At 47.0% G+C, this 57,671-nt stretch carries 51 protein-coding genes and 1 riboswitch (1 of these 52 running past the window's edge); of the genes, 23 read left to right on the top strand and 28 right to left on the bottom strand.

Annotated features, from left to right (window positions below; genetic code table 11):
• The 3 genes from WH43_RS17165 to mgtE form a co-directional block, all read right to left on the bottom strand.
• Window positions 1-223, bottom strand: partial view of a YkoF family thiamine/hydroxymethylpyrimidine-binding protein gene (locus WH43_RS17165; protein ID WP_046520436.1) — the 5' portion only. Its footprint begins 26 nt before the window's first position; 223 of the gene's 249 nt are visible here — the first part of the coding sequence; the start codon lies at window positions 221-223; its stop codon lies off the left edge, out of view.
• Window positions 224-244: 21 nt separating this feature from the next.
• A complete protein-coding gene (locus WH43_RS17160) occupies window positions 245-2,335 on the bottom strand; it encodes a TonB-dependent receptor (protein ID WP_053425799.1) in 2,091 nt (696 codons plus the stop codon).
• Between the two features lie 43 nt (window positions 2,336-2,378).
• Window positions 2,379-2,478, bottom strand: a riboswitch (TPP riboswitch).
• Between the two features lie 71 nt (window positions 2,479-2,549).
• Window positions 2,550-3,899: a magnesium transporter gene (gene mgtE, locus WH43_RS17155; protein ID WP_053425798.1), complete on the bottom strand. Its 1,350-nt coding sequence runs from the start codon at window positions 3,897-3,899 to the stop codon at window positions 2,550-2,552.
• 285 nt (window positions 3,900-4,184) lie between these two features.
• Between mgtE and WH43_RS17150 the strand changes: the two genes are divergently transcribed.
• From WH43_RS17150 to WH43_RS17140, 3 genes are all read left to right on the top strand, one after another.
• Complete coding sequence (locus WH43_RS17150) at window positions 4,185-5,000, top strand: DUF432 domain-containing protein (RefSeq protein ID WP_053425797.1); 816 nt, start codon at window positions 4,185-4,187, stop codon at window positions 4,998-5,000.
• Entirely contained in the window at window positions 4,997-5,854 is an 858-nt protein-coding gene (locus WH43_RS17145) for a mechanosensitive ion channel family protein (RefSeq protein ID WP_053425796.1), read from the top strand. Before WH43_RS17150 ends, WH43_RS17145 begins: the two co-directional genes overlap by 4 nt.
• A gap of 89 nt (window positions 5,855-5,943) precedes the next feature.
• On the top strand, window positions 5,944-7,599 hold the full coding sequence (locus WH43_RS17140) for a BamA/TamA family outer membrane protein (protein WP_286049960.1): 1,656 nt from the start codon (window positions 5,944-5,946) through the stop codon (window positions 7,597-7,599).
• 52 nt (window positions 7,600-7,651) lie between these two features.
• Here WH43_RS17140 and mutM read toward each other — a convergent pair whose 3' ends face one another.
• From mutM to radC, 5 genes are all read right to left on the bottom strand, one after another.
• On the bottom strand, window positions 7,652-8,467 hold the full coding sequence (mutM, locus tag WH43_RS17135; protein ID WP_053425794.1) for a bifunctional DNA-formamidopyrimidine glycosylase/DNA-(apurinic or apyrimidinic site) lyase: 816 nt from the start codon (window positions 8,465-8,467) through the stop codon (window positions 7,652-7,654).
• 7 nt (window positions 8,468-8,474) lie between these two features.
• Complete coding sequence (locus WH43_RS17130; RefSeq protein WP_053425793.1) at window positions 8,475-8,945, bottom strand: hypothetical protein; 471 nt, start codon at window positions 8,943-8,945, stop codon at window positions 8,475-8,477.
• Between the two features lie 330 nt (window positions 8,946-9,275).
• Window positions 9,276-9,431 carry a 50S ribosomal protein L33 gene (rpmG, locus tag WH43_RS17125; RefSeq protein ID WP_008219722.1) on the bottom strand — a complete coding sequence of 52 codons (156 nt, stop codon included), beginning with the start codon at window positions 9,429-9,431 and terminating at the stop codon, window positions 9,276-9,278.
• An 11-nt stretch (window positions 9,432-9,442) separates the two neighbouring features.
• Complete coding sequence (gene rpmB, locus WH43_RS17120) at window positions 9,443-9,679, bottom strand: 50S ribosomal protein L28 (RefSeq protein WP_008899984.1); 237 nt, start codon at window positions 9,677-9,679, stop codon at window positions 9,443-9,445.
• 166 nt (window positions 9,680-9,845) lie between these two features.
• Window positions 9,846-10,520, bottom strand: a complete 675-nt coding sequence (radC, locus tag WH43_RS17115; protein WP_053425792.1) for a RadC family protein — start codon at window positions 10,518-10,520, stop codon at window positions 9,846-9,848.
• Window positions 10,521-10,602: 82 nt separating this feature from the next.
• On the opposite strand from radC, the gene coaBC reads away from it, so the two are divergent.
• From coaBC to slmA, 3 genes are read left to right on the top strand one after another with little or no spacing between them, the layout of a single operon-like run.
• Entirely contained in the window at window positions 10,603-11,826 is a 1,224-nt protein-coding gene (gene coaBC, locus WH43_RS17110; protein ID WP_053425791.1) for a bifunctional phosphopantothenoylcysteine decarboxylase/phosphopantothenate--cysteine ligase CoaBC, read from the top strand.
• Window positions 11,810-12,268 carry a dUTP diphosphatase gene (gene dut, locus WH43_RS17105; protein WP_053425790.1) on the top strand — a complete coding sequence of 153 codons (459 nt, stop codon included), beginning with the start codon at window positions 11,810-11,812 and terminating at the stop codon, window positions 12,266-12,268. The genes coaBC and dut overlap by 17 nt, the downstream gene beginning before the upstream one ends.
• Window positions 12,269-12,291: 23 nt before the next feature.
• Complete coding sequence (gene slmA, locus WH43_RS17100) at window positions 12,292-12,885, top strand: nucleoid occlusion factor SlmA (protein ID WP_053425789.1); 594 nt, start codon at window positions 12,292-12,294, stop codon at window positions 12,883-12,885.
• 220 nt (window positions 12,886-13,105) lie between these two features.
• On the opposite strand, the gene WH43_RS17095 is transcribed toward slmA, so the two are convergent.
• The 3 genes from WH43_RS17095 to rph are packed head-to-tail and all read right to left on the bottom strand — an operon-like array spanning window position 13,106 to window position 14,895.
• Window positions 13,106-13,477 (bottom strand): diacylglycerol kinase, encoded by a 372-nt coding sequence (locus WH43_RS17095; protein WP_053425788.1) that lies wholly within the window; start codon window positions 13,475-13,477, stop codon window positions 13,106-13,108.
• 37 nt (window positions 13,478-13,514) lie between these two features.
• On the bottom strand, window positions 13,515-14,159 hold the full coding sequence (pyrE, locus tag WH43_RS17090) for an orotate phosphoribosyltransferase (RefSeq protein ID WP_053425787.1): 645 nt from the start codon (window positions 14,157-14,159) through the stop codon (window positions 13,515-13,517).
• A gap of 22 nt (window positions 14,160-14,181) precedes the next feature.
• A complete protein-coding gene (rph, locus tag WH43_RS17085) occupies window positions 14,182-14,895 on the bottom strand; it encodes a ribonuclease PH (protein ID WP_008899994.1) in 714 nt (237 codons plus the stop codon).
• Window positions 14,896-15,095: 200 nt separating this feature from the next.
• Between rph and WH43_RS17080 the strand changes: the two genes are divergently transcribed.
• Entirely contained in the window at window positions 15,096-15,956 is an 861-nt protein-coding gene (locus tag WH43_RS17080; RefSeq protein WP_053425786.1) for a YicC/YloC family endoribonuclease, read from the top strand.
• 73 nt (window positions 15,957-16,029) lie between these two features.
• On the opposite strand, the gene WH43_RS17075 is transcribed toward WH43_RS17080, so the two are convergent.
• Complete coding sequence (locus WH43_RS17075; protein ID WP_053425785.1) at window positions 16,030-19,173, bottom strand: DEAD/DEAH box helicase; 3,144 nt, start codon at window positions 19,171-19,173, stop codon at window positions 16,030-16,032.
• A 506-nt stretch (window positions 19,174-19,679) separates the two neighbouring features.
• Window positions 19,680-20,693: a Fic family protein gene (locus tag WH43_RS17070; RefSeq protein WP_286049942.1), complete on the bottom strand. Its 1,014-nt coding sequence runs from the start codon at window positions 20,691-20,693 to the stop codon at window positions 19,680-19,682.
• Between the two features lie 239 nt (window positions 20,694-20,932).
• Between WH43_RS17070 and WH43_RS20915 the strand changes: the two genes are divergently transcribed.
• The gene (locus WH43_RS20915) at window positions 20,933-21,595 is read left to right on the top strand and encodes a DUF6088 family protein (protein WP_286049941.1); all 663 of its coding nucleotides are present in this window, start codon (window positions 20,933-20,935) and stop codon (window positions 21,593-21,595) included.
• A 228-nt stretch (window positions 21,596-21,823) separates the two neighbouring features.
• Here the strand turns inward: WH43_RS20915 and WH43_RS17060 are convergent, their stop codons facing one another.
• The 6 genes from WH43_RS17060 to WH43_RS17040 form a co-directional block, all read right to left on the bottom strand.
• Entirely contained in the window at window positions 21,824-22,780 is a 957-nt protein-coding gene (locus WH43_RS17060; protein ID WP_053425784.1) for a tetratricopeptide repeat protein, read from the bottom strand.
• A gap of 170 nt (window positions 22,781-22,950) precedes the next feature.
• Window positions 22,951-23,955: a Gfo/Idh/MocA family protein gene (locus WH43_RS17055; protein WP_053425783.1), complete on the bottom strand. Its 1,005-nt coding sequence runs from the start codon at window positions 23,953-23,955 to the stop codon at window positions 22,951-22,953.
• Window positions 23,952-26,348, bottom strand: a complete 2,397-nt coding sequence (locus WH43_RS17050; protein WP_082335845.1) for a GH36-type glycosyl hydrolase domain-containing protein — start codon at window positions 26,346-26,348, stop codon at window positions 23,952-23,954. Before WH43_RS17050 ends, WH43_RS17055 begins: the two co-directional genes overlap by 4 nt.
• Before the next feature lie 2 nt (window positions 26,349-26,350).
• Window positions 26,351-26,860: an MFS transporter gene (locus WH43_RS20910; protein ID WP_286049930.1), complete on the bottom strand. Its 510-nt coding sequence runs from the start codon at window positions 26,858-26,860 to the stop codon at window positions 26,351-26,353.
• Window positions 26,861-26,892: 32 nt separating this feature from the next.
• Window positions 26,893-27,747 (bottom strand): glycoside-pentoside-hexuronide (GPH):cation symporter, encoded by an 855-nt coding sequence (locus WH43_RS20905; RefSeq protein WP_286049928.1) that lies wholly within the window; start codon window positions 27,745-27,747, stop codon window positions 26,893-26,895.
• Between the two features lie 77 nt (window positions 27,748-27,824).
• A complete protein-coding gene (locus tag WH43_RS17040; protein ID WP_053425782.1) occupies window positions 27,825-28,376 on the bottom strand; it encodes a gluconokinase in 552 nt (183 codons plus the stop codon).
• Window positions 28,377-28,501: 125 nt separating this feature from the next.
• Between WH43_RS17040 and gntR the strand changes: the two genes are divergently transcribed.
• The gene (gntR, locus tag WH43_RS17035; RefSeq protein WP_053425781.1) at window positions 28,502-29,503 is read left to right on the top strand and encodes an HTH-type transcriptional regulator GntR; all 1,002 of its coding nucleotides are present in this window, start codon (window positions 28,502-28,504) and stop codon (window positions 29,501-29,503) included.
• Between the two features lie 274 nt (window positions 29,504-29,777).
• Here gntR and WH43_RS17025 read toward each other — a convergent pair whose 3' ends face one another.
• The 4 genes from WH43_RS17025 to WH43_RS17010 all read right to left on the bottom strand — a co-directional run bounded on the left by WH43_RS17025 (window position 29,778) and on the right by WH43_RS17010 (window position 36,850).
• The gene (locus tag WH43_RS17025) at window positions 29,778-32,024 is read right to left on the bottom strand and encodes a TonB-dependent receptor (RefSeq protein ID WP_353504808.1); all 2,247 of its coding nucleotides are present in this window, start codon (window positions 32,022-32,024) and stop codon (window positions 29,778-29,780) included.
• A gap of 6 nt (window positions 32,025-32,030) precedes the next feature.
• Complete coding sequence (locus WH43_RS17020) at window positions 32,031-32,240, bottom strand: hypothetical protein (protein ID WP_053425778.1); 210 nt, start codon at window positions 32,238-32,240, stop codon at window positions 32,031-32,033.
• 444 nt (window positions 32,241-32,684) lie between these two features.
• Window positions 32,685-35,738: a multidrug efflux RND transporter permease subunit gene (locus tag WH43_RS17015; RefSeq protein ID WP_053425777.1), complete on the bottom strand. Its 3,054-nt coding sequence runs from the start codon at window positions 35,736-35,738 to the stop codon at window positions 32,685-32,687.
• A 2-nt stretch (window positions 35,739-35,740) separates the two neighbouring features.
• Window positions 35,741-36,850: an efflux RND transporter periplasmic adaptor subunit gene (locus tag WH43_RS17010; RefSeq protein WP_053425776.1), complete on the bottom strand. Its 1,110-nt coding sequence runs from the start codon at window positions 36,848-36,850 to the stop codon at window positions 35,741-35,743.
• Window positions 36,851-37,131: 281 nt separating this feature from the next.
• Between WH43_RS17010 and WH43_RS17005 the strand changes: the two genes are divergently transcribed.
• The 9 genes from WH43_RS17005 (at window position 37,132) to WH43_RS16965 (ending at window position 45,284) form a co-directional block, all read left to right on the top strand.
• The gene (locus WH43_RS17005) at window positions 37,132-37,641 is read left to right on the top strand and encodes a hypothetical protein (RefSeq protein WP_053425775.1); all 510 of its coding nucleotides are present in this window, start codon (window positions 37,132-37,134) and stop codon (window positions 37,639-37,641) included.
• A gap of 36 nt (window positions 37,642-37,677) precedes the next feature.
• Window positions 37,678-38,157: a PaaI family thioesterase gene (locus WH43_RS17000; RefSeq protein ID WP_053425774.1), complete on the top strand. Its 480-nt coding sequence runs from the start codon at window positions 37,678-37,680 to the stop codon at window positions 38,155-38,157.
• 72 nt (window positions 38,158-38,229) lie between these two features.
• Entirely contained in the window at window positions 38,230-38,862 is a 633-nt protein-coding gene (gmk, locus tag WH43_RS16995; protein ID WP_053425773.1) for a guanylate kinase, read from the top strand.
• 48 nt (window positions 38,863-38,910) lie between these two features.
• Window positions 38,911-39,186, top strand: a complete 276-nt coding sequence (rpoZ, locus tag WH43_RS16990) for a DNA-directed RNA polymerase subunit omega (RefSeq protein ID WP_053425772.1) — start codon at window positions 38,911-38,913, stop codon at window positions 39,184-39,186.
• 107 nt (window positions 39,187-39,293) lie between these two features.
• On the top strand, window positions 39,294-41,417 hold the full coding sequence (spoT, locus tag WH43_RS16985; protein ID WP_053425771.1) for a bifunctional GTP diphosphokinase/guanosine-3',5'-bis pyrophosphate 3'-pyrophosphohydrolase: 2,124 nt from the start codon (window positions 39,294-39,296) through the stop codon (window positions 41,415-41,417).
• A gap of 5 nt (window positions 41,418-41,422) precedes the next feature.
• On the top strand, window positions 41,423-41,815 hold the full coding sequence (ridA, locus tag WH43_RS16980) for a deaminase RidA (protein WP_053425770.1): 393 nt from the start codon (window positions 41,423-41,425) through the stop codon (window positions 41,813-41,815).
• A gap of 39 nt (window positions 41,816-41,854) precedes the next feature.
• The gene (locus WH43_RS16975) at window positions 41,855-42,664 is read left to right on the top strand and encodes a substrate-binding periplasmic protein (RefSeq protein ID WP_082335843.1); all 810 of its coding nucleotides are present in this window, start codon (window positions 41,855-41,857) and stop codon (window positions 42,662-42,664) included.
• 86 nt (window positions 42,665-42,750) lie between these two features.
• On the top strand, window positions 42,751-44,832 hold the full coding sequence (gene recG, locus WH43_RS16970; protein ID WP_053425768.1) for an ATP-dependent DNA helicase RecG: 2,082 nt from the start codon (window positions 42,751-42,753) through the stop codon (window positions 44,830-44,832).
• Window positions 44,833-44,870: 38 nt separating this feature from the next.
• Window positions 44,871-45,284, top strand: coding sequence for a VOC family protein (locus WH43_RS16965; protein ID WP_053425767.1), 414 nt, complete (start codon window positions 44,871-44,873; stop codon window positions 45,282-45,284).
• On the opposite strand, the gene rarD is transcribed toward WH43_RS16965, so the two are convergent.
• From rarD to WH43_RS16945, 4 genes are all read right to left on the bottom strand, one after another.
• Complete coding sequence (gene rarD, locus WH43_RS16960) at window positions 45,269-46,177, bottom strand: EamA family transporter RarD (protein ID WP_053425766.1); 909 nt, start codon at window positions 46,175-46,177, stop codon at window positions 45,269-45,271. The genes WH43_RS16965 and rarD overlap by 16 nt on opposite strands.
• Window positions 46,178-46,350: 173 nt before the next feature.
• The gene (locus WH43_RS16955; RefSeq protein ID WP_053425765.1) at window positions 46,351-47,094 is read right to left on the bottom strand and encodes a carbonic anhydrase; all 744 of its coding nucleotides are present in this window, start codon (window positions 47,092-47,094) and stop codon (window positions 46,351-46,353) included.
• A gap of 62 nt (window positions 47,095-47,156) precedes the next feature.
• On the bottom strand, window positions 47,157-48,830 hold the full coding sequence (locus WH43_RS16950; protein WP_082335841.1) for a methyl-accepting chemotaxis protein: 1,674 nt from the start codon (window positions 48,828-48,830) through the stop codon (window positions 47,157-47,159).
• Between the two features lie 309 nt (window positions 48,831-49,139).
• The gene (locus tag WH43_RS16945) at window positions 49,140-49,628 is read right to left on the bottom strand and encodes a thioesterase family protein (protein WP_353504807.1); all 489 of its coding nucleotides are present in this window, start codon (window positions 49,626-49,628) and stop codon (window positions 49,140-49,142) included.
• A 78-nt stretch (window positions 49,629-49,706) separates the two neighbouring features.
• Between WH43_RS16945 and recQ the strand changes: the two genes are divergently transcribed.
• Window positions 49,707-51,518 carry a DNA helicase RecQ gene (gene recQ, locus WH43_RS16940; protein WP_053425763.1) on the top strand — a complete coding sequence of 604 codons (1,812 nt, stop codon included), beginning with the start codon at window positions 49,707-49,709 and terminating at the stop codon, window positions 51,516-51,518.
• Here the strand turns inward: recQ and WH43_RS16935 are convergent.
• Window positions 51,500-51,796 carry a c-type cytochrome gene (locus WH43_RS16935; protein ID WP_286049916.1) on the bottom strand — a complete coding sequence of 99 codons (297 nt, stop codon included), beginning with the start codon at window positions 51,794-51,796 and terminating at the stop codon, window positions 51,500-51,502. The two genes, recQ and WH43_RS16935, sit on opposite strands and share 19 nt — an antisense overlap.
• A gap of 200 nt (window positions 51,797-51,996) precedes the next feature.
• Between WH43_RS16935 and WH43_RS16930 the strand changes: the two genes are divergently transcribed.
• From WH43_RS16930 to WH43_RS16915, 4 genes are all read left to right on the top strand, one after another.
• Window positions 51,997-53,445 carry a protein adenylyltransferase SelO gene (locus WH43_RS16930; RefSeq protein WP_053425848.1) on the top strand — a complete coding sequence of 483 codons (1,449 nt, stop codon included), beginning with the start codon at window positions 51,997-51,999 and terminating at the stop codon, window positions 53,443-53,445.
• A gap of 10 nt (window positions 53,446-53,455) precedes the next feature.
• Window positions 53,456-53,767 (top strand): hypothetical protein, encoded by a 312-nt coding sequence (locus WH43_RS16925; RefSeq protein WP_053425761.1) that lies wholly within the window; start codon window positions 53,456-53,458, stop codon window positions 53,765-53,767.
• On the top strand, window positions 53,764-56,646 hold the full coding sequence (locus WH43_RS16920) for an EAL domain-containing protein (protein ID WP_053425760.1): 2,883 nt from the start codon (window positions 53,764-53,766) through the stop codon (window positions 56,644-56,646). Before WH43_RS16925 ends, WH43_RS16920 begins: the two co-directional genes overlap by 4 nt.
• A gap of 125 nt (window positions 56,647-56,771) precedes the next feature.
• A complete protein-coding gene (locus WH43_RS16915) occupies window positions 56,772-57,362 on the top strand; it encodes a YkgJ family cysteine cluster protein (RefSeq protein WP_053425759.1) in 591 nt (196 codons plus the stop codon).
• Window positions 57,363-57,671 lie beyond the last annotated feature (309 nt).

Genomic DNA, 57,671 nt, shown 5'->3' with positions numbered 1-57,671 from the left:
ACTTCACTACAAACACGACTTTGCCATAGGTTTCAAACGACCAGCGAATGCCTTGCTGCAACAACGCCATCACTTCGTCGTAATCCCCAAAGACTTGAGTGCTGAGTGTATTGGTGATCACCAGCACATTCGGGTTGGTGTTTAAAAGCTCAATAAAACCTTTGATAGGCTCAATGTAATCACTGGTGAGTGGGTACTTACTGATTTCTATAGATAATTTCATCATTAATTCCTTCACTGCTGATTAAAACTGGTAGCTGGCGGTCACACCTATACGGCGTGGTTCACCCAGTTGTTCATAGGTATGAGGCTCGTAGCCATCCCGCGGGTCATTACCAAAATAAAAGCCCCGCACGCCGTAGTCTTCATCCAGCGCATTGCGGCTCCACAGCGCCAATTGCACCTCATCCCACTGATACTGCAGACGTAAATTCACTAAATGCATTTGCTCTGAGCGGGAATCATGACTGTCGGAGTAATAAAAGGCGGCTTTACTTTGCAGACCCAGATTAAAACTCAAGTTTGACGTCAGTAACCACTCACTGCTGACACTGTATTGATACTTAGGTGCATGGGCCTGATCGCGGCCAGTCTTGTCTACGCCCTCTTCCGTGACAAAACCACGGATTTCACTATCGAGCCAGGCTGCATTAGCAAATAAAGTCCAGCTCTGAGCTAATTGAATGCGACTTTCCGCCTCTAATCCATGATTTCTGCCCGAAGCGGCATTATCTATAAAACCAATAAAGGACTGATCACGGGTGACCCAACTATTGACCTGCATCTCGTCACGCCACATGGCAAACAAAGCGACACGGCTGACGATCGTCTGATCGGCAGAACTGCCTTTGACACCAAACTCGACGTTCCATAAAGTTTCAGGTGAAAAATTAGCTTTGCTGTTTAAATAATCTGCCAGTTCATCCACGCCACTGCCCTGCGCTTTACCCAGCGCTTCACCATTAACGCCACCTGCTTTGTAGCCTCTTGAACCTAACCAATACAGACTTGTTGAATCGGTCAGCGCTAAACTCAAACTCAGTTTACCCCCCCACATCAGCTCATTGTTTTGCTGGGTGATGCCATTGCTATCACTGTAGTCATCCTCATACCGCTCCGCGCGGGCGCCAGAGGTGAAACTCCAGCCATCCCCTAAGTCGCCGGTCCACTGCCCAAACAAAGCCAGGTTCTGGCGTTTAAAATCACTGAAAAACTGCGCGGCCTGCCATAAATCCCAGTTCCAGAACTGGCGTTCTAAATCCGTTTGCTGACCACTAGCATACCAGCCAGCGACCCAATTTGCCTGCTCTTTACCTAAAAAGCGTTGCTCCAGACTCCACTGATCCCGCTGCCTTAAGTAGCGGTCTGTCGTCGCGTAGCCATCTGGGTGAATACCTTCATAACTCCAGTCTTCGTCAAAGCCATAATCGGTATCGGCAGTCAGGCCACTCAACTGCGTATAGACATTGGCCCAACTTAAACCCTGATAATCGGCTTTAATCGCCAAAGCACGGCTTTGCTGTTCATCCTGGCCAGGTTTATCCGATAAGGTGGTGCGGTTTCTGTCTAAAGAAAACACATCGTAGCCATTATTGATATCGCGGTAATGGCCGATAAAATCCAATGTCAGATCGCTCGTCGCCAGATAACGCAGCGCAGCACGGGCAGTAGTTTCGTCAATATTGTTGGTATCGTCACGATTTAAAAAGCTGTTATCGACAAAGCCATCTGAGCTCTGGTGATCAGCAGCCAGACGATACGCCCACTGCTGGTTGATTGCATTGCTATAGGCACCACTGAGTTGGTAGCTATCGTAGTTGGCCACAGTAGTACTGAACTGGCCTTCGCCTTCAAAGCTGGGCGCATTAGAGGTCAAATTCAACATACCGGCCATGGCATTGGCACCAAAGCGGGTCGCTTCAGGCCCGCGGAATATTTCTACTTGCTGCACATCAGCCAAAGAGCTGACACCTAAAGCTGAATAATCAATGCCATCAATCAGCACACCCACCGAAGGATTGATGCTGTCGACAAACTCACTGCGCTCGCCTATGCCGCGAATTTGTAAAAAACGGCCACGGGACGCGCCAGCTGAAAAGTTTACGTTGGCGGATTGTTGCAACAAATCATCTAAATGCTGGGCGTTCTGACGACTGATATCCTGCTGACTCAACACCAGAATACTGCCAGGTAGCTTTTGCAACTGCTGCTGCCGGAAATCGCCTTGCACCAGAATACGCTCTACCGCCTGTTCAGACGCAGCGTTTTCTTCAGCACCAGCAGTTGTGGACAAAGCGGCCAGAATGGCCAGGGATAAATAAGAAATTCGAGACATATGATTCTACTCCAAGTCAAAAAGTAGGATCACCAAAGCAAAAGGAATACAGAAGTACCATCCCTCCGCCGGTATGATCCGGATCAGGTTCGAAGGGTTCGCGTGTGACGGCGTCTCAGCTAAAAGCACCCCTTGGTTCGCGGCGCAGTGTATCGGCTTTTTTTCAGACAGGCAATTGCCAGATCTACACCTTTATGCAGATCTGGCATACAAATTAAAGCAAAGCAGGTAAATACCAGCTCGCAATAGAGAAATAAATCACGACACCAGCCACGTCGGCGATAGAGGTGATCAAAGGTCCGCTGGCGGTCGCAGGGTCCATGCCAAAACGGCTGAGTAAAAAGGGTAAAGACAAGCCCACTAAGCTGCCCACCAAGACCACTATCATCATAGTGGCGGCGACTACCAGCGCTATATCCAGCCCGCCTCGCCAGTAGCCCAGCGCGTAGACAGCAAGTGCCATGGTCAAACCTAATAAACCGGCCACCAGCACTTCTTTGCCGAGCATTTTGCCCCAATGGCGTAATTTGATATCGCCTGTAGCCAGAGCCCGCACCATCAAAGTGCCGGACTGAGCCCCAGCATTCCCGCTGCTGGCTATCAGTAACGGCAGAAAAAACAACAAGGCTATATGTTCAGAAATAATATGCTCAAATGCAGCTAAACCTGCACCAGAGAAAATATTGCCAAACACCAGCACCACCAGCCAGACCACACGTTTACGGTATAACAGGCTAATTTTGGCATCTTTAACACTGCCTTCGAGCTTGCCGATAGTCGCGGTTTTGTGAAAGTCTTCGGTGGCTTCAGCTGCTGCTACGTCCATCGCATCATCGTGTGTGACAATACCGACCAACTGTCCTTGCGCATTCACCACAGGAATAGCAATTAAGTCGTATTTGGCCACCAATGACGCCACTTCTTCCTGCTCCGTGTCTACTTTGACATGGATAGGATCATGTTTCATCACGTCATCGACCAATGCATGAGTGGGCGCCAGAATTAACTCACGCAAAGACAGAGCACCAATTAAAATGCGGTCCTGATCCACCACATAAGACAGATAAATGGTTTCTTTGTCCGGTGCTTCGTTACGCAGTACCTCAATAGCTTGAGTCACAGTTAAATCCGGCGACAACATAGCGTAATCCGAACTCATAATGGCACCCGCGGTGCCTTCAGAGTATGAAGACAGACTAAGGATGTCATCACGTTCAGCTTGGGCCAAAGCGGGTAACAAAGCTTGTTTTTGCGCGTCAGATAATTTGTTAAACAAGTCGGCTCTTTCATCAGACGACATCTGGCGGATCACCGGAGTGAAGTCTTGCCGACGTACTGTATGCGCCAGTTCAACTTGTTGATCTTCAGGTAAATAGCTGAAAACGTCTGCTTGTGTGCTTAATGGAAAACAACTTAACAGTTGCCACTGATGTGCTGTGGAAAACTCAACCAAAGCACCGGCTAAATCGGCAGCATGAGTATCAGCCAAACGCACAGGTAATACAGAGAAGTCGCCGCTCTCCAGAGCAGCACGTAAGGTATGGATCAGAACTAAGGGTTCCATGTTTTCACCTCGAACTACGGGCCGTAGTCGCAAGGTTCAGACAAACCAGCGGTCTACAGCAAAACTAAAGGGTTAAGTTGTATGTCAGGCTAGGCCTGTGACTGGGTACGTCCATAAAAACGGAACTCTCCTCTGCAAATGGACAGGAATATCAGCTTAACTTATTGCTGATACAGCGAAAAACGAGCATCATTTTACTCCTGTAACCACTTAACCTCAACTTAATAGCGGCCAGAAGTGCAGGATTTTCTTTAAGCTGCACCCGATCGTCACAAGGACACAAACATGTTTGCCGAAAATAAGGCGCTTTGGTGGCAACCTCAAACGCTGTTGAACGAACAAAGCTGTAAAATTCAGCTGGGGCCTTTGCTGATTTTTTTGCAACGAAAAACCGGAGAATGGCGGCTGGCTACTGAATTGCTGCCTCAGACAGAACATCAGGAGCTGGAAGCTGAACTGCTGCCACAATGGCCACAGCATCGTCTGGCCAGCCGTTTTGTCTTTGAAAACGAGCCGCTGCAGTTTTGCCTGAAACCTGTATTAGCAGACCGTCCTGTAGTGGTAAAAACACATCAGCCAGTTTACATACCGCCTGGTGAGCAAGTGACCTTTTATATCAGCAGCCCTGTCAGTATTCGTATTGAATTGCAGCAACCAGAGTTAATGTTGCAGGAGGTGCAAAGCCAGCGTTTATCCGACACCTGGTTTGGCCCCAACACCCAAATTGGTGAACTTTGTTACGCCGATAAAACCCAGGCCAGGCATAGTAAAGAAGAATTGCCCCGGCGGGTCCACAAAGCCGTCACTCCTGTTACCGTGAAAAATAACGCCAACCAAATGATGAGTATCGAAAAACTCAGTTTACCTGTGCCTTATTTATCCTTATATGGTCTGGCTGACGGCAGTTTATGGACAGATCAGGTGTTGCTGGATCATCAGGACGACGCTGAACTGAGCCGATTGCAGATCAGTAAAAAAATGCCGGCAGGTTCAGATGGTGCAGAACGATTAGCCAAACCGCGTTTGTATATGGAAAAACATGGCCTGTTCCGCGCTTTCAGTGATTTATTTGCTCATGCAGCAAGCCGAGGTTCTTTATGATTGATCTGGTAATTAACTATCTGGATTCCGACAAGTTTTTCTCTTTACTGCAGGCAGGCATGTTATTTATTGTCGGCTTCTTAGCGGCAAGTTTGTTGGCCCGCACGACCTATAAAGTCTGCTTAAAACGTTTTAGTCCTCATCATGCCACTTTAAGTCGCCGTTTAGTCTACTGGCTGGTATTGGCCTTATTTATTGCCAGCGGTTTAAAACAGTTAGGCTTTAATTTAGGCGTGTTATTGGGCGCTGCCGGGGTGTTGTCTGTGGCTATCGGCTTTGCCTCTCAAACCTCAGTATCCAACCTTATTAGTGGCTTATTCTTAATAGGCGAGCGGCCTTTTCAGATTGGCGATACTATCCAGGTGGGCGGTACCACAGGGGAAATTCTGTCGATTGACTTGCTGTCTATTAAACTACGGACCTTCGATAACCTTTTTGTTCGTATTCCCAATGAAAGCCTGATTAAAACAGAAGTCACCAACCTAACCCGCTTTCCTATCCGCCGACTGGATTTAAAAATTGGCGTGGCCTATAAAGAAAATATCAGTCAGGTTCGGCACGTATTACTTCAGGTTGCAGAGCAAAACCCTCTAAGTCTGGATGAACCTGTTCCTGTATTTCAGTTTTTAAGTTTTGCCGAGTCATCACTGGATTTGCAATTTTCCGTCTGGACCAAAAAAGAAAACTACAGAGAATTGCGCACTTGTTTACTCGAAGAAATTAAACTGGCCTTTGATAAACACAATATTGATTTGCCTTTTCCACAGCGAGAGCTGAGTCTGAGCCCCAGTGCTTTAGCTTTGTTAGGTTCAGCACAAAATAACAGGAACCAAAACGCAGCAGACAAGGATTAAAAGATGATCTCAGGCTTTTTCCTGTCTTCTGCGAAAAACTGTGTCATGATAAAACTCAATCAACAAGAATGGATGTTGTAGTGTTGAGAATGCCTAAGATGTATAGCCTTAGTTTACTGAAGCCGCTGACAGCAGCTGTAACAGTAGTATTGCTTAGTCTAAGTAGCCCAACTCAGGCCTCAGACTTGTGTTCTTCGGTGGAGAACACAGCTGATTTTAGTGCCTATCAGGGACAAACTATCGCCGAAGTACGTTTTATCCGTAACGATGTATTTGATTTAGAACAGCCCAATACTTACTGGTTTCACCGCTTTGCCAACCGAACTCATAAGATCACCACAGAAGCCACGTTAAAAGAAGATGTATTGTTTAAGGCTGGTGATGTGCTGGACGCCGATAGTCTGGCAGAAACCGAACGTTTATTAAGAACAAGGCGCTATCTGCGTAAAGTGGAAGTGCGTGTCAGTCATCAATGTCCGGATCAACAAGTCGTCGTGACTATCAGTAGCTGGGACAACTGGTCTTTACTCCCTAAAATTTCTGCCAGCCGTGAGGGTGGAGAAAGTCGTTCTACCTTTGGGCTAGCTGAAGACAACCTGTTTGGCTCGGGTAATCAAATCAATCTGGATTATGAACATGATAGCGAGCGTACCAGTTACTTACTGAATTTCCGTTCACCCAATATGTTTGGCAGTCACTGGGGATTAAACACCCGCTATGCTGATAAATCTGATGGTGAATCCTATTTAGTTGCGGTCGAAAAACCTTTTTATCGTCTGAATGCTCCCTGGTCTTTTGCCTTAACGTTGGAGCAGGATAGCCAGGACATTAACGAGTACCTGCTAGGCGATGAAGCCAACGAATTTCAAAAACAAAAAAGATTTTTTGATCTTCAGGGTGGTTTAAAGGTGTTAGCTGCTGACAACTGGGTACAACGTGTTTTGGTTGGTGCTACTCACAATGAAGTGCAATTTGAACAAACATCGGATACCTTGTTTGGCATCCCGGTCAAACGTGACTTATCCCAGTGGTGGCTGGCTTGGCAATACGTAGAATCAGATTATCGCCAGATGTTTAATATCTACCAGTTCAACAGAGTTGAAGATATCAACCTAGGTTGGCAGGCTGATGTGAAACTCGCCTATCTGGCACCTATGCTGGGAGCTGACAATAAAGGCTGGCAAGTCACAGCTGCGGCGACTAAAGCCACAGAACTGACAGTGGATAACTATCTGCTGACCTCAGCCTCAGTCAGCCAGTTGGAACAGGCTGACATCAGCCAAAGCTTACTCAAAACCCATCTGATGTTAATTCATAAGTTTGACCCGCAGCATAGTCTGGTCGGTCAGCTGACGTACCAATACGGCAATGACTTGTTTCGTGACGAGCGCCTGAGTTTAGGCGGCGACACTGGCCTACGGGCTTTCCCTTTGTATTATCAAACCGGTGAACGTCTGGCGCTGGCCACTATGGAATACCGCTATTACAGCAACTTATCCATAGCGCAGATTTTTGATGTGGGTTACGCCACTTTTGCCGACATGGGCCGCACCTGGGGGGACAACCCGGATTTACCGGGCAGCTCAGGCGAGCAAACTTTATATGGTGTCGGGGCAGGTATACGACTGCTGTCAAGCCACAGCAGCCGTGGCACCATGATCCATATCGACCTGACCAAAGCCTTTGGTGGTGACGATGATTTATCTGGTGTCGAATGGCGCATACTGGCCAAACAGAGTTTTTAGTGCTCGCTTTTCATTATGGGCAATACACAAGTATTGGGGCTAAACAAAGTCTTTAGTATTCCCCCTGACAGGCCGGGCAATAGACAGTACTGCGCTGGCCTAAACGTATTTCTTTGAGTTCAGTCTGACAACTGAAACACTCCTCACCGCCACGACCATACACCAACAACTGTTGGGCAAAATAGCCCGGCTTGCCATCGGTCTGACTAAAGTCTTTTAAAGTCGTGCCGCCCTGAGTAATGGCTTTGGCCAAAATTTGTTTCACTACCTGCACCAGTAGTTCAGCTTTTTCTGCGGTCAGTTGATTCGCTGGCATTTTGGGATGAATACCCGCCTGAAACAAAGCTTCATTGGCATAGATGTTCCCCACCCCAACCACCACATGATTATCCATTAACACCAGTTTGATGGCGCTGCTGCGTTTTTGGCAAGCAGCCAGTAACATCTCAGCATGGAAATCCCCTAACAAAGGCTCAGGCCCTAAGTTTGCCATCAGCGTGTGTAGCGTATCTTTTGGCTGCCACAATACGGCACCAAAACGTCTGGTGTCGTTTAAGCGCAGCATGAAGTCATTGCTTAAATAGATATCGACATGATCATGTTTACCAGCTGCAGTATGCTGCGGCACCACTTTTAAATGGCCTGACATGCCAAGATGGATAATCAATTCGCCGTCAGGTAAATGGATCAGCAGGTATTTAGCGCGACGTGTTACATCAAGCACGGGCTGCTGGCTAATCTGTAATACTTCATCTGGTATCAGCCAGCGCAGCTGACGTTGCCGCACTACTACTTTTTCGATACGTTGCTGCTGTAAATGAGGGCTAATACCTAAACGGGATACTTCAACTTCTGGTAATTCTGGCATAACACCCTCAACGTAAAACGACTGGAAATAATAAATCGGCCTGACCTTCTGGCAAACGGTACCACAGATCCGTATCTACAGCTTTTAACCAATAAAACTCCCCCGCCCGATACAACTGCCATTGTTGCTGCGCCGGTTTACCGGTCAGCCAGACGGAAACTTCAGTCACAAGCACTGGGTTCATAGGATCAAGAGGCGACTTTTCCGGTAAAGCAGCCTGTTGCCAATGCAGCAGTAAAACAGTTAATTGCTCTTCCGTCAGCGCAGCAGGCTGCGAACGCCAATTGGGCCCGGCCCGCTCAATCTGATGTTGTGGGAAATGCAAAGCTAACAACGTCTGAGTTGCTGAAATAAGTTGTGGCTGAGGTTCGTTACGCACTTGTTTTAAGTATTCGGGTAAACCTACAAACAGGGCGACTAAAATCACCACTGTGTAAATCATGAAGTTATTCCAGCCTTTTTGACTTAAACGGATCATAAAGATAAAAACCGAGACAGAAGAAAAACAGCAGTGTAAACCAGAGACAGCCGGAACAACCAGAAGAAAGCGAAGAAGATATAAAAATGCAGAATACTAATAGAACACAAAAAGGTCAGGAACCTTTTTCACTCACATCGTCCATGATGTTCGCCTTCGGCAGCTTACGCTGTGCAAAATAGCTGTCCTGCTATTTTGTGAACATTGGAGCCAAGCGACGATGGCCCGACAGGGTGAGCGCCATGGATGGCGGCGAATACAAAATCGTCAGGAACGATTTATACAGATCTAAAAACAAAACCCGACTTGCGTCGGGTTTTTTAAGTTCAATTACTTGATTTTCGCTTCTTTGAAAATCACGTGCTTACGCACTTTAGGATCGAACTTTTTGATTTCCATTTTTTCTGGCATGGTGCGTTTGTTCTTCGTCGTTGTATAGAAGAAGCCAGTACCAGCAGAAGAAACTAAACGAATTTTATCGCGCATAATTTAATTCCCTAAACCTTCTGACCTTTAGCACGCAGATCGGCTAAAACAGTATCGATGCCATTTTTGTCGATAATACGCATACCACGAGTAGAAATACGTAAAGTCACAAAACGGTTTTCGCTTTCAACCCAGAAACGGTGAGTTTGCAGGTTAGGCAGGAAACGGCGCTTAGTTGCGTTGTTGGCGTGTGAACGACGGTTACCTACCATCGGACCCTTACCAGTGATTTGGCACACTCTAGACATGTCAATGTTTCTCCAAAATTACTTCAGCTCGAGCTTCGTTCATCCTTCTGGCCAAGAAGAATGCCCCGGATTTCTGAAAGGGCGCAATTTATACACGAAAGCCTGATCAAATTCAAGCAAATCTGTATGGTTCAGGCGATCGTTTGCACATCCAAACTTCAGACCTTTATAGCCAGCCGCGTTCGGCAAAGGAAATAACCTCTGCATCACCTACCACAAAATGATCCAGCAACTTAATGTCGACAAGAGACATGGCTTGAGTCAGGCGCTCCGTTATCATCCGATCGGCACGGCTCGGCTCTGCAACTCCGGATGGATGATTGTGAGCCAAAATAACGGCGGCGGCATTATGCGCTAAAGCACTCTGAACTACAATACGCGGATACACAGGAGATGCATCAATAGTGCCGAAAAATAACGGTTCAGCGCAAATCAGCCGGTGTTGACTGTCTAAATACAACAACATAAAGACTTCGCGTTTTTGCGCCGCCAAACTTTGTTGCAGATAACGCTTCACCAAAGCGGGTTCGGTAAAGACAGTATCGCGTTGCATGCTTTGCACCAGATAGCGCCTGCTTAGTTCCATAACCGCTTGTAATTGCACATATTTAGCCTGGCCCAAACCATGGCCTTTGCAAAAATCCGCCTGGCTGGCAGCCAATAAAGGCCGCAGGCCACCAAACTGATGCAATAAAGTGCGGGACAATTCCACCGCATCCATACCAGCCACACCAGTACGTAAAAAAATAGCCAGCAATTCGCCGTCCGACAGATGCTCAGCACCATGCGCCAGCAGTTTTTCTCTTGGCCTTTCACCTTCAGGCCAGCTTTTGATACTCATCTTAGCCTCCTTGAGTTTTTGTTTTCCTTCATCTTTCCGTGTTATCTTAACGCCAACTTAACCACTTTTTGCTGCGACAGACATGGCACTATTACTCTCAGGAAAACGCATTTTATTAGGCATTAGCGGCGGTATTGCCGCTTACAAAAGTGCCGACTTAATTCGCCGTCTGAAAGAACGTGGCGCTGAAGTACGGGTCATTCAAACCGATGCAGCGCGCGAATTTATAACGCCTTTAACTTTGCAGGCTTTATCCGGCAATCCGGTGGCCAACAGCTTGCTCGACCCTGCTGCAGAAGCGGCTATGGGCCATATTGAGCTCGCCAAATGGGCCGATTTATTATTGATAGCTCCAGCTTCAGCTGATTTGATTGCCCGCTTAGCCCATGGTCTGGCCAACGACTTGTTGAGCACTTGTGTGCTGGCAACTGATGCCCCAGTGGCCGTTGCACCTGCCATGAATCAGCAGATGTATAAAAATATAGCCACCAAACACAATATAGATACATTAAAGACACGTAATTTTTACATCTGGGGCCCGGCAGCAGGCGAACAAGCATGCGGTGATGTCGGTATGGGCCGGATGTTAGAACCTTTGCAGCTGGTGGATTTAGTGCTTGAACACTTTGCACCTAAAGCTCAGCCTTTAACTGGCGTATCGCTGGTGATTACCGCTGGCCCTACCCGTGAGCCAATAGACCCGGTGCGTTATATCTCGAATCACAGCTCAGGCAAAATGGGTTTTGCATTAGCTGAAGCCGCTGTGCAATTGGGTGCACAGGTCACTTTAATAGCAGGGCCAGTGCAGTTGGCGACACCAACAGGCGTAAAACGTCTTGATGTGGTCACAGCAGACCAGATGTATCAGGTCGCATTAGAGCAGGCGACCAGCGCAAGCATCTTTATTGGCTGCGCCGCTGTAGCAGATTATAAAGTGGCGCAGGTTGCGACACAGAAGCTGAAAAAAACCAGCGACGACAGCACTAGCCTGACGCTGGTGAAAAACCCGGACATTATTGCCGCTGTAGCTGCATTAAAGTCACAACGGCCTTTTACTGTAGGCTTTGCTGCTGAAACTCAGGATGTCGCCAATTATGCCCGCCAAAAACTGGCGAAGAAAAAACTGGACTTGATTTGCGCCAACGACGTATCAGTTCAGGGTCAGGGCTTTAACAGCGAACACAATGCCCTCAGCGTATTTTGGGCCGACGGCGAGCAGCAGTTTGGTTTACAAGCCAAAACCGAGCTGGCACAGCAACTTCTTTTATTGATTAACGAGCGTTATCTGCATGAAAAAAGCCATTGATTTAAAAATTCTCGACCCACGTATCGGCACTGAATTCCCATTACCGGCTTATGCCACACCGGGCAGCGCTGGTTTAGATTTACGGGCTTGTCTGGATGCAGAAGTACAACTGGCTCCGGGCCAAACCACTTTGATCCCAACAGGCCTGGCTATTCACATTGGTGACGCCAATTTATGCGCCACTATATTGCCACGCTCTGGTTTAGGTCATAAAAACGGCATAGTGCTGGGTAACTTAGTGGGTTTAATCGACTCGGATTATCAGGGCCAGCTGATGGTGTCGATGTGGAACCGTTCGCAGGACGCCTTCACCATCAACCCGGGCGACCGTATCGCGCAGCTGGTGTTTATGCCAGTGGTACAGGCAGAATTTAATATAGTTTCAGATTTTGACGCTTCAGACAGAGGCGAAGGTGGATTTGGTCACTCAGGCCGGCAGTAATTAGTGAAGTGACAAGGATATCCATGGCAACAACTAAACGTCCCAACCGCAAAGAAGATATTTTGCAGGCTCTGGCCGCTATGCTGCAAAGCCATGCGGGCCAGCGTATCACCACAGCAGCTTTGGCTGCTCAGGTGGGTGTATCCGAAGCGGCTTTGTACCGGCATTTCCCCAGCAAAGCCCGGATGTTTGAAGGCTTAATCGACTTTATTGAAGACACCTTGTTGTCGCGTATTAATGCGATAGTGCAGGAGCACAAACAAACCGAGCAGCGCATTGAACTGATTATGCAGTTATTGCTGATTTTCGCCGAGCGTAACCCTGGCATCTGCCGCATTTTAACAGGTGACGCCTTGCAGGGTGAACAGGAACGGTTGCAAGAGCGCATCAGCGCCTTGTATGAAAAGCTGGAAACTCAGCTAAAACAATGTTTACGCGAACGCAAGTTACGTGAAGGCAAAAGTTTTACTGTGGACGAAGGTGATTTAGCCAACTTGTTACTGGGGATTTGTGAAGGCAAGATGCAGCAATTTGTCCGTTCAGGTTTTGCCCGCTTACCTACAGCTCAGTGGCCTAACCAATGGGCTTTGCTGCAAAGAACACTGTTTGCGGTTTAACCTTTGCTGTTCAAAAGCCAGAGATAAAAAAACCGGTCAGTTTTGAAGCTGACCGGTCTTTGTTTTCTGTTTGAATACAGCTCACTCAAACAAAGCCATTAAGCCAAAGTAATTGGAGTTGTGGCGCGGCGACAAGTGAAGGAGACCCCAGGAGCATAGTTTCCTATGTGACTAGGGCTACGAGCGCAGTCAACAAAGCTACGGCTTCAAGTACGAAGGGTTAACTAAACTTTTGCCAGATAGCAGCAGCCCAAACTAAGGCAACAAAGACGAGCGCCGAAGTCACAGCAGCTGAGCCCATATCTTTAGCCCGGCCTGATAATTCATGCCGTTCTAAACTGACCCGGTCGGTTAAAGCTTCAATGGCAGAGTTAAGTAACTCCACAATAATCACCAGTAACCAAACGCCCATCAAAATCGCAAAATGACCAAAATCAGCAGCTAAATACCAGGCAAAAGGAATAGCAGCTAACGTAAGGCCAGCTTCCTGACGAAAGGCGGCTTCGTTCACCCAGGCTGCAGTAAAACCTTTCCGGCTACACTCCGCAGCTTTCATAATACGTCCAAAACCTGTGCCGTTTGGCTTACTCATACCTTGTCCTTATTGGGTCTCAGGCTTGGTTTAAACCCTAACTCACACCATACTGAGCACGGTAAGCTGACACAGCGTCTAAATACTGGGCCAGCTCTGGTTTACCTTGCAGGTAGTTGATTAAGTCGTTTAAACAAATAATAGACACCACTTGAGTGCCAAAGTCACGTTCAACTTCCTGAATAGCGGACAGCTCGCCCTGGCCTTTTTCCTGACGGTCCAGCGCAATCAACACACCACTTAAACTGGCACCTTGTGCCTGAATAAGCTGCATTGACTCACGAATTGCAGTACCGGCCGTGATCACATCATCCACCAGCATCACTTTACCCTGCAAAGGCGAACCGACTAAGTTGCCGCCTTCACCATGGGTTTTGGCTTCTTTGCGGTTAAAGCAATAAGGCACATCTTTACCATACTGATCAAACAAAGCCACAGCTGTGGTTGTTGCTATAGGAATACCTTTGTAGGCAGGGCCAAACAGCAGGTCAAACTCTACGCCGGCGTCTTCTAAAGCTGCGGCATAAAACCGGCCTAAACGAGCTAAATCGCCGCCTGTATTAAATAAACCTGCGTTAAAAAAGTACGGGCTGGTACGGCCGGATTTCAGTGTAAAACTGCCAAACTTCAATACCTGACGCGACAATGCAAATTCAATAAAGTCTATTTGAAACTGTTTCATAACTTAGTGTGACCTCAAAACCTTAAGCTAAAACACGTTTTTGTTCGTCGATGATTTCACGGATAGCGTGTTTACCTAATTCCATCATCTGCTGCATTTCTTCAAAGCTAAATGGCGCTTCTTCAGCCGTGCCCTGAATTTCGATGATTTTGCCGGTTTCAGTCATCACGATGTTCATATCAGTTTCAGCGTTTGAATCTTCGGCGTAGTCTAAATCTGCTACTGCTGTGCCTTTATAAACACCCACAGAAACTGCAGCGACCATAAAATTCAACGGGTTGGTTTTGATCAAACCTTTAGCGCGCATAAAATTCAGCGCATCGACTAAAGCTACACAAGCACCGGTAATAGAGGCAGTGCGGGTGCCACCATCGGCCTGGATCACGTCACAGTCGATAGTAATAGTGTTTTCACCCAACAGCTTTAAATCCACAGCAGTACGCAAAGCACGGCCAATCAAACGCTGAATTTCCATAGTACGGCCGCCCTGCTTACCACGAGCTGCTTCGCGGTCGTTACGGGTATGAGTGGCGCGTGGCAACATGCCATATTCAGCTGTGATCCAGCCTTTGCCCTGGCCTTTCATAAAACGTGGCACACCTTCAATCACGCTGGCAGTACAAATAACTTTGGTGTTACCAAACTCAACCAATACTGAACCTTCAGCATGAGCCGTAAATTGACGGGTGAAAGTAATAGGACGAATTTGACTCGCTGTTCTGCCGCTAGGACGCATGGTGAAGCCTCAACCTGATATTAAAAGTGCTTCATTATAGGGATTTAGGCCTTGCTGTGCCATCTATACGCTAAGTAAATAGAACAAGAAAGATCTGCCCTCAGCAATTAGTGCTGCAGCACCAAGTGCGACGGGCAGATTAGACGAATGATGGTTGAACTGGGTATACTCGGTTTTATTTTGTATTTCAGGACAGCACTATGATCCACAGTATGACCGCTTATGCCCGCCACGAAATTCGTGCCAGCTGGGGCAATGCCGTTTGGGAAATCCGCTCCGTTAACCAACGTTATCTGGAAAGTTATTTCCGCCTGCCAGAACAGTTTCGTTGCTTAGAAGGTTTATTACGCGACAAACTGCGGCAGAAACTGCACCGCGGCAAACTGGAAATCAACCTGAAATACAGCGCATCAAACACAGCCGGCGAGTTAAAAATTAACGAAGCTTTAGCCAAACAACTGATGCAAAGCGCCAGTCTATTAGCCGAACAAAGCGGCAAAGCCCAGCTGAACGTGGTCGATATTCTGCGTTGGCCTGGTGTGATGGAAACTCAGGAAGAAGACATCGACAGCTTGCAAGCCGAACTGATGGCCGCTTTTGACGCCGCCTTAGTCGACTTCGTTGCTGGCCGTGGCCGTGAAGGTGTCGCCATAGAACAAATGATCCGCGACCGTCTGGATCAAATCTCCACTCATGTCAGCACCTTACGCACGCATTTACCACAAGCACTGCAATGGCAACGCGACAAAATGCTCAACCGCCTGCAAGAAGTCAAAGCCGAACTGGACCAAAACCGCCTAGAGCAGGAAATGGCCTTTTTAGCCCAGAAATCTGACGTGGCAGAAGAGCTGGACCGTTTAGACGCTCATATCAAAGAAACCCGCCACAGCCTGAAACAAGGCGGAGCCATAGGCCGCCGCCTCGATTTTATGATGCAGGAATTCAACCGCGAAGCGAACACTTTGTCCTCGAAAGCAATTTCAACCGAGATCACCAATACAGCGGTGGAGCTGAAGGTTTTGATTGAACAAATGAGAGAGCAGATCCAGAATATTGAATAAAATCAATTATATTAAACAAAAAGCCCTGTGTTTAGATAAACGCAGGGCTTTCTAATTTATAGGGGCACTTCTTTTAACCTACCGCTAATTTCGCAGCTTGTTGCCACATAAAGCTCGGCATAACTGACTGAAGCTTCCAGGTAATGCTCATGGGTTGTGAGCCAGTGTGTGATACATATTCAACTTCACCGTAATTTACAAACCCCATAGTACGGCCATATTCATCGTCTGTTTGCTCACGAACAAACAAGAAAATCCTCTTGCCTGTTATTTTATGCTGCAGATAATCCAAACCTCGGCCACGATCTGGCCGCGCGCTATTTTGTGACTGCCAATGAAACAACGATTCATTAATGGCGTAATCGTGATACATGGTCGTTGGAGAAAATTGTTTTTCGCTCTTATTTAAAGTCACGAATAACAGCTCAATATTTTGATCTTTAATAACATAAACGCCTTCCCTCGCTTGAGGTTGCCGCTCGAAGGTTACAGCTCCAAAACCAGTCAATATTTGCTCACGTGTATAGCGAGCATGAAGTCGCAGAGGCACATCAGGTAACCCAGCCAAAGCTGACTGTTCATGTTTAGTCCGAGCTATTTGCCAATCCAAAACATCGAGTAACTCATTTTTAAGAGGTAGACAGTTTAAAGCCTGTAGACTTTGCTCAAGTGTTTTAAAACCCACATCAGAGCCCGACTTTTGCCAAAAGTCGTAATGACACATTAACGCCAACCGCTGATTTTGAGAGCCTTCAACAACAAAATGGTGCGAAACGAGATTTTTCAGGAAGACTAAATAGTGATAGTCGTCACAGGCCAAAATCCTGAGTTTGATAGCCCGTTCATATATGTTAACCAATACATCATCGGTATCTTTTTCTCTGACTTCATTAAATGAACGCGAAACTAATGTGCTCCATCCACTTTGTTTATATAAATCACGGATGCCAATATGTGGATGCAATTTCAGGAAATTGCCAAGGGTTAATGGCAATTCAAAATTATGAGGGTATTGCCTGATCAGCCCGACTAGCCTGTTCGTCGTCAGTGTCGCCTGACGGATATTATTCAGGACGATCTCTTGCGTGATTTTCGATAGCTCAATACGACAACCAAGCGGTGCGTGCGGGAAACCTTGTTTAATTTCATCGCTAATCGCTTTATTGGTTTTACCAATCAGCGCACGGAATTTATTGGAAAAATCATATTCAGCATGTGAATTACCGACAAAATCCAGCACAGTACAACATTCTTTGCCATCAGCTAGCCGCAAACCCCGCCCCAGTTGTTGCAGGAAAATCGTCAAACTTTCAGTCGGGCGTAACAACAATAACGTATCAATTTCAGGGATATCCACACCTTCATTAAAGATATCAACCACACATAACACATTGATTGAGCCTGCTCGGATCGCCTGCTGCTTTTGCTGTCGTTCGTCACTGTTATCACTGGTTAATATGTCACTTTTGATACCTTTTAATAAAAATTGGCTACACATATACGTAGCGTGCTCACGACTCACACAAAAGGCGAGTGCTTTCATAGAGCCGATATCAGTGATGATTTGCTGCATACTTTGCAGAACTTTATTTACGCGGCTTTGATTATGAGTGTAAAGATTGCTTAGCTGCGAAATATCATACCGTCCACGATTCCAGCTAATGCCTCGAAGATCAGTATCGTCGTCAATACCAAAATACTGGAATGGGCAGAGATGTCGCCTATTGATCGCTTCCGGCAATCGCATTTCCGCAGCAATGACACCACAAAAATCATCTAAAATATTACCACCATCGTGGCGCTCTGGCGTTGCAGTTAAACCTAATAGGATTTTAGGCTGGAAGTAATCAAGTGCTGCACGGTAACTAGCAGCAGTAATATGGTGTACTTCATCAATGACCACGTAGTCATAAAAGTCTGCAGACAACTTTATAGAATCTAATTGATTATTCAGCGTCTGAATCGACACAAAGAGCTGATGGTGATGTTCTGGCCTATACCCTCCCACCCATAACTCACCAAACTGACCGAGTTTCAATACGCCACGATACGCCTGACGCGCTTGTATTAAGATCTCTTCTTTATGTGCAATAAACAAAAACTTAGCATCTGGTTTCTCTTTGATAAAGCGAGCGAAATCAAATGCGGAAATTAGAGTCTTTCCTGTGCCGGTTGCTGCGACCACTAAGTTGCGAAACCTATTATGGATTTGTCGCTCAATACTCAGTTGTTCCAAAATCTCGAGTTGGTGTGGGAAGGGTTTTAGATCGAAATAATGCTGATGCTCCTCACTAACACTACCTCGGGCAGTCTTTAATGCTAACTTGAGTTTCTCACGGCTCTCGACTTGACCATCAAATAGTTCGAACTCACTGGATTGCCAATAAGTTTCAAAAGTACTCAATGACTTATCAATAATATGTGGGATTTCTTGAGAAGTAATTTTCAGATTCCACTCAAGGCCATTCGTCAGTGCAGAGTGCGATAAATTGGAAGAGCCAATGTATCCTGTGTGGAAACCGGTATGGCGTAAAAATAGATAACTTTTAGCATGCAGCCGCTCACGTTCAGTGTTGTAGCTCAATTTCACTTCAGTGTTAGGTAAGCTTGCCAGATACTCAACTGCCTTAGCATCTGTAGCTCCCATATAAGACGTGGTAATAATTTTCAACTCGCGACCACTACGAGCAAAGGACTCCAACTCGTTGCGAAATACCCGAATACCAGTCCACTTGATAAAAGACACCAGCCAGTAAATTTTATCTGCTGACAAAATCTCACGCTTTAGCTCAGACTCAAGCGACAAACCGGCATTGCTACCACAAAACAATTCGCTTTCAGTCAAACCTGTAAGTGGAAAAATATCCTCGACATACTTCTTTAAATCGGCAGCTATTGGGTTATCCAGCCTGTACAACGCTGTCAGGATTTTTCCTCTGCTACTTAGTAAGTTTTCTTCAATAAAACCATCATCTTGAATTTTATCCTTCAGCCACACCAGCAACTGGTTAGCGAGCTCAATTTGCAACTTTAACTGATCGTCACCCGTTGGAACTGCAGCTATCGCAAACTCTATAATTTTACTAAGAAAGCGGGATAACCAAACTGAGGCCTCATTAGAGGATAGCTCTCGCTCACCCACGTAAAATCGCGTTCGATCCAAATTCCGTTCAACCAACTGAGTGATCAATTGCTCGTAAAGGCCAATTTGCTGCATTAAAAAATCCTTTTCATTCCGGCGATGGCGCAGTGAATGCTCTGCATAAAGATTTGGGGGTTAGCAAGTTGTGCCAGGATATCGTAATAACGGCTGTACCGTAAAATAATAGCGACTGATGCTACATAAAAAACGACTTGGAATTCAGTCGATGTCCGCTCCAAACCTGTGGATAATAAAGCAGTAGACAACGATTCATGGTTTTATAAGCATCATCAATCAGTTGCATCTGATCTACCGCGTCGCGGTCACCTGTTAGCCATTTGATGATTTACAGCTTAAAACTCGACCAAAAGGAAACTATAGCTTCACAATCAAACAGAAAAGGTAATTTTAGTTTCACATCAATTCAGTTAAGGACATCGATTTGTCACTTTGCTTAAAGTTAAAATAAAACACCCGCTATTGAGTGATCAAATACCTGGTACTTCTGCCACCCGCCGCGGTTTTCACCAAGCAACCCATTTCAATCAGCTGAACCAAATGCCGGCTTGCCGTCGCCGGGCTTACCCTGCAACTTTGCCGTATTGGCTATTGCTGATGCCTTCGCTGAAATCACCGTCCAGCAGCAGGTTAAGTACTTTCACTTGTTCTTTATTCAATTGCGTCTGGTCTACCCTTTGCCAGAACCGGGCTTTTAGCAGCGTTTGTTCAATATCAGACAGCACCTGCTTTAGGCTAGCGGCTAGTGTGTCGAGAAACCAAACCAACCAGGCTGTGATGTCAGTATCGCCTTTTTGGCTTTGCTCCAGGGCGTTGTAATAGCTGCTACGCCGATCCAGGATGGCAACAGACATGGCATAAAAGCGGATAGACTGATGCTCCGCTTGGGCGAGAGCCAGATCGGTCAGTAGCCTGGCCAAGCGGCCATTGCCATCTTCCATTGGATGAATAGTGATAAACCAGAAATGCGCTATACCTGCGCGTAACAGCGGGTCTAAACTGGCATCATCGCGCGAGCGGTTAAACCATTCTATAAAGCAATTCAGCTCGCTTTCCAATACTTCGCGCTGTGGTGCTTCGAAATGCACTTTAGGGTTATCTATCCGGCCGGAAACTACCTGCATCGGCTCGTTACCGCGAAGCTGCCCACCCTGCACTCTCTGTATGAGTGAGCTATCAGTAGGAAACAACCAGCTATGCCACTGTAACAATCGTTCCAGCGTTAACGGTTGCTGCCAGTTACCAATCGCATCTGTCACCATTGCAGCAAGGCCGTCAGACTGAGCTGTCGTTGCAACACTTTGCAGTTCAGCAACACCCAGCTTGCGGGCTAATGAAGAACGCACCACACTATGGTTCAGGCGCTCACCTTCGATGGCACTGGATGTGAGGATATTGGCTAGCATTGTATCGAGCACAGCCTGCGAGCTGTCCTGTACTCCCATTTTACCAAGCAGTAGGCCCTGCAAAAAATGCAGTTCACGTAACAGCGGTGATAATACCGCCTGATCATAACGAAACACCTGCGCGGCATCGTGCTGACGGCTAGGCCAGTCTGGTTGTTGCCAGATCCACATTGGCGAGGCTCCTGCTTATTGAGGTGAATACATTACACAATCTACTCACACAGTGAGGCGAATAGCAAGAGTATTCACCTCAGAAATCGTAAATGGGGATGGTCATTAATTAACGCTAAATATTAACCGGGTGAATTCAGCTGAATTTGGCACGTCACCAAAGTATTATAGATACTGAGCACTTAGTAATTTAACTGACATATTTTTTACTCTTTGCCAGGAGTTACAGGAGATATCAGATGACAATACAAGACAGATTAGTAACCAGAGTGAAAAACGCTGAGCATTCTGTTTTTATGCGCTCTGACTTTGCTGATATCGCCAATTATGCTCAGGTGAGCCGGGAGTTAAGAAATCTGGTTAAGGCAGGTTTGCTAATGAAAATTGGCCACGGTCTATATGTTCGGACTAGGGTAAATAGGATCAGTGGTAAATTAATGCCAGATAACAACCGTGGTGCATTAGGCGTTCTTCTCGAGGCGCTAAAGAGATTAGGTATCGAATATCAATTTGATGCTGTATCACAAAACTACTATGACGGAAAAAGTACACAAGTTCCTGCTAACCCTATCGTCACGCCAAAGAATCCTCGCGTTACTCGTAAAATCGCGATAGGGAGATGTGTGCTCGCAAATCACCAACAACCTGATACTGACAAATTAGCACGAAACCATACAGAGCTCGCCAAGCAAGAGAAACTATTAAACGAGCAGCAGTTACAAGCGCTTGAAGAACTGTCACGAATCGATCAAGAGTTAGGATTGATTACCAATGAGCTTCCGCCTAAATTCACTCCTAATATGGAAAATTATCAGGTTAGCCTGAACTATGAAGGGCTGTCTTTGAAAAACAGCAGCGAGGGCAAATCTATTGCAGGTCTAAAACGCAAATATAAGCGATAGGCCTTCATTCAACTCTTTTCAATTTATTTTCGCGTTGAATGGGAAAAGCATGGACCAAACTTAAGCATGCGAAAAATGCTGGGTAACACAGCGGAAAAAGCACAAAACCACCAAAAAAAATAAAGATATCTATATGATATAAAACTAAAAAATTAAAAATCCATAAGAAGATAGCAATATTGAATAACGACCCAGCCTGTTATTTGTAAGCTAAACAACCAGCTGTAGCTACACTCCAGCTGGTTTTTTCTTGCGGTACTGTGCCAATTGCTGTTGCAGTTGTTGGTAAACAAGCCTATGTGTTTGCCCGAGGAGTGCGGTATCAATTTGCTGTATGTACTGCTCGCTGAGTGTCGGATTGTTCAGTTGCATGGCAATCTCTGCCAGCCGGACATGGAAAATGCTCCAATTTTGTGGGTCTGTATTTTTGGACATATAAGCCAATGACTGTTGGTAATGGCCTAAAGCAGCTTCATAGTGCCCCAGCAACTGCTCGGTACGGGCCAGATTACCAAGAGCTACCACAATTTTTACATGGTGAGCCGTCGGCAAAATAGCTGTTACTGCGCGCTGCCGATACAGCAAGGATTCTTCAAAGGATTGAATGCTGTCCGTAATCAAAGCCTTATTGCTGTTTAGCTCGAACCAGAAAATAGGATCCTGGCTATTACCAGCCCTGTGTTCAGCTTCAGACAAAGTTTGAACTGCAAGGTCATGTTGGCCCAACGCTTTTTGTAAATTAGCCAGTTCTAACAATCTCAGGGGGTTGCCAAAAGATTTGTACAATTCAGTGACCAGATTTGCTGCTTTTAAGCCATAAGCTTCAGCCTGCTGCGGTTGGTTAAAATGCATCAGGGTTTTGGCGTAGTAAAAATACAGTTGAGCCAATACAACAGAGGGCACGTCCTGACGTTGCAGCAACATCTCAGCCTGTTGCTTTAAGCTGTCGAAGTCGATTTTGTCGTAGTAATAATCCAGCAGGTAAGATTCGAGCTTGTACCAGGCCTTGCTACCCACTTGCTGTTGTTGCAATTGGCGCTGTAACTCGGTGAAACAGTCGGTGGTTTTCGGCAAGCTCAAACAGAATAATTCATGATCGCTGTAATGCTCTGAAGCCTTTAGCGGCAAAGAGCAAAGCAGAGCTTTGCTTAAAACAAACATAGTGATCAGATACTTCAGCTGCACTTGATAACCCGCTCGCTACAAAGCGCTGCGCAGCAGGCTCTGTACCTTCATCATGGTTGTGCCCGTCGCTAATGTCAGGACTGGCCAGGAGTCTGAAGTATCAGATTTTTGTCTACGTAATCAACTTTTCTGTGAAGTTCCCTATTTCACGTACTCTATGTCAGGTCCGCTTAAGCCTTTCCAGCAGCTACAAAACCCCTCGGCAACAACCCCGCCGCTTTATAGGCTGCATCAATCAGTTGCATCTGATCTACAGCATCCTGGCCACCTGTCAGCGGTTTGGTTTCACCTTTGATGCAGCTCAAAGTGTGTTCAAGCTGGTAGTCGTAGGTGGTATCACCTTTGATTTGATACTCATGAGCCTCGCCGTTTTTGGTCAGGCATAAGGTGTGGCCCTGATGAGGAGCAACCAGGTTCAAGACTTCCAGTTGGCCTTTGTCACCTTCAAGATACAAAGACGCATCGTGATGGCGGCTTAAATGTTCGCTCATGGCGCAGCCAACATAGGCCAAAGGGCCATTCGGAAACTGTAAACGTAGCTCGAAGCTGCTATCCAGTTGAGGTTTAGGGCAGATGGCACCGGCCCATACAATTTGCGGGGTACTGGCAAATAAAGTACGCAACCAGTGCAATGGGTAGCAGCCTAAATCCATTAAAGCGCCGCCGCCTAGCGGCACGTTATGGCGCAAAGAACCTGGCGTTTCGGCAATACGCACTGAAAAATTGCTGCGCACTGTGTGAATAGTACCCAGGTCGCCGCTTTTTACCAGCCGCTCTACCTCGGCAAACACCGGATGAAAGCGGTAGTGATAGCCTTCAATCAGCAAACGGCCACTGGCATCTGCTGCAGCTACCATAGCTTTGGCTTCTTCAGCGTCCATGGCAAAAGGCTTTTCACACAAGACATGCTTGCCCTGTTGCAAAGCTTTGATCGACCACTCAGCATGCAAAGACGGCGGCAAGGCGTTGTAAATTAAGTCGATATCATCACGGGCTAACAGCTCGTCATAACTACCTAAAGCCAGTTCTATATCAAACTGCTGAGCAAAAGCATGAGCTTTTTCCAGAGTGGATGCAGCCACTGCGGCAATCACTGCGTCAGAGCGCTTGGCTGCGGGCTCAATAATAGCCCGATCGGCAATGCGGGCTGCACCTAATAAACCTATACGGATCATACTGTTCCCTCACTGCTAGCAAATGGCAATTGCACCAGCAACTGATAACTTTGGCCTGCTGTGATATTGCGTACCACCAACTCATCCCGCTGCACTTCATCCAGCCAGAGTGTTGCAGCTTTGACACCAGCCACCCGCTCAAACCGGATATGGAAGTCTGCGCCACGGAAACGGCGTAACACTGAGGCTTTGTGCCAACTGGCTGGCAGTTGTGGTGCCAAAGTTAAACCTTGTTGGTCGCCTTTCACACCGAACAAACCTTCAACCAGGCAGCGGTATACCCAGTGCACTGTGCCTGTATTAAATAACTGGCTGGAGCGACCTGCAGTGCGCGGTAAGGTCTGGTAAGCACCACGGTAATAATTTGGAATAAATATTGGCAACTGACCCCGTTGTAACTGATCTTGTGGCTCGTCCGACGGCAGCATTTGTTTGAGTACCTGATAGGCTTTGTCGGCTTGATTGACCTGATACAAAGCGAACAGATAAAAAGCCGCAGCGTGGTTATACACAGAGCCGTTTTCGGCTGAACCAGGATACTTTTGCGTAACACGGCCTACGTCTTCACGCATAGCTGTATAAGCAGGCGCCAGCATTTGCGGGCCATAAGGCGTGTGCAATTGCTGCTCTACAGCTGTTAACAGCTGCTGCTGTTGTTCGTTGTTGGCGGCACCACTCAATAAAGCCCAGCTTTGTGGGTTTAAATAAATACGGCCTTCGGTATCTTTGCTGATACCAAAGACGACGTTATCGTCTGTGATACCACGACCATACCAGTTGCCGTCCCATAAATACTGGTTCACAGCGGCATTAAAAGCAGCTGCCTGCTCTTCATACAAAGCTACATGTTCTGCCTGACCTGCATCGCGGCAAATTTGCGCCCAGACTTTCAGTGCATAAGCTGCTGCTAAACTCAGCCAGCCCGATACGCCTTTGCCTTTGTAACCCACCATATTCATCGGGTCACACCAGTCGCCCTGCTCAATGTAACTTAAACAACGCTGGTCTTTTTTCAGCCATAACCAGCCCATAGCACGATGGATATGTTCGGCTACACTGTGTTGTTCGGCCGAATCTTTGTAGGCCACTTTTTCGTTTAATAGCCCATAGTCGTTGGTTTCGGCCAGATAAGCACTGATACAGACAGGTAACCAGACACATTGGTCAGTGTGAGGCACCTGGTTGATGTATTTCAGTTCAGCGTCTTTGTGTAGCAAGATACCGTCCGGCATTTCGCCTGACAGATGCTGCTGCGATAAAGCCGTTAAAAAGGCCTGACGTGCCACAGCAGGAGCCAGATAGCTCATGCCCATATTATCCTGCAGATAATTACGGGTTTGTGGATCTGTGGTTAAACGGTTCACGTCGCCGTGGTAATACACCTGACGCGCCAGCCAGTGATTGACGTAGTTATTTAGCTCCTGGTCCGGCGTGTCGATTTCCAGACAAGGCACTGCCTGGGCGACATAAGCGGCATAAGCCTGCTGAATGTGGCCGAAGCTCTCTGGCAACCCAAACACTTGCTGACGAATGTGCGCCACTTCTGCTTTGTCGTACGCCGGGCCAAACACAAAACGGTATTGCTCGGTTTGGCCTGTTACTAAAGACAGTCTGTACTGCATTACACAAGCAGGGGTTTCGTAGTCTGAATCACCACAAGCTAGACACTGCTGTTGCACAGCAGAAGGCGCATGTAAACCGCCCTGGCCTTCAAACTGTTGCTGGTTCACTTCCCAGAAATCCGGTGTGCGCTCGGCCAATAAGAAGGTTTTATCTTTTAATAACTTGTTTTTAAAGTAATCTGGATACTTTTGATAAGGCGTAACGGATGAACAGATAATGGCTTTTAAATCGGCATCATAACGGCCAGACTGGTTCATCCAGGACATATAACCAACCGGGAAATACGGATACAGGCTTAAAGCACGGCTCTGAGCTGAATCGTTACGTACCGTCAGTTGCCATAACTCCAGCGGTTGATCTGGTGTTAAGGTCAACAGCCATTCCACTGTTAAACCAGAGTCCAGCGTTAGCTGCCAGCGGATATCCGACTGACCTGCTGAAAACACAAAGTTTTTCGCTTCTTTGCGCACAGGCTCGTAAGGCACAGACCAGATTTCACCGCTATTTTCATCTTTGATATAGACAAAACGGCCCGGATGATGCGCGTAATAGGGCTGCTCCGGCTGCATAAAGGTTTTAGCTTCTAAGTTTGGTGCATGGGCGTATTTGGCAGGTTCTGGCTGCATAAACTGCGCTGTGGCATAACCACGGCAGTTTTGCTGGATCATCATCACCTTATTCCATAAAAAGCCCGCAGCCTGTGGCATCGCAGTGGCGCTGTACAATTCATAACGCTGGCCGTTTTCTGTGGCTTGCATCAACTTCTTCATCATTACTCCGACACTCCGACTGCCGCCGCGTTTGCAACAGGTGCTGTTTTGCGCTGATCCAGCTCTTGTTGAATGGTCAGCAATTGTTTTTCATCTAAATGGTAAAAGCGCATGACAAAAGCTGCCAGCAAAGCCACTAAGCCTGGGATCACTGACACCATCAATAAAATACCCATCTGTGAGCCTGCACTTTGCTCCGCATTGGCGACATAACCTATCAGCGCCAGTAACCAGCCAATCACAGCTGAGGCTATAGCTCCGCCAAGTTTTTGCGAAAAGGTCGCGGCGGAAAAGGTCATGGCGGTAGCACGACGGCCAGTGCGCCATTCGTTGTAGTCGGCAGTGTCGGCATACATAGAAAAAGCCAAAGGTGATTTAGGTCCTAATACAAAGCCTATAGCCAGATTGATGGCAAAAATTAAGCCTATTTGATCGGCAGGCACAAAAAATAGGCTGATAGAAAACAGTCCGGCCAGACTCATCAGCAGCATCATCAATGGCTTTTTATCCATAAACTTGGTCATTAAAGGCGTAGAGGCCGCGCCTAAAGCAAAGCAAACATATAAGAGGATAAAAACTCGCCAACCAGCTCTGGGCGCATCACATAGTATTTAAAGTAGTAAGTACCGCTGCTGGCGCGCATGGTGATGGTGATCATAATGATCAGCGCCAGGCTAAACAGCACCAGCCAGGGTTTGTTGTTTTTTAAATCCTTTAAATCCTGCAGCACAGCGCTGTTGTTTTCGCTGACGGGTTGAATACGCTCTTTGGTGCTGGCAAAAGTGAATAAAAACAATAAGGCGGCCGCTATACCAAAGAAGCCCATCGTCAGCTGCCAACCCAGAATTTCATCGCCCTGGCCTAATAACACCACCAGTTTAGGGGTTAAATAAGTCACCAGAATACCGCCGGTAAAACCGCCAATAAAACGGAAGCTAACTAAAGTGGTTCTGTCCTGGCTATTGCGGGTCATCACGCCAGACAAGGCAGAGTAAGGAATATTGATGGCGGTGTAGGTCAGCATCAGTAAGCTGTAAGTGCAGTAGGCCCAGACCAGTTTGCCGCCAGGACCTAAGTCCGGTGTGCTGTACGTCAACACACCAGCACCAGCCAAAGGCAAAGCCAACCAAAGTAAATAAGGCCGGAATTTGCCCATCCGGGTTTTGGTTCTGTCAGCGATGGCGCCCATCATAGGGTCGGTAAAAGCATCGATGATTTTGGTGATCAGCATCATAGTGCCGGCGGCGGCCGCTGAAATACCGAAGACGTCGGTGTAGAAAATTAATAAAAAGGCCGAAATATTGGCCCAATAGAAGTTAAAACCCATGTCGCCGACGCCATAACCGAGTTTTTCACTCAGCTTGAGCCGGTCTTGAGGTACCGCAGTTTCTGTTGTCACTTTGTCACCCTGTCGTTGTTCTGTTGTTTTAATTAGTGAAATAGATGGAACGCACGCCACCTGGTGATGTGTGCGTTTTAAAGTCGTTGTTGTATTTTTAGTGTGATCTGTAGCATCAACTCATTCACGCTTTGGCTGATATCCAGACACAGCACATCGGCTTCCTGATCCACAGGTTCCATAGTGGCCAATTGGCTTTGCAGCATAGAGACAGGCATGAAGTGGTTTTTCCGCTGTGCCAGCCGCTGCGCCAGCAGTTCAGCACTGCCCTGTAAGTAAACAAACTGCGGCCTTGCAGCGGCCTGGCGAATGCGTTCGCGGTGTTTACGGATCAAACCTGAGTAACTTAATACCACCGGCTGTTGTTTGGCTGCACAGTCTTGTAAGGCTGAACATAAAAGCCCCACCCACTGATCACGCATCTCACTGGTAATAGGGGTGCCGCATGCCATCATTTGTTTGGCTTCAGCACTGTGAAAATCATCCCCTTCGAGATAACGCCAACCCAGTTGTTCAGCCAGGCGTAAAGCCAGCGTCGATTTACCGCTGCCAGCCACCCCCATAATGATTAGACTTTGGCATTCTGTTGCCTTGCTTGCCTGCTTCTGAGCTGTTAGATCCTGTTGCATCAGATACGATCACACCTTCGATAAAAACGTGACTTCAGCTTAATTCAGATAAAATGATAGCGCAACCATTTTGACTCAAACATAGCTTTCAGTTATTGTTTTTTAAAAATAATGAGAATGGTGCGATGAATAAAAAACCTAACCTGAAAGATGTGGCGAAAGTAGCAGGTGTCAGTGCCATTACTGTATCGCGCGTGCTAAGCAATCCCGATAAAGTCTCAGAGAAACTGCGGGCAAAAGTTGAACAGGCAGTGCATGAAATAGGTTATATCCGCAACCATGCCGCCAGCGCTTTGGCGTCTCGTCGCTCAGGTGTGATAGCGGTTATCATTCCATCATTATCTAACATAGTTTTTAATGATGTGCTGCAGGGTATATACAGCGCTGTGAAACAGCACAATCTGCAAGTAGTGTTAGGGGATTGCCATTATTCGCCACTCGAAGAAGAAAAGCTGATCGCCACTTTACTCAGTCAGTCGCCTGAGGGTTTTATCTTAACCGGCACAGATCAAACCGATTACGCCCGCAAATTACTGAAACAATCCGGTATTCCGATAGTGCAGTTGATGGAACTCAGCGACAGCCCTATTGATATGAATATCGGCTTTTCGCACTTTAATGCCGGTGTGGATATCACCAACCACTTGCTGCAAAAAGGCTATCGCAAACTGGGCTTTTTGGGCGCCCGCATGGATACCCGTACTCAGCAACGTTTAGCCGGTTTTAAAAAGGCGATCGCTGATTTTAAACAGCCTTGTCAAAGTTATGTAGTCACCACCACTCAGTCTTCATCGATACGTTTAGGTGGTCAGTTATTGCAGGCTGTGATGGCTGAATCGCAAGGCCAGTGTGATGCCATATTCTGCTGTAACGACGATTTAGCTTTAGGGGCTTTGTTTGAAACCAAGAGAATGAACCTCAAAGTTCCGTCCGATATTGCCATTTGTGGTTTTAACGACTTAGAGGCTTCGGCTTTGGTCGAGCCTGCTATTACCAGCGTTGCGTCTCCGCGCTTTGAAATGGGCCAGCAAGCGGTGGAATTACTGATGACAGCTTCAGGCCAGGACAAAACTCATAAGCCGCCTATAGATATCGGCTACCGCATAGTGGAACGAGCTTCGACTTAATAGCCAAATTAGTTTGCTGGTATGATTTTAGAGATAGTTTCAGACATATTTTTAGGCGTTTTCTGCCCTCATGCATACAAAAAAGTACCAGCCGAAGCTGGTACTGACACCCTCAATTACCGGGAGAACCCAGACTCGCACAGTCTGGGAGATAAGGGTAAAACTAATGTCCCCTTCGTGCCTGAAGCTGCAAATGTGTTGACGTTATTAACACAACTCAAGATCAATTCAGGCCAGAAACAGGCGCCCCTAAAGGTCGCCGCTACAGCGTCAATTATTCGAAGCTAACATTAAAACGCACACCAAAGGTACGTGGTGATTGCCACATAAAGTTAGGTACTGCGTCACCGTGAGTACGGCCTTGATCGCTCTTAATATCGCGGTCAGTCACGTTATTGACAAAAGCTTCGGTGGACCAGTTGCCTTCTGAAGGTTCAAAGGTCAGGCTTAAATCCACTTTGGTATAAGCATCCTGACGATCGATATCAGCAGCGTAAGGCAAGTTTTTGAAGCCTGCTGGTCTGTCACCACGGTTGGCTGGGTCAAACCAGACTTCGCTGGTGTAACCGACACGAACTCTTGGTTTTAACGTAGCGCCGCTTTCCAGACCGACAAAATGTTCGTAATTCACAGAAGCGGAAAATTCCGGCGCCATGACTAAATGATTACCGCTGAAATCCAGCAGGTTAGGCAATGCAGGGTTGCCTGCAGATGGGTTAAAGGCTAAACCATCGCGGCCATATTTAGAGTCTGTGGTCAGGAAGTCATCGTAAGTTGCGTCCAATACAGACATAGAACCACTTAATTCGCCATTTTCAATCACTAACCAGCGGGCTTCTAATTCCAGACCATTGATAGTGGCTTTACCAGCGTTGGTTTTACGCAGTAAGTCAGCGCCTGTGTTGGTCACTACGTTACTGGTCACCTGTAAGTCGGTGTATTCAGTAGTGAATAACGCAGCAAATAACTGCAGAGTGCCGTCCAGGAATAAACCTTTCATGCCCAGTTCGATGCTGGTGTTTTCCTCAGGCGCTACGTAAGCGGCAGTGCCAGCAGCTTCGTTATTGTTGCCAGCGATAATGGCATCCAGATCAGCCTGAGTGAATGGACCTGTGCCTGTGTATTTGCCGCCATCCTGAATAGTACCGGACTTAAAGCCTGTGGCGTAGGAGCTGTAGAACATCACATCATCTGTCATGTCCCATTCCAGACGCGCCATACCAGTGGTTTTGCTCCACTCCGGGCTGGTGTCGTTGTAGGTATCGACCCAACATTGGCCAGGCTGCACCAGGTTTTTGTTCGGGCCAAGACCATTGAGGATGCCGTCCGGATCCATATAACCTACATAATCCTGATTTGGTTCAGTCACTTCAGTACGTTTTACGTCCGGACACATAATGTTACGGCCACCTTTATCCCAACGTTTATCGTTGGTGTAACGTAAGCCGGCACTGATACGCCAGTCGTCTGTCAGTTTATAAGTCGACTGAGCATACAAGCTGTTCGATTCTAAACCGCGGTCTGGCTGACGGTAAGTTGACCATAAGTTTTTGTTTGGTGTAGTGCCCCCTTCGTAATCGACGTCAGGGTGCACTATGTCAAAAATAGTCTTGTTGTTTTCTTTGAAGTAGAAGTAACCCACCATCCACTGTAAACGTTCAGCGTCATCATTTTTGAACTGTAACTCGTGTTGAGTGGCTTCGTGATCACATTCAACACAACCGCCCCACTCGTATTTTTCCAGGCTCCAGGTTCTGTCCCACACCGAAACGCGAGACGTATCTGTGTAACCACCGATGTAAGACAATTGCTGACCTGAGTCGAAGTTATAATTCATTCTGGTACGGAAGCTATCGCTGGTTGCATCGTTAAAACCAGGTTCCTGTACATAAGAGCTGCGATCCGAACCACCACTGATAGTTGGGATATTACCCGTACCATTGTCAGTAAAGTTTTCGTAGGAGAAAGTTAAATCAAACTTGTCTGACGGCTGATAAAAAGCACTGAAACGCGCAGCGGCCAGATCGGTAGAACCATATTTTTCGCCCATGGCTGAACCTGGCAGGAAATCCACCACACCTTCAGATTGGTCCATAGCGGCGGCAACACGAACAGCTAAAGTGTCGCTTAATGGAATATTCACCATAGCGCGGGTAGCACGACGGTCGTAGTTACCTAAAGTGATCTCAGCGTTGGCATCAAAACCATCCAGTCGAGCTTTGGCAGTGTGCAAGTTCACCACGCCACCTGTGGCGTTGCGGCCGAATAATGTGCCTTGTGGTCCACGTAAAATTTCAGCACCTTCTAAGTCAAACATCAAAGCAGAAGCGCCTTGCGAGCGGGCTGAATACACACCATCAATGTGGAAAGCAACTGCCGGGTCACCACTTTCAGTCTGGTCAGAAGAGCCAATACCACGCACATACACCATAGGAGTATTTTGCGTACCGTTTTGCGCTATTTGCAAACTCGGCACTATGCCCTGTAAGTCATCCAGCTGCGCTACATGGTTTTCATCCAGAGTTTTCTAGTCAAAGGCTGTTACCGCCAGTGGAGTTTCCCTTAAGGTAGTGACCCTTTTGGTTGCGCTGATTTGAATGACTTCAATGGCACGGCCTTCGTCATCTTTGCCATCGCTGGTTTTTACGGTTTCAGCCACTTGTGCAGCAACACCAAAAGCACTGCACAAAGCTAAGGTTGTGAGTAAGTAAGATGGTTTTAGTTTTAAGACTTTCACTTTAATTCCCCTATCCTGTCTGGATGTTTCGTCAGCATGACAGCGCTAACACCTGTTGATTTTTTTTATTTGGCATCAATTCAGGCGAAATAAAATCCAGAGTCACCAGCAGGTATCCTGCAGTTTAATTGATTTATTTCGCTTATTTTTTATACCAAGGCTGAGCCTAGGCGATAAATTAGCCTCAGATAAATGATTGCGCAACCATTATTTAGATCTTTTTTACAAAGAAAAGCTGAGATCCGGATCTTTTGCGACAGGATGCAACGCGAGGATTAGCTGAATTAAAGGGCAGTTTTTGTATTTATTTCAATCAGAATGATGAGAAAAATGCAGATTTTGTAAAAATGATAGCGCTACCAATTTTTATTTTTCAATAAGCAAAGCTCTGCTCTACGCCTTAAGGAGAAAGAAGCCAGAGCGAATCCACTCTGGCCTCAGTCTTTATTTTTTCTGTAAAAAGGCTTTATCTAATGCGAGGAACACAACAGGAGTCGTCAATAGAGTTAACACCTGACTAAAAGCAAGCCCGCCAACCACGGCCACACCTAAAGGCACCCGCAGCTCCGCACCAGTACCAAACCCCATCATGAGAGGCACAGCGCCTAAAATAGCAGCCAAGGTCGTCATCATAATAGGGCGGAACCGAACCAGACAGGCCTGATGTATCGCATCTTTGGCGGACATACCTTGTTCACGCTGGGCTTGGAGGGCAAAGTCGACCATCAGAATACCGTTTTTCTTCACTATACCTATCAGCAAAATAATGCCTATCAGCGCCATGATGGAAAAGTCCAGTTGCCAGGCCCAAAGTAATAAAATGGCGCCTATAGCAGCTGAAGGTAAGGTAGATAAAATAGTCAGAGGATGAACAAAACTCTCGTATAACACGCCCAAAATGATGTAAACCGCCAACAAGGCAGTGAAGATCAGCAGAGGTTGAGTAGCCAAAGAATCCTGAAAAGCCTGCGCAGCGCCCTGGAAAGAACCTGACACTGAAGCTGGCATTTGTAACTCTCCACGTGCCTGATCCAGAGCTTTTACCGCATCCCCCAAAGCCACGCCGGCCGCTAGGTTAAAGGACAAATTCGCTGCGGGTTGCATACCATTGTGCGCAATCACCACAGGGCCGTTGGTCGCAGGTAACACTTTGGCAAAAGCCAGTAAAGGCACCATCTCCCCTGTTGTAGGTGAACGTAAATGGAAGTAGTTTAAGCTTTCCGCTGTGCCACGCTGTTCAGGGTCCAATTCCAGTATCACATTGTATTGGTTAGTTTCGGTCTGATATTCGTTGATTTGACGTTGACCAAACGCATCGTACAAGGCCTGATCCAAATCAGCAGCAGCAAAACCTAAACGAGCCGCTTCCTGCCGATCCAGCTCCAGCTTGATAATATTAGCGTCCCACTGCAAGTCGTTGGATAAGTCGGTAAACATAGGATTTTGTCTAAGCTTAGCCGTTAGAGCCTGAGTCCAGGTCGCCAACTCGTCACTGCTTAAGGCTTTGAGCACATAACTGTATTGAGCACGGCCAGGACCAGCCCCCAGGTTAATATCCTGAGCGGCCCGTAAAAACACCTGCAGACCCGGAATTTGCGCAAACTGCGGTCTTAATCTGTCGATAATTTCACTGGCACTGGCGTCCCTGTCATCAGGGTCGCTTAACACCACCCAAACCCGACCTGAGCCAGTGGAGTTATTGCCACCCACCGCATGGTTGAAACCTGTGATATCCGGATCATTTTTTAAGATCTGCTCCAGTTGCTTGTGTTTGGCAATCATATCTTCATACGGAATATCAGACGCAGCTTGCGTGATCCCTATGACAAAACCTGTGTCCTGCAATGGAAAAAATCCTTTAGGGATCGCCATAAAACTGGCAACACTGCCAGCTACCGTCAGAAAAAACACCCCAAGCATAATGCGCTGATGCTCCAGAGCCCAAGTCAGTACTTTGTCGTAACGTTTGACTAAACGGTCAAAAAAGCCCGGCTTATTTGGGTCATGAGCAGGCGCTTTATCCATAAAAAGTGAGGCTAAAGTCGGTGCCAGGGTTAAACACACCACCACAGAAATTAAAATCGCAGCTGTAGCCGTTAAAGAAAACTCTAAAAATAGCTTACCAATAATACCGCCCATAAACAGCAGCGGAATAAAGGCCGCCACTAAAGACACACTGATGGAAATAACAGTAAAACCTATTTCCTCCGCACCTTTCAGTGCTGCCACTCGTTTACTCTCGCCCGCCTCTAAATGCCGGTGAATATTTTCAATCACGACAATGGCGTCGTCGACAATAAAACCTACAGCGATCACAATAGCCACCAGGGTGAGGTTATTCAGACTAAAACCAGCCAGATACATAAAGGCACAGGTACCGACCAGTGATACCCCCAGCACCGCTGAGACGATTAAAGTGGCAGACCACTGACGTAAAAACGCCGCCATTACAGCAATAACCAGCACTACAGCTATAGCCAAAGTCAGTTCCACTTCAGCTAAGGATGAGCGGATAGTCCGGGTTCTGTCGTTAAAGACTTCAACTTTGACATCAGCAGGTAAAGCAGCAGTCAGGTGAGGTAAAGCGGCTCTGATGCGATCCGCTGTGGCTACTATGTTGGCACCAGGCTGACGGCGGATAATTAAGGCGACACCAGATTCACCATTCGGCCAAATTTGCACAAAATCGTTTTCTGCCCCCAGTTTCACACTAGCGACGTCACGCAGATACACAGGAGCGCCGTCGTTATAACTAACAATCAAGTTGGCATATTCATCGGCAGAAAAAATCTGATCATTGACCGCTAAAGTGGATACTCTGTTATCACCAAACAAAGCACCTTTAGGCAAGTTGACGCTGGCGCGTTGCACTGCAGCACGAATATCTGCCAGAGTTAAACCTGCGGCAGCTAAAACTTCAGGTTTGGCCTGGATCCGAATGGCAGGTTTTTGCTGACCACCAATAAAAACTTCACCGACTCCATTTATTTGGGTCATCTGACGTGCCAGCACTGTCTCAGCTAAATCGCTAATTTCAGTGCGGGATAAAGTTTCGGAGGTCACACCAATAATTAAAATTGGACTATCGGCCGGATTGACCTTACGCCAGGTTGGCAAGTTGGGCATATCGGGTAAACGACCTGCCGCCTGATTCAGCGCCGCCTGAACTTCCTGTGCAGCACTGTCGATATCCTTTTCCAGCACGAATTGCAGAGTAATTTCAACAGAACCCAAAGCACTGCTTGAGGTCATTTCGGTAATACCGGGCACTGAGCTTAATGCCACTTCCAAAGGAGTCGCGACGGCGGACGCCATAGTTTCAGCACTGGCACCAGGTAAACGGGCATTGACCTGAATGGTCGGAAAGTCAGCTTCAGGTAAAGGCGCCACGGATAAACGCGGAAACGCCAGCATACCTAACACTACCAAAGCAAAGGTCAATAATACTGTGCCTATAGGATGGTCCATACACCAGGCAAATACGCTGCGGCTTTTCATGCTTATTGCTCCGCAGCTGCAGTTTGGGGCGTGTCAGTCAAAATTTTCAGCTCAGCACCTTTACGTAAACGACTCTGACCATCCACTATCACCTGTTGACCAGCGCTAACCCCTGTCACCACCACCTGATTTCTATCCTGCAATACCACATCTACAGCGGCTGTGGCGGCTTTACCTTGTTGCTCCAGCCAGACAAACGCTCCCTCAGGCCCCTGCTGCAAGGCCTTTGCCGGAATAGTGAAGGCCTGTTCCAACACTTTACTCTGCAAAGCTATAACCACGGACTGACTGGGCCATAAGGCTGCGTCCGGATTGGCAAAATCTGCTTTCACCCTGATAGTACCTGTCGCAGCTGCCACTCTATTATCTACGACTGTAAGCTGACCTTGTGCCAGAGGATCGGCACCTTCTTTTGCATAAGCCAACACCGGCACTGTTTGTTTTTGGCGGATTTGCTGTGTCAACAGCTGTAACTCTGGTAAACGTGACTGCGGCAAGGCAATTTCAATACTGATAGGGTCTAGTTGCACTACCGAAAACAAACTATTGGTATCGCTGGTTCTGACATAATTGCCTGCATCGACATTGCGTATGCCGACCTGACCTGAAATAGGTGACAGAATTTGGGTATAAGACAACTCCACCTGCTGCGCATTGATAGTGGCCTGTACGCTACGTAGTTGTGCTTCCAGTTGCTGTACTGTGGCCTGTTGCTGGTCGGCCATTTGTGCCGATACCGCCTGATCTTTACGTAAGTTCTGATAACGTTTTAAGTCTAATCGCGCTACATCGAGCTGAGCTTGCACGACCGCCAGCTGAGCTTTGGCTTGCTCGTACGCCGCTCTGATACTGCGATCATCAATCACTGCCAACAAGTCGCCTGCTTTCACCAGTTGGCCTTCTTCCACCAAAATGCGCTGTAGTATGCCATCCACCTGAGGGCGAATTTCAACACTTTGCTGAGCTTTCACTTGCCCTATACCCCGGATCCAGACGGGCACATCCTGCTGTTGCACTAAAGTCGTTTTCACCGGCACAGCCGGGCCCTGTTGCGCCATCACAGCACAGCTCAGCCAAAGGCTGGATGTCATCACTAGCTTTGCCAGTTTCATACAAAAACTCCGTTGTATTTTTAAGTAAAAACAGCCTGTTTGGGCCACTTAGCATAACGAATAGCAGCTAAAGTGACAGCACTGCTTCTGGTGTTAATTCACGATTTTGTCGAGTTATGCTCAACTAAACGGTTTGGATTTTACCAAGGATCAGTCAATGCGTTCAGGCGCAAAAAAAAACAGACCAGCAGAAAATAGTTATACAGCGGCCTTGTCTGCGCTGTAAAAAGAAAAAGATCCGCTATAGTTATTTAACCATTTATTAACAGGCGGAGTTCGGGATGAAACCGCTTTTCACTATTTTGCTCTGTTATAGTTTTTCTATACTGGCACAACAGCAATGGTCAGTTACAGAGTGCGATAAAACCGCAAAAAAACTGCAACAACTGGAACAAAAAATTAGCTCAGGTTATAGCGTAAAAGAAGCAAAACCACTGAGCCAAGAGCAACGTCTGCTGGAAAAACAGCTGGACCAGTTTTGCCAGCAACCTGTCTTAGCCTCAGCTCAAAAAAAGCCAAAGGTGAAAAAGACGGCCACATTGAACACGACTAAAGATCCATTGGCTGCTATCGCCAAAGGCCCAGAGCTTTATGTCAGCTCGGTTTCAGTGAAAGCTCCTTATCAGGGTAAAAAACTACAAGCCTGGCTGGAGTATTACTCCGAACCTAAACGATGTTTTGGTGTAAGAGACAGCAGACAAATGGTCTGGTGCGTGGAACAGCGCCAACAAGCGAAAGCTAATTTTGAGCGACAATGGCAGCAAAAACTCGCACTATCGCAACCAGAATGATAAGCTCCGACCAGTTGAATTCTGGAGCCTCTATTTATGAACGCCTTAACTAAAGCCAACTTACAACTCTGGTGGTTTGGATTCCGTTATATTCCGCTGATAGGTTTTTGCAAACCAAAAATTCTGGAATTAACAGACGAGCGCACTGTGATCCGGATGCCACACCATCGTCATACTAAAAACCATTTAGGCAGTATTTATTTTGGTGCTCTGGCTATAGGTGCCGATTTAGCCGGTGCTTTTTTAGTCTTTTACAAAGCGCGACAGAAGAAACTGAATATTCATTTTGCTTTTAAAGACGTACAGGGTGAGTTTTTAAAACGACCTGAGGCCGCTGTGCATTTCACCAGTAACGACGGTGCTCTGATCGATCAAATGATTCAGCAATCTTTGGATACAGGTGAGCGGATTAACCAGGCCGTTACTATTGACGTGACCTGCCCCTCCTTGCATGGTGATGAATTAATGGCCAAATTCACCTTAACTTTGTCAGTCAAAGCGAAAAAGAAATCTTAACTCTGCTTAGCCTTGTTTGCAGCCAGAGGCTGACAAGGCTAAAATCGCCTTTTGATTGTGAAGGTGAGCGGCATGCAGGACTTATTAGGTAACTTATTTATTATTTCAGCACCCAGCGGAGCGGGAAAATCCACGCTGATTAATGCGCTTTTAAAGCAAGATGCCGATATGCAATTGAGTGTCTCCCACACGACCCGCTCACCGCGTCCGGGCGAGACTGACGGTGTGCAGTATCATTTCACCGACGTATCCAGCTTTAAACAATTGATTGCGCAGGATCAGTTTATTGAGTGGGCTGAAGTCTTTGGCAATTACTACGGTACATCCAAAGCAGCCTTAGCTGATAAGCTGGCGCAAGGTATAGATGTATTTCTGGATATCGACTGGCAGGGTGCCCGCCAAATCAAACAACAACTACCTTTTGTCACCAGCATTTTTATTCTGCCACCCAGTGTCGAGGCGTTAGAACAACGCTTGAATCAGCGCGGGCAAGACAGTGCAGAAGTGATAGCGGGTCGTATGGCCAAAGCCCGCGACGAAATCAGCCATGCCAATGAATATGACTATTGGGTGGTGAATGATGATTTGGAAACGGCGGTACAGCAATTTTCCGGCATTATCCAGAGCCAACGCTTAAAACAACAGAAACAAGCGATACGGCAACACAAGTTACTTTCTGGCCTGTTGGCGAACGAAACGAAATAGAGTAGACTATGCGGTCTTTATTCAGACCCAGATTAACCGGAGTGGCAGATGGCTCGCGTAACAGTTGAAGATGCAGTAAATAAAATTGGTAACCGCTTTGATTTAATTCTGGTGGCCTCACGTCGTGCCCGTCAACTGGCTGTTGAAGGCAAAGAGCCAATGGTTGACCCGGAAAACGATAAGTCTACTGTGGTTGCTTTACGTGAAATCGAAAAAGGTTTTATCACTAACAGTATTCTGGACCAGCAGGAACGTCGTGAACAGTTACAGCAAGAAGCCTCAGAAATGGCTGCTGTTGCTGCAATTATTGGTTCTGACGAATAATCTGAGTTCCTTCCTGTGCCAACGGTATCCGGCCGTTGGCAATAGCTCGAAATCCACGTATATTCAAAGGAACACGCCAAAGCGTTGTGCGTATTGGGGAGTTTCGGATGTATTTGTTTGAAGGCCTGAAAAATCAAATCAGCGCTTACCTGCCTCCTGAGCAGGTTGCTCTGGTACAACAGGCTTATATTGTAGCCCGCGACGCGCACGCGCCACAAATTCGCTCCAGTGGCGAACCTTATATTACTCATCCTGTAGCAGTCACCAGTATCCTCGCCGAAATGCGGATGGATTACGAAACTTTAATGGCTGCTTTACTGCATGATGTGATTGAAGATACTCCTGTCAGCAAAGACGATTTAAGTCGGATGTTTGGCGAAACTGTGGCCGAACTGGTGCAGGGTGTCAGTAAACTCGACAAAGTAAAATTTAAAGATATCAAAGAGTTCGAAGTTACCAACCTGCAAAAAATGTTTATGGCGATGACGCAGGATATCCGCGTTATTTTAATTAAACTGGCCGACCGCACTCACAATATGCGCACCATAGGTGCACTCAAACCAGAAAAACGCCGTCGTATTGCCCGTGAAACTTTAGAGCTGTACGCTCCTATCGCCAACAGGTTAGGTATTCACAATATTAAAAACGAGTTGGAAAACTGGGGTTTCCGCGCTTTGTACCCAATGCGGTATCGCGCTTTAGAAACTGCAGTGAAACAGGCGCGTGGCAACCGTAAAGAAATTATTGAAAAAATTCAGACGGAAATAGAACAGCGTATTAAAGCCGCTGGTATAGAAGCCGAAGTCGCTGGTCGGGAAAAACATCTGTATAGCATCTATCGTAAAATGAAAAGCAAAGAGCTGATGTTTAACGATGTGATGGATATTTACGGCTTCAGAGTCATTATCAATAGCATAGACAACTGTTATCGCGTTCTTGGCGTGGTCCATAACTTGTTTAAGCCAATAGAAAGCCGTTTTAAAGACTATATCGCCATTCCCAAACAGAACGGGTATCAGTCCTTACATACCTCTTTGATTGGTCCACACGGTATTCCGGTGGAAATTCAGATGCGCACCCGTGAAATGGATGAAATGGCTGACAAAGGGATAGCAGCGCACTGGTCGTACAAAAGTGCTGGCGAAAATAAAAATACCACAGCGCAAATCCGTGCTCAGCGTTGGATGCAAAGTTTACTTGAGCTGCAACAAAGCTCAGGGAACACTTACGAATTTGTTGAAAATGTGAAATCTGAGCTCTATCCGGACGAGCTTTATGTCTTTAGCCCTAAAGGCAAGATTGTGGAGTTACCTATTGGTGCCAATGCGGTGGATTTTGCCTATACGGTGCATACTGATATAGGTAATACCTGTGTCGGCGCACGAGTCGATCGCAAACCTTATCCGCTGAATAAACCACTGGAAACTGGCCAGACGGTGGAAATTATTACCAGCTCAGGTGGTAAACCTAATGCCAACTGGCTGAACCATGTAGTCACCAGCCGCGCTATTTTGGGTATTCGTAACTATCTGAAAAAGCAGCAACTCAGCGAAGCTGTAGGTTTAGGTCGACGTTTACTGACCTCAGCTTTGGGTGATGTCAAACTCGAAGCTATTCCATCTGAACGTATTGAGCAGGTTTTGCAAAGCACCACTCAGAAATCGCTGGACGAGTTGTTGGTAGAAATTGGTCTGGGTAACCAGTTACCTATTGCCGTAGCACGCCGTCTGTTGGGTGGTTTTGAATCCGGTGAAGAAGCTTTGCCAGCGGAAAATCCAGCCAATCAAAAGACCAAAGCTTTTATTATTGGCTCTGAGGGTATGTTACTCACCTTCGCCAAGTGTTGCCGCCCTATTCCGGGTGACGAAATTGCCGCTAACGCCACGCCAGGTAAAGGCTTAAACGTGCATCGTGTTGAATGCCGCAATATTCGAGGCTGGGAAAAAGAGCCGGGGAAATACTTCCCGGTGAAATGGGATAAAACCGGCGATAAACAGTTTTTATGTGATATCCGGGTCTTTATTGTCAACCAACCCGGTGTACTGGCTAAACTGACGACAGTGATAGCCTCACAGGATTCCAATATTCAGGACCTGTCGACGGACGACAGAGACACAGGCGAATACGTGATTAAAATCACCTTGTCTGTGCGTGACCGTATTAATTTAGCCAACGTCATGCGCAAAATCCGCGTATTGCCTGAAGTGCTCAAAGTTTACAGAAGGAAATAAGTATTATGTCAAAAGTGATCATCAGTACAGATAAAGCTCCTGCGGCAATTGGTACTTATAGCCAAGCCGTGAAAATTGGCACTACAGTGTATTTATCTGGTCAGATCCCTTTAGTACCTGCCACCATGCAAATGGTGTCTGAAAACTTCGCCGAACAAACGCAGCAGGTATTTGAAAACCTGACCGCTGTTTGTCAGGCCGCTGGCGGCAGTTTAAATGATATGGTGAAGGTGAATATTTTCCTGACTGATCTGTCTAACTTCGCTACTGTAAATGAGATTATGAGCAAGCATTTTAGCGCACCTTACCCAGCCCGTGCGGCAGTGCAAGTCAGCGCTTTACCTCGTGGCGCTCAAATAGAAATTGATGGTGTGATGGAAGTGCCATCGACCAACTAACAGGGAAAATGGCCGCTTCTGTCCTATAAGGCGAACTGAGTGACAAAGATCCTGTGTTGTATTTTGTTGTTGGTTTTACCTAGACTGGCAACCGCTGCACAAACACCAGTTTTAACCTGGTGTCTGGATCATTTCTCACGTTTTCATGCCTATGAAACTGGCAAGGCTCCTTACGGCCCCTCCGTCGATTTAATGCAGGAACTGGCCAGGCGTGCCGGGTTCCAGCTCAAATTCAGTCCAAAAACCCCTTCGGCCCGCTGCTTCCGCCAAATGCAGACGGGTGAAGCGGATTTAATGAGTAACCTGAACTTTACCGAAGAACGGGCAGAGTATATGCACCTTCTGCCGTACAACGAACGTATTCCAGAGTCTCTGTACCTGAAAAGTAGCGACAGAAGGCTTATTCTCAGTTTTGGTCAGCTGGAATCACTCAGTTTGGCGACTGTACGCAATTACGCTTATCACCCTGGTCTGATGCTGGTACTTAAAACCTCGAAACGCCATGTGGAGATTGATAGCATAGAGACTGGTTTTGAAATGCTGCAACGTGGCCGGGTCGACGCCTTGGTGGTGCCCACTCAAAGCTCTTTGGATGTAATAGCAGACCACAAAGAGATGCATTTTCAGTTCAAACGCGCCCCTATTGATTTTTCAGTGGTAGAAAAACGTTTTATCAATATTGGCTTATCGAAAAAAAGTCCACATCTGGCATTAAAAGACCGTATCGAACAAGCTCTTGAGTCCATGGTGCAGGATGGTACAGTGAAAAAACTCTATGCCTTCGATCCTCTCAAACATGGTCCTACCTATCTGGCGGATGATGAGTCTGGACCTAAAAAGCAGCCTTAAATGCAGTTGATGTTCAACTCTGGCTATGCCCTGTGACGATCACAGGTTAAACTGTCTGCTATCAGTCACTTAGTTTGGTCTTTCTCTTGACAGTAACAGCACTGGATAGTCTATCCGTCAGCCAACTGAAAGGTGTTGGCGCCAAAGTCAGTGAACTGCTGCACAAGCTGGGTATTCAGAGTGTGCAGGATTTATTGTTTCACTTGCCTTTGCGTTACGAAGACCGCACCCGTCTCTATCCTATAGCCGACTTATGGCCACAACAAACAGCCACAGTGCAGGGTGAAGTGATCAGCAGTGAAATTACCTTTGGTAAAAGACGTAGCTGGCTGGTGTCTATTCGGGATGGCTCAGGTTACCTAACCTTACGTTTCTTCCATTTTAATGCTGCACAGAAAAATGCCGTTACACCAGGTGTCACCTTGCGAGTTTTTGGTGAAGCCAAACGTGGCATGCGTGGTTTTGAGATGATGCATCCTGAATACAAAGTAGTAAAAGATGGTTTGGATCAGGATGTAGCCGAAACTCTGACGCCGGTTTATCCCAGCACTGAAGGACTAAAACAAAATAGCTGGCGCAATTTAACTGACGCGGCTTTACAGGTATTACAGCGCAGCAGTCCCACCGAATATTTAGCACCAGTGCTGGGTCAGAACAGCTGGTCTTTATCTGATGCACTATTTTATCTGCACAGACCTCCTCCGGATGCCTCTTTACAGCTGCTGGAGCAAGGCCAACATCCAGCACAGCAACGGCTGATTTTTGAAGAATTGGTAGCGCAGCAGTTGTCGATGCTGCAATTACGCCAGCAATGCCGGGTACAACAAGGTCGCAGTTTTGTGGTAGATGAAACCCAGAATCAAAAGTTTTTAGCGGCTTTGCCTTTTGCGCCAACAGGTGCCCAGCAGCGGGTCATTAACGAAATCCGCCACGATTTAAGCCAAACCGAACCCATGTTACGTTTGGTCCAGGGGGATGTAGGCTCTGGTAAAACGCTGGTGGCAGCTCTATCGGCTTTGACTGTATTGAGCCGTGGCGCTCAAGTCGCCTTAATGGCCCCGACAGAGCTGCTGGCAGAACAGCATGCCAACACTTTCAAAGCCTGGCTGGAGCCTCTGGGTTATCAGATTGCCTGGCTGGCGGGTAAAGCTTCTGCCAAACAAAAACAGCTTCAGCTCTCTGTCATTCAGAGCGGCGAAGCGCAAATGGTAATTGGCACTCATGCCTTGTTTCAGCAGCACGTGCAATTTCAGCAACTGGCTTTAGTCATCATCGATGAGCAACACAGATTTGGTGTACATCAGCGGCTGGAGCTAAGGGAAAAAGGCGCAGATACCGGCTTTTATCCACACCAGTTGGTGATGACCGCCACTCCTATCCCCCGCACTTTAGCCATGACAGCTTACGCCGACTTAGATACCTCTGTGATTGATGAACTGCCGCCAGGTCGTACTCCGGTGACTACAGTAGTCTTGCCCGATAGTCGTCGCGCCGAGGTGACAGAACGGGTGCGTCAGGCTGTACAGAATGAGGGGCGTCAGGCCTATTGGGTTTGTACTTTGATTGAAGAGTCGGAACAACTGCAATGCCAGGCAGCGGAAATGACAGCTGTGGAACTAACCGCCGCCTTGCCTGACTTACGTATTGGCTTAGTACATGGCCGGCTAAAAGCCGCTGAAAAGCAGCAAGTGATGGCCGATTTTAAAGCGGGTGAGCTGGATTTACTGGTAGCGACCACTGTGATTGAAGTTGGTGTCGACGTGCCCAATGCCAGTTTAATGATCATTGAAAACCCCGAGCGTTTAGGTTTAGCTCAGTTGCACCAGCTACGAGGCCGGGTTGGCCGTGGTAGCGCGGTCTCCCATTGTGTTTTACTGTATCACGCGCCTTTATCTGCCACAGCTCAAGCCCGCTTGTCTGTGCTTAGGGAAAGCAATGATGGTTTTGTGATAGCACAACGTGATTTAGAAATCCGTGGTCCGGGTGAACTACTCGGCACCAAACAAACAGGACAAGTCAGCTACCGTATAGCCGATTTAAGCCGGGATGCTCATTTAATCCCTGCGGCCCAACAAGCAGCCGCCCTATTATGGCAGCAGCATCAGCCGAATTGTGCTGCTCTTATACGTCGTTGGTTAGGTTTTAAAGAGATCTATGCTCAAGCCTGAGCCTGTTTATACTGACCGGGCCAATTAAGGAGCGGCTTATGTTTCGTATTGTGCAGATAGACCATGTGGTGCTCAGGGTGAAAAACCTGCAGTTGATGCTGGATTTTTATCAGCAGGTAGTGGGCTGCACTCTGGAGCGGCAGGAAACCGACTTAGGTTTATATCAATTAAGAGCAGGTCTAAGTCTGATTGACTTAGTACCAGTCAACCAGCCTCTGGGCCAACAAGGTGGTGAAGCGCCAGGCATAGAGGGTCACAATATGGACCATTTGTGTTTACGTATTGAGCCTTTTGACCCACAAGCGTTGCAGTTGTATTTTCAGCATCAAGGCGTAACGGCGGGGCCTGTCGAATCTCGTTATGGTGCAGAAGGTCAGGGGCCTTCGATCTATATTCAGGACCCTGAAGGCAATACTATCGAAATAAAAGGTCCGCCTTATTCAATCACTTGAACTACAGGTCTTTTCCGTAACGCCAGATAAGCGTCTACCGAATACACTATCAGCGCCAGCCATATAAAACCAAAAGTCACCAGCTTAGCCGTGGTTAAAGCTTCGTTGTAGAGCCAAACGCCAAACACAAACATAAAACTTGGGCCTATGTACTGGAAAAAGCCCATAGTCGACAGTTGTAACCGCTTAGCTGCAGCGATAAACAGTAACAAAGGCACAGTAGTAACAAAACCTGCCGCCATCAGCCATAAGTTTAAACTCCAGCTATTTTGGCTAAAATCAGCCGCACTGCTGTCGGCAAACTGCCACCAGTAGTACAAAGCCAAAGGCAATAACAATAAAGATTCAATAAAAAGTCCGGTAATGGCATCTATCGCCAGCTTTTTACGAAATAAGCCGTACAATGCAAAAGTACTGGCTAAGGTTAAAGCTATCCAGGGCACAGAGCCAAAAGTCACCAGTTGGATCACCACTCCCGTCACCGCCAGTGATAACGCAATCCACTGAAACTTACGCAAACGCTCACCGAGGAAGAACATGCCCAGCAGCACGTTGAGCAAAGGGTTGATGTAGTAACCTAAACTGGCATCGAGCATATGATGGTTATTCACAGCCCAGATAAACAAACCCCAGTTCCCTCCTAAAATCAGCGAGGTGCCCAAAAGCGCCAAAACTAATTTAGGCTGAACTAGAATCTGCTGTACTTTGCGCCATTGCTGCATGGCAAACACAATCAGCACCAACAATACAAAAGACCAGACCACACGATGGATCAGGATCTCCTGCGCCGGCACAAAATCGATTTGTTTAAAATAAAGCGGCGCTATACCCCATAAGGTATAAGCACCAGCGGCAAAAGCACCACCTAGTTTTTGTGCTGGACTTAATGTCATGGGTATCACCTTGATCAGCAGGGATCCTTGCGGTATGAGGCGCGCATTGTACTGGATGAAGACTGATTAAGTAATGACATCTGACGCAGGAATAAAAAACTTGGCCTTATCTCAAAACAAATTGGCCGAAATCAGAGCAAGCTGCCCTATCCTCACGGCAGCGCTTGGTTGGTTTAGCGTACCAAAGTTAAAGTTCGGCCATTTAACTGCTGCAATGGTCTGGCATTTTTCCCCATCAACTGGCTTAGCTGTTTTAACTGTTCTGCCGAGGCGTCGATAGGATTAGTTAACACCAGCCAGTACACTCCCTCACTGCAAGGCGGCGTGGTTAACGACCCCATATAGTGGTAAAAGTGTTTGGTTTTTGGCAGGAGGGCGTTCAGATCCAAAGCTGCTTTTTGATCTGTGACTGTCTCGCCTTTAAGCAAAGGGACTTTTTGCAACAACTGCTGCAACGTAGCGTTCGTTTGTCCCTGCTGCACAAACACCCCTACGATAGCCAACTGACCATCCGCATCGCTGTGGACAAAATGCACTTCCATCGGGAAGCTTTTGCCATTCAGTTGATGCTCGCTTGGTGTGTGAAAATGCAATTGCTTTAAGTTGTAGTCCTGCCCGCCAAAACTAAGGTGAAGTGGCGCAGCACTGACTTCTTCAACTAAGGTATGACCCATATGGGTCAATTGTAATGGCTGAGCTGCGTAACGTAGCTGGGGTGCCGAAAATTTAGCTTCCTCTGCCACAGTCAAATCAATAGGTGATTGTTCTTTGCCGTTTTTACAGCTTGCAAAATCCATGGTCAGATTGCCCCAATGTTCTGGCCCGGCATATCCTTCATAGCCCCAGTCGGGATAGAGATCCTCAGCCAAAGCAGGAAGCAAACACCCCAGAGCTAGCAATAAAAGAATTTTTTTCATAGCACCACACCTGTTTAACAGCTTTGACTGGCAGAGTTCTTTATTGCTGAGACACGAGTTCTTCATGCCACTTCTGGCAGTTGAAACCTTTTTACTGCACCTTCCAAAGTGCCAGCCATAGCTGTCAATTGCTGGCTGGCGGTGGCGACCTGGGTTACCAGTTCAGCGTTCTGTTCAGCAGCCTGATGTACCACACTGACGCTGACATTAATTTCTTCAATAGCACTGCTTTGCTGTTCAGCAGCACTGGCAATTTGCATGCTCATACCACGGACTTTATCTATAGAGCCGTTCACTTTTTGCATCAAGTCACTGGACTGACCGGCAAAATCAATAGCCTGACCACCCAGCACGCTGCTTTGTCGCATTTTTAATACCGCCTGATGCGCGCTCTGGCGGAACGTGCTGATCATAGTTTCTATTTCGGTGGTTGAAGTTTGCGTGCGCTGCGCCAGATGCCGGACTTCATCTGCCACTACGGAGAACCCCCGACCTTGCTCCCCAGCTCGTGCCGCTTCAATAGCCGCATTTAATGCTAATAAATTGGTTTGATCCGCTATGGCTTTAATCACCACCAACACTGCACCTATATTTTCACTGTTTTTCTCAAGCTCAGATAATGAGGCTGCACTTTCTGTTAGACTTTTCACCAGAGATTCAGTGCTCTGCACCGCTTGAGTGTTGATCGTTTGACTGGAGGTAGAGTTCTGCGCAGCCTCTTCGCTAGCCGTGTGCGTAGTAGCCACACTCTGTGCGACCTCATGAGCAGTCGCTGACATTTCGTGCATAGCTGCGGCAATTTGTTCCATTTGCAGACTTTGCTGCTGCACATTGCCCTGCACACCATGACTACTATCTGCCAATACAGTGGCAGCACCAGAAACCTCCATTGTCGAGCGCTGAACCAGCACTAACAACTGAGCCAGATCCTGCCTGGTCTGCTCCATCAAGGTCAGCATTTCACCTATCTCTGCTGGCTCATCCGCCAGCACTACGGACTTGAGGTTACCGCGCTGTAATTCTCTGAGCGCCGCCATAGCTTTGTACAAACCTCTCTGGATGGCCTTGCGGGTGGAGCGGCTGACCAGCACAGACAACAGCAACACTAAGACTGCAGCTACGACTACCTGTAGTTCTAAAGAGCGGGTTTGCTGGTCAATACTTTGGATCTCAGCTGAAGTAAAATTTTCGACATTTTGCAACAGCGTTTTTACGTCTTGCATCAACTGTTGATCAACAGCAGCCAGCTTGTTTTCCAGCTCAACAGCTTGCTGCCCTGATCCGGCTTTTTGGATTAGCTGCTCTGCAATCGAAGTCCACTGCAAGGACAGTGTTTCAATCCCCTGCAGTAGCTGCATATTTTCCCGGACTTTGCTCAGTTGCAACTCTGTCATAGCAGTTGAAGGTTGTAAAAAGGGCTCTGCGGCCTGAAGTGCAGCTTGGAGTTGCTGTTGATGCTGTATAAACTCTACTTTTGTGCGCTGAAATTCATCCACAGACTGCTGATGCTGTTTTGGTACATAACGTAACTCTTTATGCAACAGCAGCTCCTGCTCGTACTGCTGTTCAAGTACTTGGGTCAACTGCTCAATAGCAGGGTTGTCTCTATTGACCACTTCACTTAAGTGCGTCTCTATCTTGGCCAGTTGTATAAATACAAAAGCGGTCATGGCCGTCAGACCTAGACAGATCACACTGACAGACAACATAAGCCTTTGTCTAATCGACAGTTGCATAGTGCTCCCCTTCCTCTTTCGAAGTCTTATCAGTTAAAACTGGGTGCTTTAACAACGAGCCTAGATTCAATAATGGTGGCTACATTGTTTTTTGTAGCAGACTGAGAGTCTGCTGAAACTAGAGCTTCAGCATCAAACATGGTTTCATTATTATCAATTAAGCCTTCTTGTCAATAAATCAAAGTCAAAATATGATAAAAATAAAACCTTTATTTAAAAAACAAATAAAGCTACTGATCAGGTATAGCTGAAAGAGAAACAACTGAAAGGAAATAATTGAATCATGCTTGTATGGGCGCGAAATAAACTTTAGCCCACCAGATAAGTACCGGTACCTAACGCAATATGAGTGCCCTGCTCATTGTGTAGCTCCATCCGGCAGACACAAACTTTATTGCCTGTGCGGATCACTTGAGCTGTGGCAATGAACTGTTGGCCACGGCCAGGCCTTAAGTAATCGGTACGAATATCTATAGTACTCATTTTGCCCAGTTTTTCGGCCAGTTCAGCATCTGCAATATCGCCCAATCGGGTTAAGGCACTGGACACTGCCATTAATCCACCCACCACATCCAGCACTGAAGCTATGACGCCACCATGTAAAATCTGCTGTACCGGGTTTCCTACCAGCTGCCCGGCCCAGTCGAAACGAACTTCAGCTTGCTGTTCATCAAAACGGGTGACTTTTAAGCCTAACAAACGATTAAAAGGCATTTGGTCAAAAGTATTGGCGATAAAAGGTAATAACTGATCGGCGTACATAAGGTTCTCAACTTTACTGGTAGGAGCAGTACGCAATCTACTCCAGCAAAGCCAATGACACAATGCCCAAGACAGCATCTGTAGTTTTGATTACAATGCGCCAGATTTTTCATAATGCAGCCTTGTCCTTTGCCACAATTATTGTTCGACACCTTAAAACAAGCTTTTGGTTACAGCCAGTTCCGTCACGGACAACTGGAGGTGATCCAGGCTTGCCTGAGCGGTCAGGACACTTTTGTGCTGATGCCTACAGGTGGCGGCAAATCGCTGTGTTATCAGTTACCTGCTTTGTTATTGCCTTATGTCACTGTGGTCGTTTCGCCTTTAATGTCGCTGATGAAAGATCAGGTCGATGCGTTACAGGCCAATGGTATAGCGGCAGAATTTATTAACAGCAGCCAAAGCAGAGAAGAAATTCAGGATGTGATCCGGCGTTTACGCAATCAACAGCTCAAACTGTTGTATCTGGCGCCTGAGCGTTTATTACAACCGGACTTTATGTCACGCCTGGCAGAAGTTGGTGTCAGTTTATTTGCCATAGACGAAGCGCACTGTATTTCACAGTGGGGCCATGACTTCAGACCCCATTACACTGAACTGGCGCAGTTAAAACACTACTTCCCGCATGTGCCCATGATGGCACTCACGGCCACAGCAGACCCTGCTACGCAAAAGGACATTAGCCGCCAGCTGAATTTGCAGCAGCCTTATATCTCAGTGGGCAGTTTTGACCGGCCTAACATCCGTTACACAGTACAAGAGAAATTCCGTCCGCTGGAGCAAGTGGTCAATTACCTGAAACAGCAGGAGCAGCAAAGTGGCATTATTTATTGTGCTTCACGCCGTAAAGTAGATGAGCTGACCGAACAGCTGGCTGGCAAAGGTTTTCAGGTAGCGGCTTATCATGCAGGCTTGACCAACGAGCAGCGCAATGCGGTACAGGAAGCCTTTAAAAAAGACCAAATTCAGCTGATTATCGCCACAGTGGCTTTCGGCATGGGCGTGAATAAATCCAATATACGCTTTGTCATTCACTTTGAACTGCCGCGCACTATTGAAGCTTATTATCAGGAAACAGGCCGGGCTGGCCGTGACGGTGTGTCCGCTGAAGCCTTGATGCTGGTGGACCCTGCCGATATAGCACGGATGCGTAGCTGGATAGAAAAAGACGAAAACAACAGCAGAACCGAAGTAGCCTTGCAGCGTTTTAACCAGATGGCGGCTTTTGCTCAGGCACAAACCTGCAGGCGTTTAGTGCTGCTGAACTACTTTGGTGAATCCAGCCAGAAACCTTGTGGCAACTGCGATATTTGCATAGACCCGCCGAAGCAATTTGATGGCACTGAACTGGCCAGAAAAGCGCTGTCTTGCGTGTACAGAGTGAATCAAAGTTTTGGCATGACCCATGTCATTGATGTACTGCGGGGTAGCCAGACCAGCCGCATTCAGGAGTTGGGGCATGACAAGTTGTCTACTTATGGCATAGGAAAAGAGCAATCACACGATTATTGGCTCAGTATTCTGCGCCAGTTAGTGCATTGTGGTTTATTGCAACAAGACATCAGTCAGCATTCAGTGCTGAAGTTGCAAGAAGCAGCACGAGCCGTACTTCGTGCTGAGCAAACTTTGCAACTGGCCGTGCCGCGCTTAGTACAAAACAAAACCAGCAGCAGTAAAACTACAGCTCCACAAAACTATGACCGCAAGCTGTTCGCCCGTTTAAAAGTGCTGCGCAAAGCCATAGCTGAACGCGACGACGTGCCGCCTTTTGTGGTGTTTTCAGACGCTACTCTGATAGAAATGGCACAAGCCTGTCCCACCAATAGCCTGGAGTTTTTGGCTATCAGTGGAGTAGGCCAAACTAAACTAGGACGTTATGGCGCTGATTTCCTCGATTTAATCAGTGACTATTTAGCAGGCGACTGAGCTGGCAAAGCAGAAAAATACGCGGCTAAATCCAGAATATCCGCATCAGACAAACCTGCAGCCATAGGCGACATCACCGCATGTTTACGGTGACCATCACGATAGGCTTTGATGGATGTTTCCAGATACTTCTGTTTTTGCCCTGCAAGGTTCGGATAATCCGGTAATACCGAAATGCCTTCAGCGCCATGACAAGCCGAACAGACAGCAGCTTTAGTTTTTCCGGCAGCCGCATCCTGCGCCAGAACTGGTGCAGATAACCCGACTAAAACTAACATTATAAAAAATCTGGATCGCATTATTGTTATTCTCCCTGACGCTGGACCTGAGTTTTATTTTTTATGTTTTCTCCATTAAAGACCTAAGTACTTGTTTATACAAGTCAGAGGCTGAAATTCAGGCAAATCACTGCTCCAGAAAGCGCTTGAGCTAACTGAACACAGCGACGACAATGGACCATTGCAGTTTTGGGGGTGTTATGTCACTTTTTTTAAGTTCCACTTATGCGTCGGGTTTACCTGACTTAGTTAGCCTTGTCGCCGTGACTCCTTTTGCAGAGCCTAAACTTTTAGCCTACAGCGCTGCGACTGCCGCGCTATTACAAATCCCCGCTGAATTCTTTCAACAAGTTGACGCAGCCGACTACCTTAGTGGTAAAAAGCTGTTTGAGGGCAGCAAGCCGATAGCGCAAAAATATGCTGGCCATCAATTTGGTCAATACAATCCTGAGTTGGGTGATGGCCGGGGTTTGCTATTAGGAGATGTAAAAGGCGCAGATGGCAAAAACTACGATCTGCATTTAAAAGGCGCTGGTCGCACACCTTATTCCCGTTTTGGTGATGGTCGGGCTGTATTACGATCCAGTATCCGCGAATTTTTAGCCTCTGAAGCTATGTATCATTTAGGCATTCCCAGCAGCAGAGCTTTAAGTCTGGTAGGCAGCACCGAACCAGTGCAACGTGAAACCATGGAGCAAGGCGCTATGGTGATCAGGGTTTGTCCCAGCCATATCCGCTTTGGTCATTTTGAGCACTGTTTTTACACAGGCGATAAAAACCAATTACAACGGCTGGTCGATTTTACGCTGCAGCAGCATTTCCCCGAATGTCTGAACGCAGATAACCCGACGCTGGCTATGCTGCAACAGGTTGTCATCAGTACCGCAGAACTGATCAGCCAGTGGCAGGCGGTAGGTTTTAATCATGGCGTCATGAACACCGACAATATGTCAATTTTAGGCCTGAGTTTTGACTATGGTCCTTATGCCTTTTTAGATGACTATCAGCCGGGTTACATCTGCAATCACTCAGATCATAGCGGCAGGTATGCCTTTGACGAACAGCCTGGTATAGGTTTGTGGAACCTCAATGCGCTGGCTCATGCTTTATCGCCTTTGATTGAGGTCGAGGACTTACGTGCAGCGCTTGGTTTGTATGAACCCACCTTAGTCAGTCATTACATGGCTTTAATGGGGAAAAAACTAGGGCTTACCACTCAGCAGCCCACAGACCGGGCCCTGATAGGCCAATGGCTGGCCTTGTTGCAGCAACAGAAGCAGGATTACACCTTAAGTTTCCGCCGTCTGGCTGATTTTTCGGATGACGCTCAGGGGTCATCTATCCGTGATCATATGTTGGATATCGCTGCTTTTGATCAGTGGGCAAGCCTGTACCGTGCTCGTCTGGCGCAGGAAAATACCAGCGCCGCTGAACGCAAAACTCAGATGAACGGCGTCAATCCTTTATATATTTTACGTAATTACCTGGCTCAGCAGGCTATTGCAGCAGCTGAACAAGGGGATACAGCCCCTTTACATGAACTGATGCAGGTCCTGCAGCACCCTTATCAGTATCAGCCAGGTAAAGAAGCCTTTGCTACACCACCACCAGACTGGGGCAAGGCTATGACTATATCCTGCAGCAGTTAACGGACACCAGATGAACACCGAAGCAACCAATGGCTTGATAGTACAAATTGAACAGAAACAGCTACTACTGACACCTCTATGGCCCATTCGCTTTGAACAGGTATTGAATTGTAAGCAGTGGTTTACCCCAAGCACTATTACAACAGGTACTTTGGCTTACGGCGCAGACCGGGTGGAGCTGGGGTTAAGCTATGCCAACGAATCATTTACTTTTTGTTACGAAGACTACAGCGAAAGTTTTTGGGTCACAGCTGACAGTGTGAGCGCTGCTATGCTACTGTCAGATTTAGCAAAAGAATTCAGTAGCTTGGAGATTAGATGACAGTAAAACTGCAGCATGGAATAAAGCTATGGTGGTTTCTGCTGCTGATCTGTTGTCATAGTGCCTTTGCTTTTCATGCCCAGATTAATAGTTTTGACAAACAACTCTCCCGGCTGGAACTGGGGCAGAATTTATATTTTCAGCAGACTCACAAAGCCCTGCCGCTGGAGGAACTGATTTTTGATCCAGAACGGCATCATGCATTCCGGCTGGTCAGCGAATACAAAAAGTCTCTGCAAAATACCGAGCAGTCACTTTGGTTATTTACCCGTTTGTATTACACAGGCCAGACCCCCATTCAAACCATAGTGCAGTACGATTTCCCGCTGGCTGACGTCGTGCAGGTGTATAGCTACAACAGATCAAAAAACGATCTGCAGCTATTAAGCAGCACTGGCGCTTCAGTGCCTTTCGACCAGCGTGCCCTGGCCTACCGCAGCTTCGCCTTTCCACTCAATTTTGAACCTGATCAGGAACTGGATCTGTTTATCAAAGTGCAGGATGCCGCTATAGCCCCGGTAGAGTTGACGTTATGGCAGCACAATAACTTTGTGTTGGACCAGCTGTATAAAAACATTCTGGATGGTCTGTTGTGTGGTGTGTTGTTGCTGATGGCGATCTACAACCTGTTTTTGTATTTTTCACTGCAACAACGACTGTATGTGTTTTATTCAGGCTTTTTTATTAGCTGCGCTTTAGTACTGGCCATACTAAACGGCTTGGCGTTTGCGATGCTTTGGCCTGATTACCCTGAAATCAATCAGGCTATTTTGTATGTCGCAGCTGGTGCTACTTTTGCCTGCCTGACCCTATTTAACTGGCATGTCCGCAGACAAAAAGGTGGCATTTTGGGGCGTTTTGGTTTTTACCTGTGCCTGGTCAGTGCTTTGTTATTATTGTTCAGCCCACTTTATGCCAATAACCAATTGCGGTTTTGGGGTTTGTTAGTTATCACCGCTTTATGTTTAGGTATCAACACTCTGTTCGCGTTGATGCATGCCATCAAAGGCGACCGGGCAGCCAAAACCTTTGCGCTAGGCTGGGCCTTTTTCTTTGGCTGTATTGTGATATTAGCCCTGTCGCAAATAGGTTATTTACCTGCAGCACAGGCCTGGCAATATCTGTTACTGATGGCCGTGATGGGTAGCATGGCGCTGATGAGTTTTAGCCTGTTACAAAACATCAGAGGTGCAGTGCAACAAAATATTGACCATCAGCGCCAGGCCAATGCGCACTTACAGCAGTACTACGACATTTATCACAATGCAGTGGAAGGTATGTTTACCAGTACCTTACAGGGTCAGTTGATCACAGCCAACCAAGCGTTGCTGACCATGTTGGGTTATCAAAACCTACAGCAAATGCAACAAGATGTAGCGAAGACCGGCATGGTACGTTATTACGCCAACCCTGAAGACAGAGTTCAGATGTTAAAACAGCTGCAGCTGGGTGATAACAAGAATTTTGAAATCAGAGGCTTACGTGCCGACGGCTCAGCCTTTTGGGCTCTGATGTCCGCCCGGCTGGCAGAAGGTGAAGGTGCAGCAGGTGCTTATGTGCATGGTTCTATAGTGGATATCACAGCGCATAAACAAAATACCGAACAGCTGGCTTACTTAGCGACCCACGACACGCTTACCTCTTTATACAATCGGCATTATTTTATTGAACAACTGGAACAGACGCTGCGGTTTGGACATCAGGCGACCTTGCTTTATCTGGATATAGACCAGTTTAAACTGATCAACACCACCTGCGATCACAGAGCAGGAGATGCTTTGTTGTGTCAAATCAGTAATCAGATGCAGCGGGTTTTGAATAACAGAGGAACTTTAGCCCGACTGGAGAGCGATGAATTTGTGGTGCTGTTACCGCATTTAAGCAGCAACGAAGCTTTTGCTATTGCCCATCAACTGCTGGATACAGTCAAAGAATTCCGTTTTATCTGGCAGGACAGCGTATTTAGTATCAGTGTCAGCATAGGTCTGGCTGAAAACACGGACGACAATCAAAGCACCGAACATTGGCTGAAACAAGCAGACTCTGCCTGCTTTGTCGCCAAAGAAAAGGGCCGTAACCGCATTCATATGTTTAATGCCGACGATGAAGAATTGCAGCGTCATCAGTCAGAAATTCAGTGGTTAAAAACCTTAAGACAGGCGCTGGAACAAGATAACTTTGTGCTGTTTATGCAGCCTATCAGCGCTATCCAAAAAGAGCTGCCAGGCTTGCATTATGAATTGCTGCTGCGGTTATCTTTGCCAGAACAAGGTTTGGTAGCGCCGGGCAATTTTTTAAGCTCAGCCGAACGTTATGGCCTGATGCCACAAATAGACCGCTGGGTGATCCGCAACTACTTCCGCTGGTTGGCACAACAGCCTGCGCATCTGGCGGAGCTGAGTTTAGCCAATATCAATTTATCCGGCGCTTCGTTAACAGACCCGCTGTTTAAAGCTTATGTCAGTTCGTTATTCCGGGAGTATCGAATTCCTTTTGCTAAAGTGTGTTTTGAAATCACCGAAAGTATGGCGATTTTAAATGTGCACCAGACGCTGGATTTTATTTCTCACTTCAGACAACTGGGCTGTAAGTTTGCCTTGGATGACTTCGGCAGTGGTTTTTCTTCTTATGGCTACCTGAAAAATTTTCCGGTCGACTTTGTCAAAATTGATGGCAGCTTTGTGCGTGACTTGCTGATCGATCCTTTTGACTGCGCCATAGTGCAGTCTATTCACGATATTGCCCGCGCTATGAAAATTCAAACCGTAGCCGAATATGTTGAAAACATGGAGATTTGTCACAAGCTGACCGAAATGGGCATCGACTTCGCTCAAGGTTACGGCATCGCCAAACCCCGCCCTTTATATCAACAGGAATAGCAGCTTATTCGCTGTTGTTTTTACCACAAAAACTATATTTGTTTGCCCCTATTGCTGAGTCTTAATAGCTGTCATTACAATAGCGCCCCGCCCCATTGGGGTAATGCTGTTTGTTCGGAGAACCTATGCAGCAGCTGCGCGACACCGCATCTCAGTTAATGATCCTCAACGACGAAATTGCCCAGACTTATAGTCGTTACCAAAACGATCGTCAGTTGTTTTGCCGCAGTGGTTGTGGCCAATGTTGCCTGCATCCGGGCATTGAAGCTTCAGTGCTGGAAATGCTGCCTTTAGCTTTGCATTTGTATGATACTGGCCTTGCAGAAAGCACATTGGACGCCTTGCAACAGCACGATCATGACCAGGCAGGTTGCTTTTTTTATCAGGCGACATCAGAGGATCGTAAAAGTGGCCAATGTGGTGTTTACCCCTACCGCCCTGCCGTTTGCCGTATGTTTGGTGCAGCCGGGTATCGTGGCCGCGAAGGCGAAGTCTTACTGTCCGTCTGCAAAGTGATACGAGCCGATGCACCAGAAGCCGTCATAGCAACAGAGCAAAGTCTGAGCAGTGAAACTCCACCTATGATGCGTAACCACAAAGCCCAAATCGCCCAGCTTGATTACGAGCTCAGCAAAGAAAATATGCCGATTAAACAAGCCACAGCAGCTGCTTTAGAAAAAGTGCTGACCAAGGCTTATTACGCCGGTTTGGTTTAAATTGTCGCGCACCATGTTGTAAAAGCAATCAGGTTAGAGCTGTATTTATTTGAAGACTCTGTTGCTGATAGCAACTCCTGCTCTCCCTTCAACTCGTCAATGTTTAACCTGATTCAGACCTGATGCTCCCATTAAGCAAGACTTCCAGAATCGATCAGATTAGGGGTTTAAACTGCTACAAAGCCCACTTTTAAACTTTTAATTTACAAAAAAGGCAATTAAAGGTACGTTATTAGGTGAGCCACCTAAATCAGCTGACGGATCCCCACAAACCCTATAATCATATCAATAACTTACAGATTTAATACT

The organism is Rheinheimera sp. KL1 (genome assembly GCF_001275035.1).
Classification (GTDB): domain Bacteria; phylum Pseudomonadota; class Gammaproteobacteria; order Enterobacterales; family Alteromonadaceae; genus Pararheinheimera; species Pararheinheimera tangshanensis.
This window is presented reverse-complemented; position numbering and strand designations above follow the sequence as displayed.

Coding starts and splice junctions, on each gene's coding strand:
- WH43_RS17160 (WP_053425799.1), bottom strand. CDS start 2,335: ATGTCTCGAATTTCTTATTTATCCCTGGCCATTCTGGCCGCTTTGTCC.
- mgtE (WP_053425798.1), bottom strand. CDS start 3,899: ATGGAACCCTTAGTTCTGATCCATACCTTACGTGCTGCTCTGGAGAGC.
- WH43_RS17150 (WP_053425797.1), top strand. CDS start 4,185: ATGTTTGCCGAAAATAAGGCGCTTTGGTGGCAACCTCAAACGCTGTTG.
- WH43_RS17145 (WP_053425796.1), top strand. CDS start 4,997: ATGATTGATCTGGTAATTAACTATCTGGATTCCGACAAGTTTTTCTCT.
- WH43_RS17140 (WP_286049960.1), top strand. CDS start 5,944: ATGCCTAAGATGTATAGCCTTAGTTTACTGAAGCCGCTGACAGCAGCT.
- mutM (WP_053425794.1), bottom strand. CDS start 8,467: ATGCCAGAATTACCAGAAGTTGAAGTATCCCGTTTAGGTATTAGCCCT.
- WH43_RS17130 (WP_053425793.1), bottom strand. CDS start 8,945: ATGATCCGTTTAAGTCAAAAAGGCTGGAATAACTTCATGATTTACACA.
- rpmG (WP_008219722.1), bottom strand. CDS start 9,431: ATGCGCGATAAAATTCGTTTAGTTTCTTCTGCTGGTACTGGCTTCTTC.
- rpmB (WP_008899984.1), bottom strand. CDS start 9,679: ATGTCTAGAGTGTGCCAAATCACTGGTAAGGGTCCGATGGTAGGTAAC.
- radC (WP_053425792.1), bottom strand. CDS start 10,520: ATGAGTATCAAAAGCTGGCCTGAAGGTGAAAGGCCAAGAGAAAAACTG.
- coaBC (WP_053425791.1), top strand. CDS start 10,603: ATGGCACTATTACTCTCAGGAAAACGCATTTTATTAGGCATTAGCGGC.
- dut (WP_053425790.1), top strand. CDS start 11,810: ATGAAAAAAGCCATTGATTTAAAAATTCTCGACCCACGTATCGGCACT.
- slmA (WP_053425789.1), top strand. CDS start 12,292: ATGGCAACAACTAAACGTCCCAACCGCAAAGAAGATATTTTGCAGGCT.
- WH43_RS17095 (WP_053425788.1), bottom strand. CDS start 13,477: ATGAGTAAGCCAAACGGCACAGGTTTTGGACGTATTATGAAAGCTGCG.
- pyrE (WP_053425787.1), bottom strand. CDS start 14,159: ATGAAACAGTTTCAAATAGACTTTATTGAATTTGCATTGTCGCGTCAG.
- rph (WP_008899994.1), bottom strand. CDS start 14,895: ATGCGTCCTAGCGGCAGAACAGCGAGTCAAATTCGTCCTATTACTTTC.
- WH43_RS17080 (WP_053425786.1), top strand. CDS start 15,096: ATGATCCACAGTATGACCGCTTATGCCCGCCACGAAATTCGTGCCAGC.
- WH43_RS17075 (WP_053425785.1), bottom strand. CDS start 19,173: ATGCAGCAAATTGGCCTTTACGAGCAATTGATCACTCAGTTGGTTGAA.
- WH43_RS17070 (WP_286049942.1), bottom strand. CDS start 20,693: ATGTGGATCTGGCAACAACCAGACTGGCCTAGCCGTCAGCACGATGCC.
- WH43_RS20915 (WP_286049941.1), top strand. CDS start 20,933: ATGACAATACAAGACAGATTAGTAACCAGAGTGAAAAACGCTGAGCAT.
- WH43_RS17055 (WP_053425783.1), bottom strand. CDS start 23,955: ATGATCCGTATAGGTTTATTAGGTGCAGCCCGCATTGCCGATCGGGCT.
- WH43_RS17050 (WP_082335845.1), bottom strand. CDS start 26,348: ATGAAGAAGTTGATGCAAGCCACAGAAAACGGCCAGCGTTATGAATTG.
- WH43_RS20910 (WP_286049930.1), bottom strand. CDS start 26,860: ATGGATAAAAAGCCATTGATGATGCTGCTGATGAGTCTGGCCGGACTG.
- WH43_RS17040 (WP_053425782.1), bottom strand. CDS start 28,376: ATGCAACAGGATCTAACAGCTCAGAAGCAGGCAAGCAAGGCAACAGAA.
- gntR (WP_053425781.1), top strand. CDS start 28,502: ATGAATAAAAAACCTAACCTGAAAGATGTGGCGAAAGTAGCAGGTGTC.
- WH43_RS17015 (WP_053425777.1), bottom strand. CDS start 35,738: ATGAAAAGCCGCAGCGTATTTGCCTGGTGTATGGACCATCCTATAGGC.
- WH43_RS17010 (WP_053425776.1), bottom strand. CDS start 36,850: ATGAAACTGGCAAAGCTAGTGATGACATCCAGCCTTTGGCTGAGCTGT.
- WH43_RS17005 (WP_053425775.1), top strand. CDS start 37,132: ATGAAACCGCTTTTCACTATTTTGCTCTGTTATAGTTTTTCTATACTG.
- WH43_RS17000 (WP_053425774.1), top strand. CDS start 37,678: ATGAACGCCTTAACTAAAGCCAACTTACAACTCTGGTGGTTTGGATTC.
- gmk (WP_053425773.1), top strand. CDS start 38,230: ATGCAGGACTTATTAGGTAACTTATTTATTATTTCAGCACCCAGCGGA.
- rpoZ (WP_053425772.1), top strand. CDS start 38,911: ATGGCTCGCGTAACAGTTGAAGATGCAGTAAATAAAATTGGTAACCGC.
- spoT (WP_053425771.1), top strand. CDS start 39,294: ATGTATTTGTTTGAAGGCCTGAAAAATCAAATCAGCGCTTACCTGCCT.
- ridA (WP_053425770.1), top strand. CDS start 41,423: ATGTCAAAAGTGATCATCAGTACAGATAAAGCTCCTGCGGCAATTGGT.
- WH43_RS16965 (WP_053425767.1), top strand. CDS start 44,871: ATGTTTCGTATTGTGCAGATAGACCATGTGGTGCTCAGGGTGAAAAAC.
- rarD (WP_053425766.1), bottom strand. CDS start 46,177: ATGACATTAAGTCCAGCACAAAAACTAGGTGGTGCTTTTGCCGCTGGT.
- WH43_RS16955 (WP_053425765.1), bottom strand. CDS start 47,094: ATGAAAAAAATTCTTTTATTGCTAGCTCTGGGGTGTTTGCTTCCTGCT.
- WH43_RS16950 (WP_082335841.1), bottom strand. CDS start 48,830: ATGCAACTGTCGATTAGACAAAGGCTTATGTTGTCTGTCAGTGTGATC.
- recQ (WP_053425763.1), top strand. CDS start 49,707: ATGCAGCCTTGTCCTTTGCCACAATTATTGTTCGACACCTTAAAACAA.
- WH43_RS16935 (WP_286049916.1), bottom strand. CDS start 51,796: ATGTTAGTTTTAGTCGGGTTATCTGCACCAGTTCTGGCGCAGGATGCG.
- WH43_RS16930 (WP_053425848.1), top strand. CDS start 51,997: ATGTCACTTTTTTTAAGTTCCACTTATGCGTCGGGTTTACCTGACTTA.
- WH43_RS16925 (WP_053425761.1), top strand. CDS start 53,456: ATGAACACCGAAGCAACCAATGGCTTGATAGTACAAATTGAACAGAAA.
- WH43_RS16920 (WP_053425760.1), top strand. CDS start 53,764: ATGACAGTAAAACTGCAGCATGGAATAAAGCTATGGTGGTTTCTGCTG.
- WH43_RS16915 (WP_053425759.1), top strand. CDS start 56,772: ATGCAGCAGCTGCGCGACACCGCATCTCAGTTAATGATCCTCAACGAC.